Source organism: Acinetobacter sp. CY81 (assembly GCF_059515925.1).
This window is the reverse complement of the sequence record NZ_JCAKNC010000008.1, coordinates 56,885-114,555: the sequence shown is the minus strand read 5'-3', so window position 1 is coordinate 114,555 and position 57,671 is coordinate 56,885. Positions and strand designations below refer to the sequence as shown.

The 57,671-nt window shown below is 38.4% G+C and carries 53 protein-coding genes and 1 tRNA gene (2 of these 54 running past the window's edge); 35 read left to right on the top strand and 19 right to left on the bottom strand.

Going from position 1 to position 57,671, the window contains the following annotated elements; translation table 11 throughout:
• From AC5YDM_RS10650 to AC5YDM_RS10570, 17 genes are all read left to right on the top strand, one after another.
• Window positions 1–1,432, top strand: the 3' portion of a protein-coding gene (locus AC5YDM_RS10650; RefSeq protein ID WP_496152086.1) for an acetolactate synthase 3 large subunit. 296 nt of this gene lie to the left of the window's left edge; only the last 1,432 of its 1,728 coding nucleotides appear in the window; the start codon falls outside the window, past its left edge; its stop codon occupies window positions 1,430–1,432.
• Window positions 1,429–1,920, top strand: a complete 492-nt coding sequence (ilvN, locus tag AC5YDM_RS10645) for an acetolactate synthase small subunit (RefSeq protein WP_496152085.1) — start codon at window positions 1,429–1,431, stop codon at window positions 1,918–1,920. Before AC5YDM_RS10650 ends, ilvN begins: the two co-directional genes overlap by 4 nt.
• 135 nt (window positions 1,921–2,055) lie before the next feature.
• Window positions 2,056–3,072 (top strand): ketol-acid reductoisomerase, encoded by a 1,017-nt coding sequence (gene ilvC / locus AC5YDM_RS10640; protein ID WP_496152084.1) that lies wholly within the window; start codon window positions 2,056–2,058, stop codon window positions 3,070–3,072.
• 571 nt (window positions 3,073–3,643) lie between these two features.
• On the top strand, window positions 3,644–4,468 hold the full coding sequence (locus tag AC5YDM_RS10635; protein ID WP_496152083.1) for an XAC2610-related protein: 825 nt from the start codon (window positions 3,644–3,646) through the stop codon (window positions 4,466–4,468).
• Between the two features lie 181 nt (window positions 4,469–4,649).
• Window positions 4,650–5,987: a glycosyltransferase family 4 protein gene (locus AC5YDM_RS10630; RefSeq protein ID WP_496152082.1), complete on the top strand. Its 1,338-nt coding sequence runs from the start codon at window positions 4,650–4,652 to the stop codon at window positions 5,985–5,987.
• On the top strand, window positions 5,977–6,528 hold the full coding sequence (locus tag AC5YDM_RS10625) for a phosphatase PAP2 family protein (protein WP_496152081.1): 552 nt from the start codon (window positions 5,977–5,979) through the stop codon (window positions 6,526–6,528). Before AC5YDM_RS10630 ends, AC5YDM_RS10625 begins: the two co-directional genes overlap by 11 nt.
• 112 nt (window positions 6,529–6,640) lie before the next feature.
• The gene (iscX, locus tag AC5YDM_RS10620; protein ID WP_496125843.1) at window positions 6,641–6,841 is read left to right on the top strand and encodes a Fe-S cluster assembly protein IscX; all 201 of its coding nucleotides are present in this window, start codon (window positions 6,641–6,643) and stop codon (window positions 6,839–6,841) included.
• Window positions 6,842–6,950: 109 nt separating this feature from the next.
• Entirely contained in the window at window positions 6,951–7,382 is a 432-nt protein-coding gene (gene ndk, locus AC5YDM_RS10615) for a nucleoside-diphosphate kinase (RefSeq protein WP_496125842.1), read from the top strand.
• Window positions 7,383–7,504: 122 nt separating this feature from the next.
• Window positions 7,505–8,740 carry a dual-specificity RNA methyltransferase RlmN gene (gene rlmN, locus AC5YDM_RS10610; protein WP_496152080.1) on the top strand — a complete coding sequence of 412 codons (1,236 nt, stop codon included), beginning with the start codon at window positions 7,505–7,507 and terminating at the stop codon, window positions 8,738–8,740.
• Between the two features lie 63 nt (window positions 8,741–8,803).
• Window positions 8,804–9,577 carry a type IV pilus biogenesis/stability protein PilW gene (pilW, locus tag AC5YDM_RS10605; protein WP_496152104.1) on the top strand — a complete coding sequence of 258 codons (774 nt, stop codon included), beginning with the start codon at window positions 8,804–8,806 and terminating at the stop codon, window positions 9,575–9,577.
• A complete protein-coding gene (locus AC5YDM_RS10600) occupies window positions 9,568–10,362 on the top strand; it encodes a helix-turn-helix domain-containing protein (protein ID WP_496152079.1) in 795 nt (264 codons plus the stop codon). Before pilW ends, AC5YDM_RS10600 begins: the two co-directional genes overlap by 10 nt.
• Window positions 10,363–10,383: 21 nt before the next feature.
• Window positions 10,384–11,502: a flavodoxin-dependent (E)-4-hydroxy-3-methylbut-2-enyl-diphosphate synthase gene (ispG, locus tag AC5YDM_RS10595; RefSeq protein ID WP_496152078.1), complete on the top strand. Its 1,119-nt coding sequence runs from the start codon at window positions 10,384–10,386 to the stop codon at window positions 11,500–11,502.
• A gap of 10 nt (window positions 11,503–11,512) precedes the next feature.
• Window positions 11,513–12,808, top strand: a complete 1,296-nt coding sequence (gene hisS, locus AC5YDM_RS10590; RefSeq protein WP_496152077.1) for a histidine--tRNA ligase — start codon at window positions 11,513–11,515, stop codon at window positions 12,806–12,808.
• Window positions 12,809–12,833: 25 nt separating this feature from the next.
• Window positions 12,834–13,577, top strand: coding sequence for a YfgM family protein (locus AC5YDM_RS10585; RefSeq protein ID WP_496152076.1), 744 nt, complete (start codon window positions 12,834–12,836; stop codon window positions 13,575–13,577).
• Complete coding sequence (bamB, locus tag AC5YDM_RS10580) at window positions 13,577–14,725, top strand: outer membrane protein assembly factor BamB (protein ID WP_496152075.1); 1,149 nt, start codon at window positions 13,577–13,579, stop codon at window positions 14,723–14,725. The genes AC5YDM_RS10585 and bamB overlap by 1 nt, the downstream gene beginning before the upstream one ends.
• Window positions 14,726–14,918: 193 nt before the next feature.
• Window positions 14,919–16,328 (top strand): ribosome biogenesis GTPase Der, encoded by a 1,410-nt coding sequence (der, locus tag AC5YDM_RS10575; protein WP_496152074.1) that lies wholly within the window; start codon window positions 14,919–14,921, stop codon window positions 16,326–16,328.
• A gap of 106 nt (window positions 16,329–16,434) precedes the next feature.
• Window positions 16,435–17,106, top strand: a complete 672-nt coding sequence (locus AC5YDM_RS10570) for a 4'-phosphopantetheinyl transferase family protein (RefSeq protein WP_496152073.1) — start codon at window positions 16,435–16,437, stop codon at window positions 17,104–17,106.
• 83 nt (window positions 17,107–17,189) lie between these two features.
• Here the strand turns inward: AC5YDM_RS10570 and secF are convergent, their stop codons facing one another.
• From secF to queA, 8 genes are all read right to left on the bottom strand, one after another.
• Window positions 17,190–18,179 (bottom strand): protein translocase subunit SecF, encoded by a 990-nt coding sequence (gene secF / locus AC5YDM_RS10565; RefSeq protein WP_496152072.1) that lies wholly within the window; start codon window positions 18,177–18,179, stop codon window positions 17,190–17,192.
• A gap of 7 nt (window positions 18,180–18,186) precedes the next feature.
• Window positions 18,187–20,088 (bottom strand): protein translocase subunit SecD, encoded by a 1,902-nt coding sequence (gene secD / locus AC5YDM_RS10560; protein ID WP_496152071.1) that lies wholly within the window; start codon window positions 20,086–20,088, stop codon window positions 18,187–18,189.
• Window positions 20,089–20,139: 51 nt separating this feature from the next.
• The gene (gene yajC, locus AC5YDM_RS10555) at window positions 20,140–20,469 is read right to left on the bottom strand and encodes a preprotein translocase subunit YajC (RefSeq protein WP_496152070.1); all 330 of its coding nucleotides are present in this window, start codon (window positions 20,467–20,469) and stop codon (window positions 20,140–20,142) included.
• 101 nt (window positions 20,470–20,570) lie between these two features.
• The gene (tgt, locus tag AC5YDM_RS10550) at window positions 20,571–21,701 is read right to left on the bottom strand and encodes a tRNA guanosine(34) transglycosylase Tgt (protein WP_496152069.1); all 1,131 of its coding nucleotides are present in this window, start codon (window positions 21,699–21,701) and stop codon (window positions 20,571–20,573) included.
• Between the two features lie 270 nt (window positions 21,702–21,971).
• Window positions 21,972–22,793: a DUF4303 domain-containing protein gene (locus AC5YDM_RS10545; protein WP_496152068.1), complete on the bottom strand. Its 822-nt coding sequence runs from the start codon at window positions 22,791–22,793 to the stop codon at window positions 21,972–21,974.
• A gap of 84 nt (window positions 22,794–22,877) precedes the next feature.
• Complete coding sequence (locus AC5YDM_RS10540) at window positions 22,878–23,444, bottom strand: LemA family protein (RefSeq protein ID WP_496152067.1); 567 nt, start codon at window positions 23,442–23,444, stop codon at window positions 22,878–22,880.
• Window positions 23,445–23,479: 35 nt separating this feature from the next.
• The gene (locus AC5YDM_RS10535) at window positions 23,480–24,514 is read right to left on the bottom strand and encodes a hypothetical protein (RefSeq protein ID WP_496152066.1); all 1,035 of its coding nucleotides are present in this window, start codon (window positions 24,512–24,514) and stop codon (window positions 23,480–23,482) included.
• A gap of 9 nt (window positions 24,515–24,523) precedes the next feature.
• The gene (gene queA / locus AC5YDM_RS10530; RefSeq protein WP_496152065.1) at window positions 24,524–25,561 is read right to left on the bottom strand and encodes a tRNA preQ1(34) S-adenosylmethionine ribosyltransferase-isomerase QueA; all 1,038 of its coding nucleotides are present in this window, start codon (window positions 25,559–25,561) and stop codon (window positions 24,524–24,526) included.
• 176 nt (window positions 25,562–25,737) lie between these two features.
• On the opposite strand from queA, the gene AC5YDM_RS10525 reads away from it, so the two are divergent.
• The 5 genes from AC5YDM_RS10525 to arsH all read left to right on the top strand — a co-directional run bounded on the left by AC5YDM_RS10525 (window position 25,738) and on the right by arsH (window position 28,688).
• Window positions 25,738–25,824 (top strand) — tRNA-Leu (locus AC5YDM_RS10525).
• 312 nt (window positions 25,825–26,136) lie between these two features.
• Window positions 26,137–26,562 (top strand): arsenate reductase (glutaredoxin), encoded by a 426-nt coding sequence (gene arsC, locus AC5YDM_RS10520; RefSeq protein WP_496152064.1) that lies wholly within the window; start codon window positions 26,137–26,139, stop codon window positions 26,560–26,562.
• The gene (locus AC5YDM_RS10515) at window positions 26,559–26,885 is read left to right on the top strand and encodes a metalloregulator ArsR/SmtB family transcription factor (protein ID WP_496152063.1); all 327 of its coding nucleotides are present in this window, start codon (window positions 26,559–26,561) and stop codon (window positions 26,883–26,885) included. Before arsC ends, AC5YDM_RS10515 begins: the two co-directional genes overlap by 4 nt.
• Before the next feature lie 2 nt (window positions 26,886–26,887).
• Entirely contained in the window at window positions 26,888–27,928 is a 1,041-nt protein-coding gene (gene arsB / locus AC5YDM_RS10510) for an ACR3 family arsenite efflux transporter (protein ID WP_496152062.1), read from the top strand.
• Window positions 27,929–27,983: 55 nt separating this feature from the next.
• Window positions 27,984–28,688 carry an arsenical resistance protein ArsH gene (arsH, locus tag AC5YDM_RS10505; protein WP_496152061.1) on the top strand — a complete coding sequence of 235 codons (705 nt, stop codon included), beginning with the start codon at window positions 27,984–27,986 and terminating at the stop codon, window positions 28,686–28,688.
• Between the two features lie 162 nt (window positions 28,689–28,850).
• Here arsH and AC5YDM_RS10500 read toward each other — a convergent pair whose 3' ends face one another.
• The gene (locus AC5YDM_RS10500; protein ID WP_496152060.1) at window positions 28,851–30,146 is read right to left on the bottom strand and encodes a Y-family DNA polymerase; all 1,296 of its coding nucleotides are present in this window, start codon (window positions 30,144–30,146) and stop codon (window positions 28,851–28,853) included.
• A 26-nt stretch (window positions 30,147–30,172) separates the two neighbouring features.
• On the bottom strand, window positions 30,173–30,739 hold the full coding sequence (locus AC5YDM_RS10495) for a LexA family protein (RefSeq protein ID WP_496152059.1): 567 nt from the start codon (window positions 30,737–30,739) through the stop codon (window positions 30,173–30,175).
• 517 nt (window positions 30,740–31,256) lie between these two features.
• Here AC5YDM_RS10495 and AC5YDM_RS10490 point away from each other — a divergent pair.
• The 8 genes from AC5YDM_RS10490 (at window position 31,257) to AC5YDM_RS10455 (ending at window position 41,039) form a co-directional block, all read left to right on the top strand.
• Window positions 31,257–32,534, top strand: coding sequence for a sensor histidine kinase (locus tag AC5YDM_RS10490; protein WP_496152058.1), 1,278 nt, complete (start codon window positions 31,257–31,259; stop codon window positions 32,532–32,534).
• A 75-nt stretch (window positions 32,535–32,609) separates the two neighbouring features.
• Window positions 32,610–35,360: a bifunctional [glutamate--ammonia ligase]-adenylyl-L-tyrosine phosphorylase/[glutamate--ammonia-ligase] adenylyltransferase gene (glnE, locus tag AC5YDM_RS10485; RefSeq protein WP_496152057.1), complete on the top strand. Its 2,751-nt coding sequence runs from the start codon at window positions 32,610–32,612 to the stop codon at window positions 35,358–35,360.
• Window positions 35,361–35,386: 26 nt separating this feature from the next.
• A complete protein-coding gene (locus AC5YDM_RS10480) occupies window positions 35,387–36,313 on the top strand; it encodes a branched-chain amino acid transaminase (RefSeq protein ID WP_496152056.1) in 927 nt (308 codons plus the stop codon).
• Between the two features lie 121 nt (window positions 36,314–36,434).
• Complete coding sequence (locus AC5YDM_RS10475; RefSeq protein ID WP_496152055.1) at window positions 36,435–37,157, top strand: glycosyltransferase; 723 nt, start codon at window positions 36,435–36,437, stop codon at window positions 37,155–37,157.
• A gap of 36 nt (window positions 37,158–37,193) precedes the next feature.
• Window positions 37,194–38,192, top strand: a complete 999-nt coding sequence (locus AC5YDM_RS10470) for a Stealth CR1 domain-containing protein (RefSeq protein ID WP_496152054.1) — start codon at window positions 37,194–37,196, stop codon at window positions 38,190–38,192.
• A complete protein-coding gene (locus tag AC5YDM_RS10465) occupies window positions 38,182–38,952 on the top strand; it encodes a glycosyltransferase family 25 protein (protein WP_496152053.1) in 771 nt (256 codons plus the stop codon). The genes AC5YDM_RS10470 and AC5YDM_RS10465 overlap by 11 nt, the downstream gene beginning before the upstream one ends.
• 2 nt (window positions 38,953–38,954) lie before the next feature.
• A complete protein-coding gene (locus AC5YDM_RS10460) occupies window positions 38,955–39,722 on the top strand; it encodes a glycosyltransferase family 25 protein (RefSeq protein ID WP_496152052.1) in 768 nt (255 codons plus the stop codon).
• Between the two features lie 396 nt (window positions 39,723–40,118).
• The gene (locus AC5YDM_RS10455) at window positions 40,119–41,039 is read left to right on the top strand and encodes a hypothetical protein (RefSeq protein WP_496152051.1); all 921 of its coding nucleotides are present in this window, start codon (window positions 40,119–40,121) and stop codon (window positions 41,037–41,039) included.
• A gap of 312 nt (window positions 41,040–41,351) precedes the next feature.
• Here the strand turns inward: AC5YDM_RS10455 and AC5YDM_RS10450 are convergent, their stop codons facing one another.
• The 4 genes from AC5YDM_RS10450 to AC5YDM_RS10435 all read right to left on the bottom strand — a co-directional run bounded on the left by AC5YDM_RS10450 (window position 41,352) and on the right by AC5YDM_RS10435 (window position 45,293).
• A complete protein-coding gene (locus tag AC5YDM_RS10450) occupies window positions 41,352–42,209 on the bottom strand; it encodes a lysophospholipid acyltransferase family protein (RefSeq protein ID WP_496152103.1) in 858 nt (285 codons plus the stop codon).
• 42 nt (window positions 42,210–42,251) lie between these two features.
• Window positions 42,252–42,470, bottom strand: a complete 219-nt coding sequence (locus AC5YDM_RS10445; protein ID WP_496152050.1) for a hypothetical protein — start codon at window positions 42,468–42,470, stop codon at window positions 42,252–42,254.
• A gap of 122 nt (window positions 42,471–42,592) precedes the next feature.
• A complete protein-coding gene (gene aspS / locus AC5YDM_RS10440; RefSeq protein ID WP_496152049.1) occupies window positions 42,593–44,374 on the bottom strand; it encodes an aspartate--tRNA ligase in 1,782 nt (593 codons plus the stop codon).
• Window positions 44,375–44,450: 76 nt separating this feature from the next.
• On the bottom strand, window positions 44,451–45,293 hold the full coding sequence (locus AC5YDM_RS10435) for an O-antigen ligase family protein (protein WP_496152048.1): 843 nt from the start codon (window positions 45,291–45,293) through the stop codon (window positions 44,451–44,453).
• 553 nt (window positions 45,294–45,846) lie between these two features.
• Here AC5YDM_RS10435 and znuD point away from each other — a divergent pair.
• Together znuD and AC5YDM_RS10425 are read left to right on the top strand one after the other, a co-directional pair.
• The gene (znuD, locus tag AC5YDM_RS10430; RefSeq protein WP_496152047.1) at window positions 45,847–47,925 is read left to right on the top strand and encodes a zinc piracy TonB-dependent receptor ZnuD; all 2,079 of its coding nucleotides are present in this window, start codon (window positions 45,847–45,849) and stop codon (window positions 47,923–47,925) included.
• Between the two features lie 102 nt (window positions 47,926–48,027).
• The gene (locus tag AC5YDM_RS10425) at window positions 48,028–49,491 is read left to right on the top strand and encodes a phospholipase D family protein (RefSeq protein WP_496152046.1); all 1,464 of its coding nucleotides are present in this window, start codon (window positions 48,028–48,030) and stop codon (window positions 49,489–49,491) included.
• A 65-nt stretch (window positions 49,492–49,556) separates the two neighbouring features.
• On the opposite strand, the gene AC5YDM_RS10420 is transcribed toward AC5YDM_RS10425, so the two are convergent.
• A complete protein-coding gene (locus AC5YDM_RS10420) occupies window positions 49,557–50,009 on the bottom strand; it encodes a hypothetical protein (RefSeq protein WP_496152045.1) in 453 nt (150 codons plus the stop codon).
• Between the two features lie 174 nt (window positions 50,010–50,183).
• On the opposite strand from AC5YDM_RS10420, the gene AC5YDM_RS10415 reads away from it, so the two are divergent.
• Complete coding sequence (locus AC5YDM_RS10415) at window positions 50,184–50,732, top strand: RcnB family protein (RefSeq protein ID WP_496152044.1); 549 nt, start codon at window positions 50,184–50,186, stop codon at window positions 50,730–50,732.
• Between the two features lie 137 nt (window positions 50,733–50,869).
• On the opposite strand, the gene AC5YDM_RS10410 is transcribed toward AC5YDM_RS10415, so the two are convergent.
• Window positions 50,870–51,364: a phosphate-starvation-inducible protein PsiE gene (locus AC5YDM_RS10410; protein ID WP_496152043.1), complete on the bottom strand. Its 495-nt coding sequence runs from the start codon at window positions 51,362–51,364 to the stop codon at window positions 50,870–50,872.
• A gap of 166 nt (window positions 51,365–51,530) precedes the next feature.
• On the opposite strand from AC5YDM_RS10410, the gene AC5YDM_RS10405 reads away from it, so the two are divergent.
• Window positions 51,531–51,719 carry a hypothetical protein gene (locus AC5YDM_RS10405; protein WP_496152042.1) on the top strand — a complete coding sequence of 63 codons (189 nt, stop codon included), beginning with the start codon at window positions 51,531–51,533 and terminating at the stop codon, window positions 51,717–51,719.
• Between the two features lie 77 nt (window positions 51,720–51,796).
• Here AC5YDM_RS10405 and AC5YDM_RS10400 read toward each other — a convergent pair whose 3' ends face one another.
• The 3 genes from AC5YDM_RS10400 to AC5YDM_RS10390 all read right to left on the bottom strand — a co-directional run bounded on the left by AC5YDM_RS10400 (window position 51,797) and on the right by AC5YDM_RS10390 (window position 56,547).
• Window positions 51,797–53,578 (bottom strand): acyl-CoA dehydrogenase C-terminal domain-containing protein, encoded by a 1,782-nt coding sequence (locus AC5YDM_RS10400; protein WP_496152041.1) that lies wholly within the window; start codon window positions 53,576–53,578, stop codon window positions 51,797–51,799.
• Between the two features lie 228 nt (window positions 53,579–53,806).
• On the bottom strand, window positions 53,807–55,609 hold the full coding sequence (locus tag AC5YDM_RS10395; RefSeq protein ID WP_496152040.1) for an acyl-CoA dehydrogenase C-terminal domain-containing protein: 1,803 nt from the start codon (window positions 55,607–55,609) through the stop codon (window positions 53,807–53,809).
• A gap of 287 nt (window positions 55,610–55,896) precedes the next feature.
• Window positions 55,897–56,547, bottom strand: a complete 651-nt coding sequence (locus AC5YDM_RS10390; protein ID WP_496152039.1) for a hypothetical protein — start codon at window positions 56,545–56,547, stop codon at window positions 55,897–55,899.
• 135 nt (window positions 56,548–56,682) lie between these two features.
• On the opposite strand from AC5YDM_RS10390, the gene baeS reads away from it, so the two are divergent.
• A protein-coding gene (gene baeS / locus AC5YDM_RS10385; protein ID WP_496152038.1) for a sensor histidine kinase efflux regulator BaeS crosses the window boundary here: on the top strand, window positions 56,683–57,671 show its 5' portion. It continues 670 nt past the right edge of the window; 989 of the gene's 1,659 nt are visible here — the first part of the coding sequence; it begins with the start codon at window positions 56,683–56,685; the stop codon falls past the right edge of the window.

The window sequence follows — 57,671 nt, the reverse complement described above, 5'->3', positions numbered from 1 at the left end:
GTCTGGTCAGGTACCATCGCATTTAATTGGTGAAGATGCTTTTCAAGAAACAGATATGGTCGGTGTATCTCGTCCAATCGTGAAGCATAGTTTCCAAGTGCGCCATGCAAGTGAAATTCCAGAAATTATTAAAAAAGCATTTTATATTGCGTCTTCAGGTCGTCCAGGTCCTGTTGTTGTCGATATTCCTAAAGATGTGACTAATCCAACAGATAAATTCGCATACGAATATCCTGAAAAAGTGAAAATGCGCTCGTATCAACCGCCACATCGCGGCCATACAGGGCAAATTCGTAAAGCGATTGACGAGTTAATCAATGCTAAACGTCCAGTGATTTATACTGGGGGTGGTGTTGTTCAAGGAAATGCTTCTGAATTATTGACTGAGCTTGCACATCTTCTAAATTATCCAGTGACCAATACCTTAATGGGTTTAGGTGCTTTCCCTGGAAATGATGAGCAGTTTATCGGTATGTTGGGCATGCACGGTACTTATGAAGCAAACATGACGATGCATAATGCTGACGTGATTTTGTGTATCGGTGCGCGTTTTGATGACCGTGTAACTAACAATCCAGCAAAATTCTGTCCAAATGCAAAAGTGATTCATATTGATATCGACCCTGCGACGATTTCAAAAACCATTATGGCGCACATTCCAATTGTGGGTGCGGTAGAGCCTGTACTTCAAGAAATGTTGGCTCAATTGAAACAATTAAATGTTTCAAAACCAAATCCAGATGTGATTGCACATTGGTGGACTCAAATTAATGAATGGCGCAAAGTTCATGGCTTACGCTATGAAGCAGGCGTTAATGGCGTAATGAAACCACAACAAGTGGTTGAGGCATTGGATAAAATTACCAACAGCCAAGCGATCATTACGTCTGACGTAGGTCAGCATCAAATGTTTGGCGCAAACTACTATAAATACACACGTCCACGTCAATGGATCAACTCGGGTGGTCTAGGCACCATGGGTGTTGGCTTGCCATATGCAATGGCAGCCAAACTTGCATTCCCTGATCAACACGTCGTGTGTATTACGGGTGAAGCATCGATTCAGATGTGTATCCAAGAGCTTTCTACATGTAAGCAGTATGGCTTAAATGTAAAAATTCTTTGCTTAAATAACCAAGCTTTGGGCATGGTTAAACAATGGCAAGATATGAACTACGAAGGTCGTCATTCAAGCTCTTATGTAGATTCATTGCCTGATTTTGCGAAACTCATGGAAGCATACGGTCACGTCGGTATTCAAATTGACCATGCAGATGAACTTGAGTCTAAGTTAGAAGAAGCAATGGCGATTAATGATAAGTGTGTATTCATTAACGTAATGGTTGATCGTACAGAACATGTATATCCAATGTTGATTGCAGGTCAGTCTATGCAAGACATGTGGTTAGGAAAAGGGGAGCGTACAGCATGAGACATATTATCTCTGTACTTGTAGAAAACGAGGCTGGTGCGCTTTCACGCTTGGTGGGTTTATTTTCTCAACGTAATTATAACATTGAGACTTTAAACGTAGCGCCAACTGAAGATCCAACCATGTCACGTTTAACGTTGACTACCTATGGTGATGATCATCAAATCGAACAAATTACCAAGCAATTGAATAAATTGGTTGAGGTGGTAAAGGTTGTTGATTTATCTGAAGGTGCGCACATTGAGCGTGAACTGATGCTGATTAAAGTAAAAGCATTAGGTTCTGCGCGTGGCGAAATTAAACGTACAGCGGATATTTTCCGTGGTCAGATTGTAGATGTAACACCTACAACCTATACGATTCAAATCGCAGGTACGACTGAAAAAATTGATGGTTTTATTGATGCTTTGGCTGAGAACACCATTCTTGAAGTTGTACGTTCAGGTGTGTCAGGTATCGCACGTGGCGAAAAAGTTTTAACGCTTTAATTTTCTAAAAGAAATTAGGCAAAATTGATTTAAATTTTATTCACAAATTCTTCCTGTCCATTGGGCAAATCTGACCAAGTCATTCAAGGCTTGGTTGGGGAAAGGGAAAACAAAAGCATTTTAGCGGAGACAGCAATGCAAATTTTTTACGATAAAGACACAGACTTATCAATCATCCAATCTAAAAAAGTAGCGATCATTGGTTACGGTTCACAAGGTCACGCGCATGCGCTTAACCTTAAAGATTCAGGCGTTGACGTAACTGTAGGTTTACGTGCTAACTCTGCATCTTGGAAAAAAGCTGAAAATTCTGGTCTTAAAGTTGCTGAAGTTGCTGTTGCTGTAGCGCAAGCTGACGTAGTAATGATCTTAACTCCGGATGAATTCCAATCTCAACTTTACCGTGACGAGATTGAGCCAAACATCAAGCAAGGTGCTACTTTAGCATTTGCTCATGGTTTCTCGATTCTTTATAACCAAGTTGTTCCACGTAAAGACTTAGACGTAATCATGGTTGCTCCAAAAGCACCTGGTCATACAGTTCGTTCTGAATACCAACGTGGTTCTGGTGTTCCAGATCTTATCGCGATTCACCAAGATGCTTCTGGTAATGCACGTAACGTTGCTCTTTCTTATGCTTCTGGCGTAGGTGGTGGTCGTACAGGTATCATCGAAACTTCTTTCCGTGAAGAAACTGAAACTGACCTTTTTGGTGAGCAAGCAGTTCTTTGTGGTGGTGCTGTTGAATTGGTTAAAATGGGCTTCGAAACTTTGGTTGAAGCTGGTTATGCACCAGAAATGGCTTACTTCGAATGTCTACACGAACTTAAATTGATCGTTGACTTAATGTTCGAGGGCGGTATCGCTGACATGAACTACTCAGTTTCTAACAACGCTGAATACGGCGAATATGTAACTGGTACTGAAGTGATTAACGAACAGTCTCGTGAAGCAATGCGTAATGCGCTTAAACGTATCCAATCTGGTGAATATGCGAAGATGTTCATTCAAGAAGGTGCGTTAAACTACCCATCTATGACTGCTCGTCGTCGTCAAAATGCTGCACACGGTATCGAAGTAACGGGTAACAAGTTACGTGCAATGATGCCTTGGATTCAAGCAAACAAAATCGTAGACAAAGAAAAGAACTAAGTTCTAATTTCTAAGTCAAAAAGCCCTTGTTTTTAACAGGGGTTTTTTTATATAAAAAAGGTGAGTATTCATGTTACGTGCCTCAAAACAAATCAAAGTAATACTTTGATTTGTTTTTCGTACCTTGGATTCAAGCAAACAAAATCGTTGATAAAGAGAAAAACTAATTTCCAGAATCAATTGATTTGAATATGAAGACCCACTCATTTTGAGTGTTTTTTTATTTGTTGCTTCGAGCTTTAAGAGAAAACAGCTCTATTTTACCTTCCTTACACTTCACTCAGAACTGCTCATACTTTGAATTCTAATCAATAAAATCATCGATTAAGTGAAAGTTAATTTCTAAAACTCTCAAACTTTAATGTGAATTATAAATATTTGATGAACTACTTTTTAATTTAGTTTTTTATGATTTACTAACATAAGTAAAAAAGAGGTTGGTTGTGAATGAGTTAGTGAAGGTAGAGAGGTGTAACGTTTAAAGTTATTTGTAAAAATAAGGACTTAATTTTTACACTTATGATTATGGTAAATTGTGATTGATTAATTTACATAGAAGTGTGGCTTCATAATGAAAACTAAAACACTCTTATACCTTTCACTTATTTTTTTCCCAATGTTGAGTAATGCTGAAACAGTATCAGCAACTCCTAATTTAAACCCCTTGACACAATTATCTAACGTCCGTATCTCTATGCAACGCATGTTGCAATCCACGGATAACCAATATTTCTTAAGTTTATTTGCAGGTGTGAATAATCCACGTGGAACTTTAACTGTGTTGCAAAACAATCAGCAAATTCAGTTTAAAGGGTCACAAAAGGGAAATGATTTGGTACTCAATGCAGATCTGAGTAATCAGGCTAATATTGAAGTGATTAAACAAATGACGGGTACATTAGATGCAAACTCAGGTGTCTTTAAATCAAAAGTTCTAGTTGATCAAGATTTGCAGAATATTCAGTTTGAACCTGTATTTAAAGTCGAAAATAAACCACTCTTCACTTTTAAATTCTATGGTGTAAAAGCGGATACTCAAGCTCGTGAGCAACTTCTAACGCGTGTCGATGTTATCGATAAAACCACAAAAAAGGTTGCTCAAACACTGACAGGATTTTCAGCATTTCCAAACAGTATTGGTTATATGGATATCAACTTTGATGGCTATTATGATGTGATTTTGTCTGATCTTTCACAAGATCGAAAGCTTGAAGATAAGCGCTTTATTTATTGGATGTATAATCCTAAGACACAACAGTTTCAACGCTCGCCACAGTTGGAGAAAGTTGTAGGATTTCCAAATTTATATGGTGAAAAACAGCAGATTGATTTTGGAAATGGACAGCTATTTCAAGTCAAAAATGGGCTACTCAATCAGATCACATCTGATGAATAGGATGTACTGTTAAAGCATAAAATGAACTAAAAATTATGATATGGAATAATGGAAACTTCCATAGATTCAAAAGTATAGATTTGAAGCTAGAAAATATGACAAGACTTTAATTAAACTTTCATCATATTGAAATTATTATCTTTTACAGTCTAGTGACGAAAAAAGAAATAATAGAGGTGTGATGATGAGAATCATGGACACTGCATTATCTAGACAGAGAACAATATTTGATAACAACCGTTTTCATTTTAAAAGTCAAAATAATCCACAGTCTGAATTAAAATTAGTTGAAGATTTGGTTCGCCCACGACTAAAAATAGCCATCGTTACTGAAACATGGTCGCCTGAAGTCAATGGTGTCGCATTGTCGCTCTTACATATCTGTAAAGGATTGCAGAAATTAGGGCATAAGATTTTGTTGATCAGACCGACACAAAAAGTTGCCTGTACAGAATTTTCACCAAATAAAGAATGCTTAGTGAATGGGCAGATGATTCCGAAGTATGGGCAAATGCAATTTGGATGGCCGCAATACCGCAAAGTGTCCAAATCTTTCGAAGTCTTTGCACCAGATATTGTTCATATAGTGACGGAAGGTCCATTGGGGCTTGCTGTACTCCAAGCCGCGAAGGCGAAAAATATCCCTGTCACCAGTGGTTTTCATTCTGCCTTTCAAGATTTTAGTCGCTTTTATGACTTGGCATTTTTAGTCAAGCCCATACAGCATTACCTAAAGTGGTTTCATAATAATACTCGGGTAACGTGTGTACCTAGTCGGGACACAGCCGAGGCAATTCAGAATTTTGGTGTGACTTGTGATGTTCAAGTGATTAAAACTGGCGTGGATATTGAAAAATTCTCACCACGTTTCCGCAGTTCAGTTTTGCGCCGTAAATGGGGAGCATGTGAATTTACTACAGTGATGCTCTATGTTGGACGAGTATCACAAGAAAAAGAAATTCAAGTGCTGATTGATGCTTATATTCAGCTTAGACAAAACTCAGATAAAAAAACCAAGTTGGTCATCGTGGGGGATGGTCCAGATCGTGAACGCCTTGAACGATACTCTAAAGACCATGATGTAATTTTTACAGGGGTGTTACGTGGTCAGTTGCTGTCAGAAGCATTTGCTAGTGCAGATGTATTTAGCTTCGCGAGTCAAACTGAAACATTTGGCAATGTAGTCTTAGAGGCGATGGCGAGTGGTTTGCCTGTCGTGGCTTATGATTATGCTTGCGCTAAACAGTATTTGGATACAGATGCCGCTTGGTTGATTCCACTTGGTCAAAAACAATTATTCAGCCAGCAGTTACAAAGCTTGCCCAATAATAAAGTGCTGCATGCCATGGGGCGTAATGCACTCACTAAAGTTGAAGATGCAGGCTGGAGCCACCCAGTTCAGCAATTAGAAGCAATGTTTTATCGCATTATTCATGAAGATTTAGTTCATCAAAACTTAGTTCAACCTAAGCAACTTCTCAATCCTATACATGCAAGGAGTGGAGATTATGAATATTAAAAATACCAAAACAAAAATATTAGATTTAGATTTAAAAGGTTGTTTATACCTCAATCATTTTTCACATCAGCATAAGATTGCTCATTTTTTTAAAGTCATTAGTCGACTTGGAGATGGGTTGTTTTGGTATTTAATGTTGGCATTCGTGTGGGGGATACAAGGGATTGGTTATAGTTTACAAATTGTCTATCTGATACTAGGCTGTAGTATCGGAACGGTGATTTATAAAACTTTAAAAAATAAAACCACTCGACCGAGACCGTATCAAGTTCATCAAGTTATTCACTTGGGTGAGCGCCCGCTTGATCACTTTAGTTTTCCGTCAGGACATACTTTACATGCGGTGATGATCACTACTGTATTAGGGTATATCCAACCCCTGCTGTTGATTGTGATGTTGCCATTCACTATCTTGGTGGCGTTGTCACGGATGGTTCTAGGTTTACATTACCCAACGGATGTATTGGTAGGGGCGTGCATTGGTGCAGTCATGGCTACCAGTATTATTCACTTTGCATCTTACTTAAATATTTTGCTTTAGATTGTTTTATGGAATTAGTTGTGAGTTCGATTAACGTTGTAACAAAATGAATAGGCGTGTTTATTGAGTTTTGTTAATATTTAGCTTTAAAGCATTTAATTTAGGAATACCTATGGGCTTACGTTGGACGGACACCCTCGATATCGCGATTGAACTTCTTGAAGCACATCCAGATGTTGACCCACAATGGATTCGTTTTACTGACTTACATGCATGGGTATGTGCTTTACCAGATTTCTCTGATGATCCAAATAAATCGACTGAAGGTTTATTGGAAGGAATTCAGATGGCTTGGATTGACGAGGCACGTTAAGTCTCCGATCGAAAAAATCTATTTTTTTACACAGTAAAAGCAGAAAAATGGCTTTTATTCGGTATAATGCGCAAAATTTTCTCGTCTAAATAGACTTAAGGAGCCGATCATGGCTATTGAACGTACATTATCTATCGTTAAACCAGACGCAGTTGCTAAAAACAACATCGGCGACATCTTTGCTCGTTTCGAAAAAGCGGGTCTTAAAATCGTTGCTACTAAAATGAAGCATTTGACTCAAGCTGAGGCTGAAGGCTTCTACGCTGAGCACAAAGAACGTGGTTTCTTTGGTGACCTAGTTGCATTCATGACTTCTGGTCCTGTAGTTGTATCTGTTCTTGAAGGCGAAAACGCTGTTCTTGCTCACCGTGATATCCTTGGCGCGACTAACCCTAAAGAAGCTGCTCCTGGTACGATCCGTGCAGATTTCGCTGTAAGCATCGATGAAAATGCTGCTCACGGTTCTGACTCTGTAGCATCAGCTGATCGTGAAGTTAACTACTTCTTCGCTCAAACTGAGATTGCTCCACGTACTCGTTAATACGCAGTATTCGAACCAGATAAGTGATATACTGCTTATCTGGTTTTTTTATTCCCGAACCTTTTTTTTGCTCGATTATTGAGCAATTACTTCCATCCCACGACATGATTTAGGTAGTCCTCATGAATTCAGAAGTTGTCGCTTCATCCGTAAATTTAGATGAACCACAGCAATCATCTCCCCGTACGATTCAAACCAGTGCGGTTGAGAAGGTGAACTTACTGGGCATGTCTCGTCCTCAAATGGAAAAGTTCTTTGAAGACATGGGAGAGAAGAAGTTTCGTGCGGGACAGGTGATGAAGTGGATTCATCAGTTCTTTGTGACTGATTTTGCTGAAATGACTAATATTTCAGGTAAACTCCGTGAAAAATTAGAGCGCATGTGTGAAATTAAAGCGCCAGAAGTCGTTCATCGTAATTATTCAAAAGATGGAACACGTAAGTGGGTATTCCGTGTTGGCGATGGTGAGGGGTCTCTGGTTGAGACTGTGCTGATCCCTGCTGATGATAAAACGGGTGCGCGTAAAACTTTATGTATTTCGTCACAAGTGGGTTGTGCATTGGATTGTTCATTCTGTTCTACAGGTAAACAAGGTTTTCAACGTGATTTAAACCAAGCTGAAATTATTGGTCAGTTATGGATGGCAAACTTCTCTTATATGGAAGATGTGCCTGTTGCAGATCGTGAGCGTTCAGTGACGAACGTGGTGATGATGGGAATGGGCGAGCCATTACTCAACTATGATGCAGTATTGAACTCGATGCGTATAATGCTTGATGACTTTGCTTACGGTATGTCTAAACGCCGTGTGACACTTTCAACCTCAGGTGTTGTGCCTAAAATTGATCAAATGATCAAAGATATTGATGTTGCACTCGCAATTTCATTACATGCACCAAATGATGAGTTGCGTAATGAGTTAGTGCCTATCAATAAAAAATATCCACTTGAACAACTGATCGCCGCTTGTCAGCGTTATATTGCTAAAGATGGCAATGAAAGTTCACGTAAACATGTGACGATTGAATATGTAATGCTCGATGGTGTGAATGACCATGCTGAGCATGCACAACAAATGATTAAGTTATTGAAAAACTTACCAAGTAAAATTAATTTAATACCATTTAATCCGTTCCCGCATGCGCCATATGGTCGTTCAAGCCGAAATCGTATTATTTCTTTCCAAAAAACTTTGTCTGATGCAGGATTTGTGTGTACGATTCGTCAAACACGTGGTGATGATATTGATGCAGCGTGTGGACAATTGGTCGGTCAAGTGGCTGACCGAACACGCCGTGCTGAACAATGGAAAAAGAAAGTCGAAGAACGTAATGTGATTATGCGCTCTCAAGGCTAAAGTATTATAAAGGGGCAGGTTTTGAATAGACCTATGTATAAAAAAACGGTCGTTATTGTGGCGATGTGTTTATCTGCATTGGTAATCCAAGGTTGTCAGACGACAACCACGGGATCAATTTTGAAAAAAGACCCTGAAAAAGCAGTACAAGTCCGTACTCAAATGGCGGCGGAATATATTCGTAGTGGTGATTTAGATGCGGCAAAGCGTGCATTAGATCAAGCGCTTGAAACGGATTCGAGAGATGCGACTGCCAATATGATGATGGGTGTCTTACTACAACAAGAAGGCAGCCAAATTAGCTTAGATAAAGCCGATCGTTATTTTAGTCGTGCGATTTCTTTAGAGTCTGATAATGCTCAAGCACGTAATAATTACGGCACTTATTTGTTTCAAGCCAAACGCTATAATGATGCAATACAGCAGTTTACAATTGCGGGTGCAAGTTTAGGGTATGATCAACGTTTTCGCGCATTGGAAAATCTAGGTCGGACTTATCTTGCGATCGGTGATAGCTTAAATGCTGAAAAAGCCTTTAAGCAAGCACTGTCAGTTAATCGTAACTCTGCGATTTCCATGATTGAATTGTCTGAAATTTTTTATTTACAGCAAAATTTTGCTGGCGCTCGACAGGTGTATGAACAATACGTTCGTACAGTAGGTCAAAAAAACCAAGGTGCACGTGCACTTTGGGTTGGTTTGCGCATTGCGCGTGCCAATGGTGATAATATGGGAATGAACGTGATTATTAACCAATTACGTGCACTATTTCCAGAGAGTCAAGAATATCAACGTTATTTGCAATTACAGTACAGTACTGAGGCCGTATGGAAGTAAATCCTAATTCACAGCAACCTACTGGTTCAAGCGTAGTACCTAATGTTTTAGGAAATATTCAGCGCCCTGGTGAGTATTTGCGTCAAATCCGTGTATCACAATCACTTGAGCTTTCACAAGTTGCTCAAGATTTGAAAATGCCGATGAAAACTTTAGAAGCATTGGAGCATGATGATTATACAGCTTTGCCTGAAGCTACATTTATCAAAGGCTATTACCGCTCATACGCAAAGTATTTAAAAGCAGATGCAACAGCGATTATTCAACGTTTTGATGAGATTTATGAAAATGATACGGGCTTATTGCCAAATCATGCTTTGAATAACTCTCCAATTAAAATCATGGGCAAACTACCAGGTTCTAAGTCTGACCGTAATCGTAAATGGTTAAAACGTATTTTATATACTTTACTTGCATTGGCTGTCATTTGGTTGGTAGTTGTTGGGATTCAAAAAATCACAGCTAAAAATAAATCTACAACATCTTCTCCGACACAAAACAACGATCTTCAAGTTTTAACCTTGGATAATAATGCGACGGCGACTGTTTCTGGTGATCAAATGGAGTTGCAATTTACGCGTCCAACATCGGTACATATCGTAGATAGTACAGGTAAAGTTTTAGCTACAGGCCGCCAAGCAACTGCATTGACTCTCAATGGTGAGTCGCCATTCCAAATTCGTTTAGATGATGCAGAAGCTGTGTCATTGAGCTTAAACAAAGAATCGATTTCATTGTCTCCATATACTGTGAACGGAAAAGCTGAATTCCGTTTGTCTCGTTAATGGAAAAAGAGTAGAGCGTACATGATCGTAAATCCTATTAAGCGCCGTCCAACCCGTAAAATCCGTGTCGGTTCTGTGTATGTCGGTGGTGATGCGCCGATCAGTATTCAAAGTATGACCAATACTGAAACCTGTGATGTGGCTGCAACAGTCGCTCAGATTCAGCGTTGTGCAGATGCAGGTGCGGATATCATGCGTGTATCTGTACCGACCATGGAAGCGGCAGCAGCTTTTGGTGAAATCCGTAAGCAAGTAACTGTGCCTTTGGTTGCTGATATTCATTTTGATTATAAAATTGCACTTGCTGTTGCTGATTTTGGTGCAGATTGTCTACGGATTAACCCAGGTAATATTGGTTCGGAAGCAAAAATTCGTGAAGTAGTTGCTGCGGCACGCCATCATGATATTTCAATGCGAATTGGTGTTAATGCGGGTTCGCTTGAGAAAGATATTCAAAAGAAATATGGTGAACCGACAGGACAGGCGTTACTTGAGTCTGCAATGCGTCATATTGATATTTTGGATCGTCTAGATTTCCAAGAATTTAAAATTTCAGTAAAAGCATCAAATGTGTTTTTAACAATGGATGCTTATCGTTTATTATCAGAACAAATTGATAATCCTCTACATTTAGGTGTAACCGAGGCTGGTATTTACCGAACAGGTTCGGTTAAATCTGCAATTGCTTTGGGTGGCTTGTTGATGGAAGGCATTGGTGACACCATGCGTATTTCATTGGCGGCTGAGCCAGAAGAAGAAGTGAAAATTGGTTTTGATATTTTAAAATCATTGAGCCTTCGTTCTAATGGGATTAACTTCATTGCTTGCCCGAGTTGTTCACGTCAAGAGTTTAACGTGATTTCAGTCATGCAGCAGCTTGAAGAGCGTTTAGAAGATATTCGTACACCAATGGACTTATCTGTTATTGGTTGTAAAGTGAATGGGCCAGGTGAAGCCAAAGAAGCAGATATTGGTATTGTTGGTGCAGCACCACGTTCACTGGTTTATCGTAATGGTGAGAAAAGCCACTTAATTGATACTAATCAGTTGGTTGATGAAATCGAATCAATGGTTCGTCAACGTGTAATTGAGCTTGAAGAAGCTAAATCTAAAGAGATCATTCGTACAAGTTTTGAGTAAGTTATAAGTCATGAGTTCAATCGTCGCAATCAAAGGTTTCAATGATATTCTTCCAACGCAAACGCCAGCGTGGAGACGTCTTGAGCAGCATTTAGCATCAATTATGGATGCTTATGGTTACCAGCAAATCCGTCTGCCGATTGTTGAACAAACCAATTTGTTTAAACGTTCAATTGGTGATGCAACCGATATCGTTGAGAAAGAAATGTACACTTTCTTTGATAAGGGTAATCCACCTGAATCATTGACTTTGCGTCCTGAAGGTACTGCGGGCTGTGTACGTGCAATGCTTGAACACAACATGTTACGCAGTGCGACACCACGTGTATGGTATGTTGGCCCAATGTTCCGCTATGAAAAGCCACAAAAAGGTCGTTACCGTCAATTCCATCAATTCGGTGTTGAAACATTTGGTGTTGCGACGCCAGATATGGATGCTGAGTTGATTTTGATGACTGCGCGTTTGTGGAAACGCATGGGTGTTGCAGACAAAGTACAGCTTGAACTTAATACTTTAGGTGAGTCAGATGAGCGTGCTGAATACCGTCATGCTTTGGTTGAATATTTGACTGCTCATAAAGATGATTTGGATGAAGATTCTCAACGTCGTTTAACCACCAATCCATTACGTATTCTAGATTCTAAAGATGTGCGTACTCAGCAAATTCTTGAAAATGCACCAAAATTGCATGATTTCATGCAACAAGATACGATGGATCACTTTGCTAAGTTGCAACAGTATCTATCTGATGCTGGCGTAGAGTTTGTTATTAATCAAAAACTCGTACGTGGTTTAGACTACTACAACAAAACTGTATTTGAATGGACTACAACGCATTTGGGTTCACAAGGTACGGTATGTGCGGGCGGTCGTTATGATGGTTTAGTGGGGCAGTTGAAAGGCAAGCCTGAGCAATCTGTACCAGCTGTTGGTTTTGCAATGGGTATGGAGCGTTTATTGCTGCTACTCGAACAAGTTGAAGACAATACGCCTGTGCGCGATTGTGAAGTATTCTTGTTGGCCGATCCAAATACGCAAGGTAAAGCGCTGGTATTAGCAGAACAGATTCGTAATCAACTTGAAGTAGCGAACAGCACTATTCGTTTAAAAACAGGTTCACAAGGTTCGATGAAAAGCCAAATGAAAAAGGCGGATCAATCGGGCGCATTGTTTGCTTTGATTTTAGGTGAGCGTGAATTAGAAGCACAACATCTGTTAGTTAAAGAGCTGGCGACAGCTGAACAGACAGAAGTTGCGATTGCTGATATTGTTCCGTTTATCATTGAAAAAAATTCGTCTAAATAATTCCAAGATAGGGTAAGGGTAATCCATGAACGCAATGACTGACCAAGAACAGCTTGATACAGCAAAGTCATTTTTCCAAAAATACGGCTCTGCCATGATCAGTGGTGTGCTCATTGCGTTGATTGCTTTCTTCGGATGGCAATATTGGAATAAAAAAACCTCAGCTGAAGATCAGATTTCAACGGCAAAAGTTCAGCTTTTGGTTGATGAAGCACGTGCAGCTGAGTCTGATCCTAAAGCTGCTGTCGCACTTGCGGCTTCAGCAGATAAATTAGTCAAAGAGAATCCAAATTCTGTACATGCTGTTCAAGCACAAATGGTGATGGCAAAGCATGCATTTGATCAAAAAGATTATGCTAAGGCTGAGCGTGAACTGAAAAAAATTGAAAATACTGAATTGAAAGATGAAGGTCTCAAGCAAGTTGTTAAAATTAGCTTGGCAGATGCTCAATTGGCTCAGAAAAAATATGATGAAGCTTTGAAGACTTTATCGACAGTGACATTACCTGCATTCAAAACGACTGTTGAAGAAGCGCGTGGGGATATTTATATTGCTAAAAATGATATTGAAAATGCGAAGAAAGCGTATCAAAGCGCATGGAATAATTTAGTAGAAACCAAACAAGAACGTCAAATTTTACAAATTAAATTGGAAAGCGTAGGCGTGTTGGTTGATGATCTTGAAGTGGATCGTCCAATTATTGAAGTAGAAGTGGATGAGTCTCAGACTAATCGTCCTGTCGCTGTAACACAAACGGATGCGTCTTAATGGATATAAAATATAAAATCTCGTGTGCCTTAACAGTACTATCAATTGCAATGGTAGGTTGTTCAAGCAATAAAGTTAAAGTAGAAGACGTTAAACCGAATCCATTACCGAAGATTGCACAGTCGGCAAGTCTTGCACAAGTAGGCTCATATAAAGTTTCGTCTACTTCGGCTGAGGATCCATTACGCTTAACCATGAAAAGTGACCAAGGCGTATTGTTTTTACTTGATCCAAAAGGTTCTGTAAGTGCTTATAAAGGCAAACAGCGTGTTTGGGAAAAAGAAGTTTCTAAAATTGGTTTAAGTTCAGGTGTTGAAGCTGCCAATGGCTTGGTTATTGTCGGTAATAGTAAAGGTCAGCTTTACGCACTTGATCAAGCAACTGGTGCTGAAAAATGGACTGTAAACCTTTCAAGTGCGTTGATTAGTACCGCATTGGTTCAAGCAGATCGCGTGGTTGTTGTTGCAAATGACGGCACTGTTTATGGTTTAAATACAGCAACAGGTCAACAAGTATGGACCTATAAGCTCCCTTCTGAACACTTGAGCTTACGTGGTCAAGCATCACCAGTGAGTTTAGATGGTCGTACAGTATTATTGGCATCTTCGAATGCATTCATCTATGCGATTGATAGCATCACAGGCACATTGCGTATGCAACGTCGTGTTGCTGTGAGTGATGGACGTTCTGATATTCAGCGTCTAATTGATATTGATGGTGAGCCAACAGTTGCTGGGCAATTCGTGGTTACCACAAGCTATCAAGGTCAAGTAACCGTTACAGATTTAGCTTCACAGCGTGTTGTATGGAGTGAAGACTCTAGCAGTACAACGCGTCCTGAAGTATCTGGACGTCAAGTTTTTGTTGCGCAATCAGATGGTAAGCTGAAGTCGTATGACTTGGTGACAGGTCAAGTGATTTGGGAAAATGATCAGTTATTACATCGTCAGTTAAGTAATCCAGTCGTTCTCGGTCAACAGTTGGTGGTGGGTGATTTGGCGGGTGCATTGCACTTGATTGATCCAACAACAGGTCATTTGGTTGGTCGTGAAAAAACCAATGGTGAAGTGCGTACTTTACGTGTCATGGACAATCAACTTTATTCAGTGACACGTACTGGTGCTTTAAGCATTTGGCAGAATCGTTAATTTTTTTTCTGCTTATGTTAAACTAGTACAACTTTCAAATTTTATGCCTCGGGGTCTTCGATTTTGTAAGACCCCGAGCTTTTTATTCAGGTACTTTACCTGAGGGGCTGTTCAATATAACAGTGCCTACAATCTTCCACAGTTTCTGATGTTCAGGCCAATTGAGTTGGCTGATCTTGTTAAAGGTTAATCTATGAAACCCGTTATTGCGCTCATTGGTCGTCCGAACGTCGGAAAATCAACGCTGTTTAACCAAATTACCAAAAGCCGCGATGCACTTGTTGCTGACTTCGCGGGTCTAACGCGTGACCGTAAATACGGTGATGCTAAATTTGAAAATAAATCATTCATTGTTGTTGATACTGGCGGTATTGGCGAAAATGAAGGTGGTATTGATTCATATATGGCGGAACAGTCAAAAACTGCCATTAATGAAGCAGATATTATTGTATTTGTTGTAGATGCTCGTGCAGGATTGCTAGCTTCAGATGAGCAAATCGCTCGTGAGCTACGTACATTAGGTAAGAAAGTTTATCTGGTTGCGAACAAAGTCGATGGCGTACATGCTGAAGCTGCTCTAGTTGAATTTTATAAGCTAGGCATGGGTGAACCGATGCAAGTGGCTGCAAGCCACGGACGCGGTGTACAGCAGATGCTTGAAGAAGTGCTTGCTGAAGTTCCAGAAGATCAAGATGAGGCTGAGCACGATAAAGCAACAGGTTTGCGTTTAGCTATTATTGGTCGTCCAAACGTAGGTAAATCAACCTTAGTTAACCGTTTGTTGGGTGAAGACCGTGTGGTTGCATTTGACCAACCGGGTACAACACGTGATTCAATTTATATTCCATTCGAACGTGATGGTCGTCAATACACATTGATTGATACCGCAGGTGTACGTCGTAAAGGTAAAGTAGATGAAATGATTGAGAAATTCTCAATCGTGAAAACTTTACAGGCGATCAAAGATGCACACGTAATTGTGGTGGTACTTGATGCACGAGAGGGTGTGGTTGAGCAAGATCTTCATTTAATTGGTTATGCACTTGAAGCGGGTCGTGCAATGGTTATCGCCATTAATAAATGGGATAACATGACGGAATATGATCGCAAGCAATGTAAGCTTGATATTGAACGTCGTTTTGACTTTATTCCTTGGGCGAAGGTTCATTTGATTTCTGCCTTGCATGGTACGGGTGTGGGTGAGATGTACCCATCGATCCATCGTGCATATGATTCTTCACATTTGAAAGTTTCTCCTGCAAAAATCACTCAAATTTTGAATGATGCTACTGAAGCACATCAACCAGGTATGGTTGGTGGACGTCGTATCAAAATGCGTTATGCGCATATTGGTGGTCAAAACCCACCAACGATTGTTGTTCATGGTAACAAAGTGGATAAGACGCCTGCGGATTATCGTCGTTATTTAGAAAACGTGTTCCGTAAAGTGTATAAACTTGAAGGAACGCCGGTTCGTATCGAGTTCAGAACGTCGGAAAACCCATTTGAAGGTCGTAAGACTGTTGTGGATGAGCGTATTGCAGCACGTAAGCGTCGCTATGTTCAAAAATTTAAGAAAGCTGAGAAGAAGTTTAAACGTTAATTTTCTAATGTTGAACTTTAAATCGTTATTAGTGAAAAGCCCAAAGTGATCTTTGGGCTTTTTTATTTTAAAATAATGAAAATCAGCATGGATGATGATCTAAGCAATGCCAAAACAGATTCGTATTGATATTTCAGATATTCATCATTTTTTTACGCTACCTGAAAATATAGAGCGTCCCCAGCAGATTGAGTTACGTAAGCAGGCGATTTATCAATTTCGGAATCAACTGTTGTCGGTACAACTCAATCAAAATATTGAAAATATTGATTTTGAAAAAACAGAGTTTGGGAAACCTTACTTAAAGAAAATTCCAAGTTTCTTTTTGAATCATAGCCATAGTCAAAAAGTATATGCATTAGCCAGCTCAAGTCAGATCGCTGATTTAGGTGTTGATCTTGAGGATTTAGACCGTCGAGTACGCTTTGATGCTTTGGCAAAGCATGCTTTTCATCCAACTGAATATCAGATGTGGCAAGCATTAGAATGCGATCCTATCTATTGGTTTAAGGTGTGGACAACCAAAGAAGCAGTACTGAAAGCGAATGGTTTAGGTATCCGGATGGATTTAAAAGATTTAAATACCAATGCTCATCCACTGCAAAATGGGGGGCGGTGTGAACATGAAAAAATTGGCGTATTCGCATATCAGAATTTTGAGTTGGCAAATTGCATGCTTACTGTTGCGTGGCGTTCAGAACATTCATGCCGAGTTTTTGCATTACCTAGTATTCAAATTCATCAATTTGGCTCATTTTCTAATACTAATGCTCTTTAAGCCATTTAAAAAAACGAATTAAAATATACATTAAAAAAGCCCATCATCTGATGGGCTTTTTATAGAACTAGATTTGTAGTTGTTTAATGAGGAATTTCTTCTTCTTCAAACTCAGGCTTTACTTGCACAATAAAGTCTTGGCGGTTCAAACCACGCCATAGTGCAAAGCCAGTCCCGATATAAATTGAAGAGTAAGTACCCACAAATACACCGACAAACATCGCCACTGAGAACCATTTCAGACCATCACCGCCCATGAGCATCATTGCAAGAACCACAAGCAAGAGTGTCATTGATGTGTGAATGGTACGACGTAAAGTTTCAGTCAAAGCAATGTTAATGACTTCAAGTGGTTCTGCACCACGAATCTTACGGAAGTTCTCACGAATACGGTCCGATACAACGATGTTATCGTTAAGTGAGAAACCAATAATCGCAAGTAATGCTGCAAGAACGGTTAAGTCAAATGGCCATTGCATTAAAGCAAAGATACCCAGTGTCACCACGATATCGTGGAATAATGAAAGTACCGCACCAATTGCTAATTTGAATTCAAAGCGAATCGTAACGTAAACCAACATTAATAACAGCGCAAGGGCTACAGCACCACCAGAGCGTACATAAAGCTCATTACCAACCTGACCACCAACCACATCTACTTTAGGGACGGTGACGGTGTTGTTTGGTAATTGAACAGCTTGTGTAATGGCTTTGGTTAAGTCATCTGCTTCCATTTCTTCCTGAACAGGCATACGTACCATGAGGTCTCGTTCAGAGCCTAAGGTTTGTACCACAGAGTCTGTGAAGCCTGCTTTGGTTAAAGCAGCATTCACTTGTTCAGGTTTGACTGGATTGGCATAATTCAGTTCGGCAGCAATACCACCTGTAAAGTCTAAACCTAGGTTTAGACCTTTGGTGGCGATAAAGAATAAGCTGGCAACCGTTAAGAAGATCGAGAGCAATGCCGCAGGCAAAGCAATCTTCATAAACGGAATAACGCGTTCATCTTCCGGTCGGCCGTATTGTTTTGCTTTATCTTCTACTTTTTCAAGTTGAGTATTTTCAGTCATCATAGATCTCCTAAATGCTCAACTTTTTCAAGTTACGTTTTTTGCCATAAATGATTTGTACGATTGCACGTGTCACAGTAATCGCTGTGAACATCGAACAAACAATACCGATCATGAGTGTTACAGCAAAGCCTTTGATTGGACCTGTACCGATCGCAAATAAGATGAAAGCAACCAAGAATGTCGTTAAGTTTGAGTCGAAAATGGTGTTATATGCTCGATCATAACCTGCGACAATCGCCTGTTTAGGGGAGGCACCCCATTTGATTTCTTCTCGTATTCGCTCACAGATCAATACGTTGGCATCGACTGCCATACCAATCGTGATCACGATACCGGCAATACCTGGAAGCGTTAAAGATGCGCCAATCCAAGACATGACAGTAAGTAACATTGCTAAGTTAAACACCAAGGCAAAGTTTGCAATCAAACCAAATACACGGAAGAACACCACCATCCAAATCGCAACCAGAATGAAGCCGATTTGAGTAGATAGAACACCTTTGTCAATATTCTCTTGACCTAGGCTTGGACCAATGACACGTTCTTCAACGAAGTACATTGGCGCTGCTAATGCACCTGCGCGAAGCATTAATGCAAGTTCAGCTGCTTCTTGTGGTGAATCCAAACCTGTAATACGGAATTGTGAGCCTAGTACTGCTTGAATCGTTGCAGCATTAATCACGACTGATTCAGTATATGGTGTGCGAACTTCAGTCTGTGTACCCGTTGCTGGGTCAGTTACAAAGCTGATTTTTTGTTTGTTCTCAATGAACAATACCGCCATGCGTTTGCCTACAGCATTACGCGTAGCATCAGACATCAACTTACCACCAGCTGTGTCTAAAGTAATGTTTACTTCAGCACCACCACTGTCTTGGCTAAAGCCAGAAGATGCATTTTGAACACGCTCGCCTGTAAGAATACGGTTGCGGTTCAACAGTAATTCACGACCACTGTCTAAAGACTCAAATGCAAATTTTTCAGTGCCTGGTGGAAGGGCATAGCTTGTTGCTTGACCTGTCGCTGGACTGATGAATTGATCATTTAAATCAGAAACGAGACGGAATTCTAGGTTCGCAGTACGACCTAAGACACGCTTCGCTTCGGCTGTATCTTGTACACCCGGTAACTCAACCACAATACGGTTGCTACCTTGGCTTTGTACCATCGCTTCAGCAACACCTAACTCATTAATACGGTTACGTAAAGTTGTTAAGTTTTGATCCAATGCATAAGATTGAATTTCTTGCTTGGTTGCCGCGTTATAAACGAGTTTTAAAGTAGAGCCAGTTGCTGTCGCTAAAGCTTGTTGATCGTATTTATTGCCATTACGACGAAGTTGTTCCATCGCAGCAGCACGGTCATCATTATTCGCAAACTGAACAGTGATTTCATTATTATTCAAAGACAAGCTATTGAATTTGATTTTATTTTCACGGAATTCGCGACGAAGATCTGATGCAGACGTTTCCATGCGTTGCGCAACGGCTTTGTCCATATCAACTTCAAGCAGGAAATGTACACCACCACGTAAGTCCAAACCGAGTTTCATCGGTTTTGCACCAATCTTTTGCAACCATTCTGGTGTTGTTGGTGCAAGGTTAAGTGCTACAACGTAGTTTTCACCTAAACCTTTGGAAAGTGATTCCTTCGCTTTTAATTGAGCCTCAGATGAGTCTAAACGTAGTAATGCTGCATTTTGAGTAAAACTATTATCGTGTGAGGCAATATTATCGCTTTTTAAAATTTGCTCTGCTTTTTGTATAACGGACTGATCAATCACAGTACCCGCTTTAGCACCTGAAATCTGAACAGCAGGTTCATCAGGATACAAACTTGGCAGCGCGTATAATGTACTGATGATCAATACCACGATAATCAGTAAATATTTCCATGCTGGGTAACGCATTTGCTTTCTTCTTAAAATGAAAAAGTCGTGCTTTCGCACGACTTATTGTGATTAAAGGTTATCTAAAGTGCCTTCAGGAAGCACAGAGATAACACTAGCACGTTGAATTTTAACTTCATTGCCACGGTTCAATTCGACAACTGCGAAATCACCTTCTAACTTAGTAATACGGCCCATTAAGCCACCAGCAAATACGATTTCACTGCCAACACCTAAGCTTTCAACAAGGGTGCGGTGTTCTTTAGCGCGTTTAGATTGAGGGCGCCAGATCAGGAAATAGAAGATTGCAACGAATACAGCAATCATCAATAAGTTTGCTACGAGGCTTGGCTGTTGTGCCGCTTCACCAGCAGCATGTGCAGTCGAAATAAATAGGCTCATTACTTTTTCCTAAACTATAAAAAATCTTTAAAAGACGTGATAATAAATTTGCTTGTTCTGCAATTTACCTTGTCTTTTTCTTCAGCGCAAATGCTGTTGAATTAATCTTGTGGGCAAGGTGGCACTTCTAAGCCACGACGCGCGTAAAAATCTGCAACAAAGTCGTCAAATGTACCGTTGTCTAACGCATCACGCATGGTTTCAGCAAGACGAAGGTAATAACGTAAGTTGTGAATCGTACCGAGCATTGACGCGAGCATTTCGCCACATTTTTCTAAATGGAATAAATACGAACGTGTGAAGTTGGTACAGGTGTAGCAATCACAATGTGGATCAAGAGGGCCTTGGTCATGACGATACTGTGCATTACGAATACGGACTAAACCATCGGTCACAAAATAATGACCATTACGTGCATTACGTGTAGGCATAACACAGTCGAACATATCGACACCACGACGTACAGCTTCAACGATGTCTTCAGGTTTACCGACACCCATGAGGTAGCGAGGTTTGTCTGCTGGCATTTGTTCAGGTAAATAATCCAATACCTTGATCATTTCCTCCTTAGGTTCACCAACAGATAGACCACCAATTGCATAACCATCGAAGTCGATGTCCAGTAAGCCTTTCAGTGATTCTTCACGAAGGTCTTCGTACATACCACCTTGAATAATACCAAATAGCGCATTACGGTTTTTCAACACATCATGATGTTGAGTCTTACAGCGTTTTGCCCAACGTAATGAAAGTTGCAATGATTTTTGCGCTTCTTCACGTGTTGCTGGGTAGGGCGTACATTCATCGAAAATCATGACGATGTCAGAGTTCAATGTATGTTGAATATCCATTGAAATTTCTGGTGATAAAAATACTTTTGAACCATCAATTGGAGAGCGGAATGTTACGCCGTCTTCTTTGATTTTACGCATAGCGCCCAAACTGAAGACTTGGAAGCCACCTGAGTCGGTCAAAATCGGTTTGTTCCACTTCATAAAGCCATGTAAGCCACCGTGTTCACGGATGACATCTAAACCTGGACGTAGATATAAATGGAAGGTGTTGCCTAAGATGACTTGAGATTTAATTTCCTCAATATCACGTGGGAGCATGCCTTTTACCGTACCGTAAGTACCGACAGGCATGAACATCGGGGTTTCAACTACACCATGCTCAAGGGTCAAACGACCACGACGGGCACGTCCCGACTGAGCTAATTTTTCAAACTTCATACAATTCCCAAATCAAGGCGAAAAAACAGTTCGCTGATTACTTAGCTTTAAAGGAGGCTATTTTCTATGATTTTGAAATTGAAAGCCAGTAAACTTATTTTTAGCTTCAAATCGAAACAGCTTCCTACTGCAAATTCCATGATTTGTTCACAATACAAAAATAGGCAGTGATCATAATCTTGTAATATTTCAAAATGATTTAAATCCAAGTTCAATCGGATGTTTACAGGTAATAAATACAAAAAAGCCTCTTATTCAGAGGCTTAATCATCATGCAACGTAAAATTTATCGATACGGTCTTTAATCTGTTCTTTGCTGATCACTAGAATGCTACTGTCCATTGACGCAATTTCATTGATCAAATTTTGAATATAAGGACTGGTTTCTAAGAAATAAGGTTCGAGGGAAAGCATATAAGCTTGTTGAGCAACTTGCATGTCATCATAAGGCACCATTTCTAAAGCTTGTCCAAGGTCGATCAAAATCTCTTTGTCTACCTGACTTAGTTTAAATTTGGCTTTACCTTGGCTAATAATGGTTGATTGTAGGTTTGCAATCGCCTCAAACAAGGTTGAAGAGGGCGGATTTAAGCGCTCTAACGATGTGATGGCAATACTTGGATTTGAAGGTAGGTGGACAATAAAAGTAATTCTATTTGCAGTGAGATGATATTTTTCAATAATCTCATCTTTGGCATCTTCCATGCCCTGTAAATAAAAATTCAAAGCATTTTGGTTAAAACGGTCTTTAGCATGAATGTTGGTTAAACCAATACGAGTCTGTTGAAAATATTGACTCATTTTACGCGTAAATAAAGTAATGCCTTGATTGGTTTGAGCACGATACTGCCATTTTTCCACATGCCACTTATCTTCTTCTTGCAAATACTGATATTTATTTTCAGCTTCACTCAAAAGACTCTTTTTGGTCGATACAGTGCTGTATTGGGCAACCAAAAGATCGTCCAATACCAAAGCAAATGCGTAAATCCCCTGATCTTGATGTTTTTGGTAAAGCGCATCAAATTCATGTAATAAAGCTGTTTTTAAGTCTGCCAAATACTCAGACTCATTAAACTGTAGATCAAACATTTTTTTCTCTATTATGATTGTTTTATATTGCCAATAATTGTCGGATATTTGAGCAATAAAGTAAATTGATTGATCAGGAGATTTTTAAAAATTTGGTCGATAATCAAAGTTTTGCATCGCGCTTGAATCTGAGAATGGTCTAATGGTTTTCTTTGAAAGTGTGACACTATTCACTAAATTATTCGGAAAGATCTGAATGTTGTTATTAAATGCTTCTACATTACGATTGAAAATCGAAATCGCTGCTCCGACATTCTCATTTTGTTCTTGAATGTCATCCATCATTTTTGCATAAAGTGTATCTGCTTTAAGCTCAGGATAGTTTTCAACCACTACACTTAAATTCTTCATTAAGTCTTTGCTGAGACTTTCAATATGCTGAAGTCTAGATACATCAGTTTCTTGCATATTTAGATTTAAAATCTGCTGACGTAGTTCAGTGACTTTTTCCAAAGTAGACTTTTCAAATTGCGTATATTGTTGCAAGGTACTTTCGAGTGATTCGAGTGTTTTAATTTTTTGACGTTCGAAGTTGGCAACTTCAGCCCACGCACGACGCGTTGCATTGAAATAGCGAACAATATTATTTCGAACAAAGATGCCCCACACCAAAATTAAAGCGAAAATCGCTAAAAAAATAATTAAACCCATTTGGAATTTCCTAATTCAATTGTGTTTTTGTATGTTTATGCCACAAAGTTTAACATGCTCTGTTTAAATTTTTCATAGTTCGGCATGTTCAAAGTTCTTAAATAGCCACGTAAATCTGAAATATTTTGAATGCTGCCTTTATCTCGACGACTCACAGTATTGAAGATGTTGTGCTCGGTCATAAAACAAAGAATATTTTCATCATGATGCACAATCAAATCACCTTGATTGTTTTCAAATAAATCACTAAGTTTAAGTGTGACGGATGGTGTGATGGCACGAGCAATTTGCTGTTGATCATAACCATAGATATTGAGCTTCTTATTTAAATCAATATCCGCTGTTTCCCAATGGGTGGTGTAAGGGTGAGGGAGTCGGCTTCTACGATTACTTGCAGCAAAACCTAAAGCTTCTGTTTCGAATAAGAAGCAACCCCAAAGATCCTTTTCGATTTTTCGAACATTGTATTTATTGCCTTGTTCATCACGAACACTGATTTCAGTTATATAGTGATATTTGAACAGTAAAATAGGATGCTGTTGCTCCTCATGATCTGTCCACAATGTCGATGCAAAACTGACTATATCATTAGATTCAGTGCCTTGATTAAACAATGGGAAATTTTGTTTTAGCTTACCCAGTACCAGCATTGAATTCATCGTACCGCTTAGATGAGGAGGGAGCTTTTGAAAATTAAGGTCGTATTTTAAGAGTTTGATTTTTAGTTCTAACTCATCAATCACTTGCTCAACAGGCTCATTCGATTCATAACTAAAATAAGCGATTGCAAACCAAAAAGTCGCAATCAGGATTGTGAATACCATTGGGAAATAATGATGAACGAACCATCCTAAGATCAAGCTCATAGCGCCTAAGCCTATGCATAATTTGGGGAGAAAATTATTCAAGACTAGATTGTTGTTCTCACCCCAAGGATGCAAAGCATCAAGAATGTCTTGGGGTGTATGGGCTTGCCGTGAAATATCCCACAACCGAGCAACATTGTGCATGACCTTTTTATTTTTATTCGTTCGTATATGAATGAGGTTTTGTACAGTGTTGATCGGCATGGCTAGAATTTATACCTTTGCTTTATCAATGAGCATCGCATCACCATAGCTGAAGAAGCGATATTTGCTTTCAACAGCATGATGATAAGCATTCATAATATTGTCACGATTAGAGAGTGCTGAAACCAACATTAATAAAGTTGATTCAGGTAAATGGAAATTGGTAATGAGTCGATCAACCACACAGAATTGATAACCTGGATAGATAAAGATCTGTGTATCACCTGTCCATGCACCAATTTTACCACCACATGCTTGAGCTGCACTTTCTAAGGCACGCGTAGCTGTTGTACCTACCGCAATCACTTTATTGCCGCGAGCTTTGGTTTCTTGAATGAGGGCTACAGTCTCAGCAGGAACATCACACCATTCGCTATGCATAATGTGATTTTCAATATCTAAAGTACGTACAGGTAAGAATGTGCCTGCACCCACATGCAACGTGACAAAGGTTTTATGAATACCTTTTGATGCAAGTTTCTCTAATGTTTCATCATCAAAATGTAAGCTTGCGGTAGGCGCTGCAACACTTGCGATTTTGGTTGGGTCATTGAATACCGTTTGATAACGAACAGTATCAATGTCTTCAGCTTCACGATTGAAATAAGGGGGAATCGGTAGCTGACCGTATTGATCTAAAACTTGAAGAATCGGTTGTGAAAACTCAACCACATAAAGATTTTCTTGGCGACCAGTCACAGTCACTTTAACTTCATCTGGACCGATAAAAAGTTCAGCACCTGCTTTTGGAGAGTTGCTGGCTTTAATATGACAATGTGCAATACGCTGATCCAGCATACGTTCAACTAAAACTTCGACCGCACCACCACTGGCACGTTTTCCTTTTAAGCGTGCTTTCATCACTTTGGTATCGTTCAATACCAACAAGTCACCTTCATCCAGTAAATCAACAATGTCTTTAAAATAAGCATCGTTATATTGACCGTCAGCTTGGATATGTAGCAGACGTGAGGCACTCCGTGTTTCTAACGGGTAGCGAGCAATAAGTTCATCAGGAAGGTCAAAATTAAAATCAGAAAGTTGCATATGGAATAAAGCTTAAAAGGGAGAAAAACTAGGGTTAGTATAGTCTTTTTAATCATTTTTAGCTGAAATTGATGCTTTATAAGTCAAAAAAGAGTAGGTTGGATTAAAAGTAAGCAATTGAAAAATATTGGCGTTGACAATGTAAATAAATACGCTAATATACGCACACAACCTCTCCCGAGGTGGTGAAATTGGTAGACGCGGCGGACTCAAAATCCGCTGTCAGAGATGACGTGTCGGTTCGAGTCCGACCCTCGGGACCACTTATTTTAAGTGCGTAGTGTTTAAAGAATTTTAAAAAGCCCAATCAAATTAAGTCTTGGGCTTTTTTTTGCCTAAAAATTGATGATCTATTTGCAAATAGCTAGATCGGTTAACTTTTATCTTTTCATTTAAATGATATCGATTGCTGAAGAGCATCGAAATTTCATCACACTTATCTTTCCTAACTTAAATTTAAACAAAGCTTTATCTATAAATGTATTGATCATACTTCATCTAGATTAAATATATGAATTTGCATATATATGGATATTCATATATAAAACAACTATAAAATTATGGTCTAGATATGTATGTCTCAAGTGAAAATCTACCACAACCCTGAATGTGGAACGTCTCGTAATACTTTGGCTTTGATTCGAAACGCTGGGATTGAGCCTGAGATTATTTACTATCTTGAGTATCCGCCATCTGTGGGTGAGTTAACTCAAATGATTAAAGAGGCTGGATTGTCCGTCCGTCAAGCCATTCGAGTAAATGTGCCTTCCTATACTGAATTGGGATTAGAGAAAGACAGATTTACAGATCAAGAATTGTTGAATTTCATGGTAGCGTATCCTTTACTCATCAATCGTCCTTTTGTTGTGAGTCTTATTGGGACACGTTTGGCTCGTCCATCGGAAGTGGTGTTAGATATTTTAACTGAGCTGCAACGTGGTGCTTTTAGTAAAGAAGATGGTCAGCAAATTATTGATGACCGTGGACAGAGATTGAAATGAGTACGCAACAACTGAATTTCTTGAAATGTTTAGCAGATGAGACTCGGCTGAATATCGTCTTATTGGTCGCAAAACACAAAGAACTGTGTGTGTGTGATTTGATTGAAAAGCTTCAATTGAGTCAGCCGAAAATCTCTCGACATTTAGCATTATTGCGTTCATCAAAACTGTTGCTTGATCGTAGACACGGTCAATGGGTCTATTACAGCTTACATCCTGATCTGGATCTATGGGCAAACGGGATTTTAGAGATCTTGCTTCAAAGCCAACACAATCAAGCATTGTTGAATCAAGCTTCGATTACATCATCATGCTGCGAGTAACTATGACTTCGAATCGTTTGTCTTTTCTAGATCGACATTTAACACTCTGGATTTTCTTGGCGATGGCGCTCGGTGTGATGATTGGATATTTCTTTCCCAAAGCATCAACCTCACTCGATCAATTGAGCTTTAACTCCGTCAATATTCCAATTGCGATTGGTTTAATTTTGATGATGTATCCACCTTTGGCAAAAGTGGATTATGCAACGCTTCCGCAAATATTTAAGGATAAGCGAACGCTGGCTTTATCATTGATCCAAAACTGGTTGATTGCACCTGTGCTGATGTTCATTTTGGCAATTGTGTTTTTACAAGATTATCCAGAATACATGACCGGTTTGATCCTTATTGGACTGGCACGATGTATTGCAATGGTATTGGTGTGGAATGGTCTAGCAGGTGGTGATAATCAGTATGTTGCGGCCTTAGTGGCATTTAATAGTATTTTTCAAATTCTATTTTTTAGTAGTTATGCATGGTTATTTTTAACTTTTTTACCGCCATATTTTGGGGTCAGCGCTCAAATCATTACCATTGATTTTTGGACCATTACTCATGCTGTATTGGTGTATTTGGGTATTCCATTTCTACTCGGGTTTTTAACACGGTTGATCTTGGTAAAAATAAAGGGTTTGAGTTGGTATCAAAATGAATTTATTCCAAAAATCAGTCCAGTCAGCTTAGTTGCGCTGCTGTTTACTATTCTTGCAATGTTTAGCCTCAAAGGTGGAGAGGTACTGAGCTTGCCTTTGGATGTTGTGCGGATCGCCATTCCATTAACCATTTATTTTGTTTTGATGTTCTTGCTGAGCTTCTTTATGAGCAAGTGGATGGGGAATGATTATCCTAAAACTACAGCCATTTCTTTCACTGCTGCTGGAAATAACTTTGAGCTGGCTTTGGCTGTTGCCATTGCTACTTTTGGATTGGCATCACCTGTAGCATTTACCACAGTCATTGGGCCTCTAGTTGAAGTTCCTGTGCTGATCGCACTGGTTTCAGTCTCGTTGTGGTTGAAGCGTAAATACTATGTAAGTGCTTAAGTATTTTGAAAATACTTAAATGTTGTGTAAATACCTTAATACTGAAGAAATGAAAATGACACATACGAATCTAATCAGTGATCTTTTGCCTACACCGACATTTGAACAAATTCAAGCCAAGGAGTTGAAACATCCTCCTCGAATATTACTGCTTTATGGTTCAAATCGAGAGCGTTCGTATAGTCGTTTGGCAGTGCTTGAAGCAGGACGTATTCTTGAGCGCTTTGACTGTGAGGTGAAAATCTTTCATCCGAAAGGATTGCCACTGTCTGAAGATGCAGATACTCAGCATCCTAAAGTCAAAGAGCTACATGAGTTGTTGGCATGGAGTGAAGGGATGGTCTGGTGTTCTCCTGAGCGTCATGGTGCGATGAGTTCTATTCTTAAAGCTCAAATCGATTGGATTCCACTTGCGGCAGGTGCAATACGTGCAACGCAAGGGAAAACTTTAGCACTGATGCAGGTGAGTGGTGGCTCTCAGTCGTTTAATAGCGTCAATCAAATGCGTGTTTTAGGTCGTTGGATGCGCATGATTACGATTCCAAATCAATCCTCGATTCCTAAGGCATTTCTTGAGTTTCATGAAGATGGAACGATGAAGTTATCTTCACTCTATGATCGTATTGTTGATGTCATGGAAGAGCTTTATAAGTTTACTTTGCTGACCAGAGGGCAGTCTGCTTATTTAGTTGATCGTTACTCAGAGCGTAAAGAGACAGCAGAGCAACTTTCTCAGCGGGTGAATCAGAAAAATATTTGATGTTACATCATTGAATGAGTCGGAAAAATGAAAGCCCAAATTTAAATATTTAGGCTTTTTATCATCTTATTTTGAAAATATAGATTTGGATTTTTATGAAGTTGATTTTTTTTATCAGGTGTATGTTTAGTTGGCTTTAAACATTGATGGTTTAAGTTGATATTAATGCACCACCATCAGCCCATCCCATTGAAAATAGTTGGGTGACATTTTGTCTCGAGTCATCGCCCAAGTTCTGTCGGGGAGGGCGCTCGCGCCAATGGCAAGTTTAGATTTGCCAAATTTTTCATGAATATGCTCAAAAGTATCTGTGAGTTTATCATTCTCTTCTATTTTTTTAATATCTGTGAATAAATCGAAAATATGGCTTTTTTGTGGTTCGAGTGAAGTTAAAATCACACCACATTTTTTGAATAAAATCTCTTTTTGATACAGTTGTTCCATGAGTAAATTTACCACTTTTGACATGGTGAGAAAGTCATCTGTTGCTTCGGTGAAATGGTGACTTAAGGATTTGTTGTAATAGGGTTGAGACGTATCAAACGGATTTGACTGTAAAAATACAGTCACCGTTCCGCAGAGAAGATGATCTTTTCGAAGTTTCTTGATGGCTTCTACTGTATAAGCGGTAATGGCTTCTTTTAAATCACTTAATTCTGTAATGCGTTGCCCAAATGAACGACTGCTAATAATTTGCTTTTTGGCGGGTATTTCAGTTTCGAGTTGAATGCATGAAATCCCTTGTAATTCCATGACGGTACGTTGCATCACCACAGAAAAATGCTTTCTTAACATTTGTGGGTCACTACAAGCCAAATCATAAGCCGTAGAGATGCCTAGGTTTTGTAGGCGTTTGTGATTTTTACGACCGACACCCCAGACTTCAGAAACATCTAAGTCTTGATATAAGGCTTCAACAGAACACAAATCCATAGTGGTGAGGTTGCAAACCCCTTGATAATGGGGATATTGCTTTGCAATTTGATTGGCTAGCTTGGCTTCGGTTTTAGACCGACCAATACCAATACACACAGGAAGCCCTAACCATTTTGCGATACATTCAAGAATATGATAGCAATACGCCGTGGTGTCATGGTTTAAAGCCAAGCTGGTCAAATCTAAAAAGCATTCATCAACGGAATAGATTTCTTGCTCGTTTTCACCGACAAATTGAGCCAATACTTTCATAAAACGTCGTGACATTTCGGCATAAAGCGCATAATTACTCGAAAGCACATGTACATTATGTTTTTGAACGAGCTCCTGAATTTGAAATAAGGGGGCTGCCATTTTAATGCCGAGTTTTTTGGCTTCATTCGAGCGAGAAACCGCGCAACCATCATTGTTTGACAGCACAATCACAGGTTGACCAATTAAGGCAGGATTGAAGATGCGTTCACAACTGACATAGCAGTTATTGATATCAACCAGTGCGATGATTTTATCGGTATGTTGCATTAGATTTTTTCATTTATCTCAGTGTATTAACGCAAATCTTTGATGATGCAAGTCACGACACCCCAGATGATCAATTCTTGATTGTCTCTTAAATGAATATCAGAGAAATCTGGATTTTCAGCTTTGAGCCAATGGTAATTACCTTCAATCATCAATCGTTTCACTGTAAAATCATTGTCCACTAGTGCAATGACAATATCTTCATTTTTAGCAGTGAGGCTTCGATCGACAATTAAAAGGTCGTTGATGTTGATGCCTGCATTTAGCATAGATAAAGATGCCACTTTGACTGCAAACGTCGTCAACTCATTTTTAATCAAGTATTTGTTTAGATCCAAAGGTTTTTCAATATAACCTTCAGTATTTGAAGGAGGACCTGCTGATATTTTTTCTAAAGCAAGTGGAATGCTGCTATTTTTTTTGGCAACAATTTGATGGATAGATTCAACTTCATTCACGCGCTTTAAGCGTTGTTTTAAGAAATCCTGAATATGGATAATGCTAGATTCAGGAACACGAATGACCTTGGTGGGTTCATTGAATAAAGATTTTCGACCCGCCCCAGGTCGATAACCACCATGATTACTACTCATATTTTATCTACGCTTGTTTGTGTTACAAAATCAATTTTAAAATTAAACCTTGCAGAATCACAAATGCTTTTCGACCAATGGTGAAATTAAGCCAATGAATTGGATTGGTAAGGGTGATGAATTTAACCCTATCTATTTGTTTAATATTAAAATTAAATTCTAAAAAATATGTTCTAAATAATAGGAATGTCTATTTCTATAAATATGATAAACATAGATACATTTTGACTAAAATAAAGTAATCAACGAGTTGTTTGATGTACTATTGAAAAATTATTGATTATTAGTCTGTTACGGCTGACTTAATCTAAATTTTTCATAAAAAGCATATATTCTGTGTACTTTTTTGATTTTGTTTTATGCGTTAGTATGAAGTTGGTATACATTCAACTTATATTTTGTGCAGTGGTTGTAAATTTTTAACATCGTGCGTCAATCGTTTTCAATAAACGGAAGTCGAGAATAAAATTGATCAATATTCAATTTTATAATTCTTCTTAAATATTTGGGTGTGGGCATGAAATTAGAATTATTAAAAGTAGAAAATGCGGATGAGCTGAGTGCTTGTAAGTTGTCGATCTTATTGGGAGTGATGACGCCAAAAAGTCAGGTAGAAGGCTTTCTGAAATTTGCACGTAGTATATTAAAAACAGACTCTGCTATTCTTGCTTTTCATAATGAGCCTTACATTTGGCATTCATCGCCACTGGGTTTTAATGCTTTTCATGCCAAAAAACAAGCCAATCTCTTGCCGTATTTCAATGGCACCACATCGCTCGGTTCAGATCACGAAAATTATTTAGCATTCTCTCAACATATTAAAGATTTGGGTGTTGATCATGAGCGCGTGATTGCATTTAACTTGAAAATTAATGAGACCGATTCAATTGGACAAGTCATTCTCTTTGATGAGTGCAAAGAGCCTTATGATGATGAATCTTTAGAATTGGTTTATGATTTTTCAATGAGCTTAATTCGTATCATTGAAACACGTCTCGATTATGAAGAATTAAAAGAATTGTATGAGCAACAATCCGCATTGAATTTTAGTAAAACCAAGTTTTTTCAAATTATTGCACATGATCTACGCGCGCCATTCCACGGTTTATTGGGTTTCTCTGAAGTGTTAGCTGAAGAGCGGGCAAGTTTGGACGAGTCAAGTTTGCAAAATATTGCTGAATATTTACATGACACTGCGCAATCGACTTATAACCTATTGGAAAGTCTGTTGAATTGGGCGATGGCAGAAGGTGGTCGATTTGTGTATCACCCGATTAATTTTCAACTCAAACAAGCAACTAAGATCGTCCACGATGTTTTAAATACATTGGCTGTCAAAAAAGAAATCAAACTGGTTGAAAGTGTGGCAGAAGATCTAAGGGTTTATGCTGACATCAATATGATCACTTCAGTGATACAGAACTTGGTTTCTAATGCGCTGAAATTTACGCATGTGGATGGTACAGGTTGTGTCTATATCGAAGCTCAAAGATGTACTCGTGGTATTGAAGTTTGTATCCGTGATACAGGTCTTGGAATGACTGAGGAGCAAATAAAAGGGCTATTTCAGCCTGATATTAAAGTCACGGTCAAAGGGACGTCTGGGGAAAAAGGTGCGGGTTTAGGTTTGGTCTTGTGTAAGCGGTTTGTCGATTTGAACCACGGTGAAATTAGTGTGAGCTCAAAGCAAGGTGAAGGAACAACCTTTAGGGTAATATTACCTGCTGCTGAACATGCACATCAAAGTTTGGTCACACCTCGAAAGAATGAAAAAAAACAGCTACATTCGATATAAAGATCAATTAATTTCTCCAAAAAAGTAGATTGAACTGATATAAATGTTTTCAATATAAAGTTGAAGGCATTTTTGATGAACGCTGAACAATTGCAAAAAACATTAAGAGCAAGCCAGTATGCTGAGCAAGTATTGTCATTGCATACACCATTATTAGAGCAAGATTTTGCAATTGACCAATTTCAGAAAAGCCTAACAACCTCCCAAATTCATTCACTTGTCCAAGACAGTTTGCTTGATATTCAAAATGAAAATCAATGGATGAGTACCTTACGTATTTTACGTGCACGTCTGATGTTTCGATGGATTTGGCAAGATGCTAATCAACTCACCGATGTAGTGACTTTAACGCGTGAACTATCTGACTTTGCCGATGCGAGTATCAATGCTGCAAAAGACTTTGCACGTATTCCATTGCTGGCAAAACACGGTGAGCCAGTGGGCTATGGTGGTAAAGTCCAAGATTTAATCGTGGTTGCAATGGGGAAATTAGGTGCGCAAGAACTCAACTTATCCAGTGATATTGATCTGATTTTTGCCTTTGATGAGCAAGGTGAAACCAATGGTCGAAAGTGTGTCGATGTTCAGCAGTTTTGTATCGCATGGGGACAAAAAATTATCTATCTGCTTGAACATATCACAGCGGATGGTTTTGTGTTCCGCGTGGATATGCGTTTACGACCTTGGGGTGACGGCTCAGCCTTGGCGATTAGTCATGCAGCATTAGAGAAATACCTGAGTCAGCATGGACGTGAGTGGGAGCGCTATGCATGGATCAAAGCACGTATTGTTTCAGGTGGTGTGGATGGTGATGAATTACTCACGATGACTCGACCTTTCGTCTTTCGTAAATATGTAGATTACACCGCATTTGAAGCGATGCGTGAAATGAAAGCCATGATTGAGCGTGAAGTCGCACGTCGTAATATCGAAGATGATATTAAGTTGGGAGCGGGCGGTATTCGTGAGGTGGAGTTCATTGTTCAGGTATTCCAGTTGATCTATGGGGGATCAAAACTGGAGCTACAAGACCGACAATGTTTAGTCAGTTTGAAGCATTTAGGTGAAGTAGGGCTTCTAGATGATGAAGCTGTTGTTGATTTAGAGGATGCGTATTTATTCCTACGTCGAGTAGAACATGCAATACAAGCTTTAAATGATCAACAAACTCAATCTTTACCCAGTGAAATAGATCCACGAAACCGTATTGTTGAAACTTTAGGTTTTGAAGATTGGGATCAATTTTTTACGCACTTGAATCAAAAGCGTCAAAAAGTCATTTACCAGTTTGAACACTTAATTAAAGAAAAAGGCACGGAAACTTTAGCTGAAAGTTTTGGGCAACTTGAAGTGCGTTTAGAAGGTGTATTGGATGATCATGCTAAGAATTTAATTAAAGAGTTTTGGTTTGGACATGCGATTAAGAAATTACCAGCAAAAGCCATTCAACGTTTAAAAGAGTTTTGGCCACATTTGATTGAAGCCATTTTGCAATCTGATAAGCCACAAACTGCATTGGTAAGGTTAATGCCATTAATTGAGTCAGTGATGCGCCGTACGGTGTATTTGGTGATGCTGATTGAAAGCAAAGGAGCCTTACAACGATTAGTCAAAATGGCGACGGTGAGCCCATGGATTTGTGAAGAGCTGACACATTATCCAGTCTTACTGGATGAGTTTTTATCGATGGATTTTGAACTGCCAAAACGCAAAGACTTGGAAGATTCATTACGCCAACAACTGCTCCGTATTGAGATTGATCAAATGGAAGATCAAATGCGAGTGCTGAGATTGTTTAAAAAATCCAATGTTTTAACGGTTGCAGCCAGTGATGTTCTAGCTGAAAGTCCTTTGATGAAAGTCTCTGATGCTCTGACCGATATTGCAGAAGTCTCTGTAATTGCAACTTTGAATTTAGCATATCAAATTACGGCTAAGAAGCATGGTTATCCCTTAGATGCCGAGGGACAACGTTGTTCGATGGATCATATTGCATTTGCTGTGATTGGATATGGCAAAGTAGGTGGCATTGAACTTGGATATGGTTCAGATTTAGATTTGGTCTTCATTCATTATATCGATGAGCAGTCCGACACCGATGGGCTGAAAGCCATCAGTGGTTTCACATTTGCAATGCGAGTTGCACAAAAGTTTATGTCACTGATGACCACGCAAACTTTGGATGGGCGCGTCTATGAAATTGACACACGATTACGTCCTTCAGGTGAAGCGGGGCTGTTGGTTACTAGCTTAAAAGCATTTGAGCAATATCAGCTTAAAAATGCTTGGGTTTGGGAGCATCAAGCGATTGTTCGTGCACGTTCGATCGCAGGAGAAAGTTCATTACGTGAAAAGTTCGAGGAACTTCGCAGAGTTATTTTGACCTTGCCTCGCGATGAGCATAAAGTTCGTGAAGAAGTGCTCAACATGCGTCAAAAAATGAAAGATCACTTGGGTTCATCTAAAGAACAAAAAAAAGATGGAATTTTTCATTTAAAACAGGATGCAGGTGGTATCGTTGATATCGAATTTATGGCACAGTATGTCGTGTTAGCCTGGAGTGGGACGAATGCTGATCTCGCCCATTATTCCGACAATGTACGAATCTTAGAAGATGCTGCCAAGGCACGTTGTTTATCCAGTGACGATGCTTCAGCCTTGATTCAAGCCTATTTGAGTGAACGCGCCGAGAGCCATAGACTCGCCCTTGCCAATCAAAGCATGCAAGTGAGCGCAGCTGACTGGTTTGATACCCGAGAGGTGGTTTGCACATTGTGGCAAAGATTGATTGATCCAACTGCGGTGTTCGCATTGGAAAGTGAATAATTAAGTATACATTTGGAGTTTAAGTCATGAATTTGGCTGATCGTGATGGTTTTATTTGGCAAGATGGACAATTAGTTGATTGGCGTGAAGCAAAAACTCACGTCCTTACTCATACATTACATTACAGTATGGGTGTTTTTGAAGGTGTCCGTGCTTATGAAACACCAAATGGTACAGCGATTTTCCGTCTAAAAGAGCATACAAAACGCTTACTTAACTCTGCAAAAATTTATCAAATGAAAGTTCCATTTGATCAAGCGACGTTAGAACAAGCTCAGATTGATGTTGTACGTGAAAATAAACTCGCATCTTGCTATTTACGTCCTATTATTTTTATTGGTTCAGAAAAGTTGGGTATTGCTGCAACAGACAATACGATTCATGCAGTTGTTGCTGCGTGGAGTTGGGGTGCATATCTTGGTGAAGAAGCAATGGCGAAGGGTATTCGTGTAAAAACTTCTTCATTTACGCATCACCATCCAAACGTGACCATGTGTAAAGCAAAAGCATCAGGTAACTACACGCTTTCAATTTTGGCGCATCAAGAAGTTGCTCACTCTGGATATGACGAAGCAATGCTTCTTGATCCACAGGGTTATGTATGCCAAGGTTCGGGTGAAAACGTATTCTTAGTACGTGATGGTGTGATTCATACACCTGATGTTGCTGGTGGTGCGCTTGATGGTATTACTCGTCAAACGATTATCACCATTGCGAAAGATTTGGGTTATGACGTAATTGAACGCCGTATTACACGTGATGAGTTCTACATTGCAGATGAAGCATTCTTTACGGGTACTGCTGCTGAAGTAACGCCAATTCGTGAATACGATGATCGTCAAATTGGTGAAGGTGCTCGTGGTCCAATCACGACTCAAATCCAAAAAGCTTATTTCGATGCCGTTCAGGGTAAAGATCCTAAATATGCGCATTGGTTGACTTACATTAAATAATCGTTAGTCATAAAAAACCTCTCAAATGAGAGGTTTTTTTTTATTTTAATGCAGTCTTCGCTTTGAACTTATGTCATCATATTGAGTATTGATAAAACAACTGTGGGTTAAAGCATATAGTATGAGTAACATCGTTATATGTATGAAGTGGGGAACTAAATATGGTTCCGACTATGTTAATCGTTTATATAATATGGTGAAACGTCATACCACAGTTGACTTTCAGATGGTGTGTTTGACGGATAGAACCGAAGGAATTGATCCTGCTGTAAAGTGTTTTCCAATTCCAGCATTAGCGCTTCCTGAAGGTGCACCTGAACGTGGTTGGAACAAGCTTTCTACGTTTGAACCTGACTTATATGGTTTGAAAGGCAATGCTTTATTCTTAGATCTAGATGTGGTTATTGTCGATAACATCGATGAATTTTTTACCTATCCGGGTGAATTTTTAATTATTCACGATTGGAAACGACCTTGGCGCATTACGGGCAATAGTTCAGTATATCGCTTCACTTTAGGCGCATTTCCAGGCTTATTACCTTACTTTCGTGAAAACTTTGACGAAATTCGTAAAAAGTTCCGTAATGAACAAGCTTATTTATCTTGGTATGTGGATAAAGAGGGAAAACAAACGTATTGGCCTGAGAATTGGTGTAAGAGTTATAAATATCATTGCCTACAAAAAATACCGATGGCATATTTTAAACCGCCAGTGAAGCCTGATGGCGCAAAAATCATTATTTTCCATGGGGAAATTAATCCACCTGATGCGGTCAATGGTGGTGGTGGTAAATGGTATCGCTATGTGTTGCCATCTCAGTGGATTAAGGATGCTTGGCAATAAATAAGTTTCTCATCCTGAGTTGCTTTAAGGTTTGGTATGAATAAAATAGATTTTGTTATAGCTTGGGTTGATGGTTCTGATCCCAAGCATCAGGCTAAACGTGCTCAATATTCAGGCCAGAATGTTAGTGCTGAAGCAATGCTATCTACTCGCTTTGCTAGTGATGATGAAATCTATTTTTCTATTGCTTCAATACTCAAATATGTTCCGTATTGCGGCAAAATTTATGTGGTGACGGATCAACAAAAGCCTTTATTTTTAGATGAGTTTTCAAAGCAGGGTATTTGTGAGGTTGATCAGATACAAGTAGTTGATCATACTATACTTTTTCAAGAATTTAATGAATATCTCCCTACCTTTAATTCGTTAACGATAGAAACGATGCTTTGGCGAATTCCTCAATTAACTAAGCATTTTATTTATTTGAATGATGATTTCTTTTTTAATGCACCATCAAAAATAACTGATTTTTTAGAGAACGATCAGCAAAAAATTTATGGGCATTGGAAAAGTAATACTTTAGTTAAAGCGAAGCATAACTATCGATTAATTCTCCAAAAATATTTTGGCAAAGCTATGCAACCTAAATACACCTTCGCACAGATGCTCAGTGCTGAATTGGTAGGATTGGATCGCTATTATGAAATACATCATCGACCACATATGTTGAGTCATGAACTTTTTAAAGAGTATTTTGGGCAAAATTTAGAATTGATGAAGAAGCAAATTTCCCATCGTTTTAGGAGTGCTGACCAGTTCTTACCTGTGGGCTTAAATAACCACTTAGGGGTCTCAAAAAACAATGTGACTCTAGAAGCTGATTTAGAAATTGCTTATTTAAAAAATGAACATGGTATAAGTGAATTTTTAAGTAAAATTCAGACAGATTCAATAAAATTTGGATGCATTCAGAGTCTCGATGAGTTTGATGGTTTAAATGCAAAAAAAGTTAAAGATGCAATGATATCGAAATTTGATGATTTTTTACCAGATTCAGTCAAAGCCAAGCCTAGAGAGGGAATAAATGAAAGTTAAAACTTATTTAATCAATCTAGATGGTAGTGATGAACGTTTGCTTAAAGCAACAGAGCAACTCAATGCAGTGAATTGGGCGTTTGAGCGATTTTCAGCATTTGATGGACGAGGAAAATCATATGATTTTTTTCCTCATTATAAGGATGAGCAATCACAAAAAAGAAGTGGCCGAAGTTTACTGAATTCTGAAATTGGTTGCTATTTGAGTCATTATGGTTGTGTTGAAAAGTTTTTAAATACAGATGCTGATTATTTAGTTGTTTTGGAGGATGATTTGCAAATTTCATCTGATTTTTCTGAAAATTTAAATCAAACACTTTCATATTTAGATCATCATCAGGACTTAGATTGGTATTTGGTTAATATTGCAGCCAAGAAAAAGAAGTTGGCGAAAGATATTTTCGATTTTAAAAGTTTTAAACTGTGGCATGCATATTATTTTCCTATCCGAGGATTGGGGCTAATTTGGTCTAGAAAAGGCGCTGAAGCCTTTATTGAAGCTGGACGATCTATTGAAATGCCAGTTGATGTTTTTTTTCAAAGTTGGTTGAGTAAAAGTGGTAAGGGCTTAGGTGTATGGCCTGCGTTAGTAAAACCTGCTGGTATTGATAGTGATATTTTGGGAACTGTTGCTTCTCAAAAAATTTCTAGAAAGCAGAAAGAAAATCGCAGTGGCTCTTATGAGTTTAAAAAGCAAAGACGAATGTGGTGTGATCGCTACTATGCTATTAAACATTTGATTTCGAAAAATAAGGGATAGTCTTGCAAAGTTTAGTGATTAGCCTCGAGAAGGCAACAGAGCGACGTAAACACATAAGCAATGAGTTTGGTAAGCAGAATATAAATTATGATTTTTTTGATGCGCTTACACCTGATTTAGCGGAACCGTTAGCAAAAAAAATGGGACTAAATATCCAAGATCAATTGCTTAGTAAAGGTGAGTTGGCTTGTTTTATGAGTCATGTATCTATTTGGCAAAAAATGGTTGATGAACATATCCCTTATTTGGCTATTTTTGAAGATGATGTATTTTTGGGTGAAAACGCAAATATTTTTTTAAATGACGATAGTTGGATTAAAAATTATTGGGGGGTTATAAAGTTAGAAGCATTTTCACGAAAAGTTTGGTTGGCAAAATATAGTGAAAAATTAAATTTCAATCGTGAGATTATACAATTAAAAGGAAGACACGTTGGTGGTGCAGGATATATATTAAGTTTATCTTTTGCACAATATTTATTACACTTAGTTAAAACGATTAAGGTTGCAGAACCTTTAGATCATATTTTATTTGATCCCAAATACCATCAGCAACTAAATTTATATCAAATGAATCCGGCTTTATGCATCCAGAGTTATCTTTATGATAATTCTGAATGCTTTACAAGTAGTTTAGAGCTACAACGAATAGAAAGACGAGGTTTTGAAAGTAGTAAAAGAACATTACTTGATAAACTAATTCGTGAATTGAAGCGATTATATTCAAATATATTTAACTTAATTAGCAAAAGAGAAATCAGCTTTAAATAGTCTCTATCAACATTATACAATAGTAATTAAATATAAATGTGAGCTAGAGTAGGTGGACTTTTAAGTTCACTTCCTCGTCTTTTTGAGGCTGTTAGTATTCATATTTTAAAATTTAAAGATATAATTGAATATATTGCTCTCTGATACCATTCCTAAATTATGGGTAGAGAGTAATTATTAACGTAAAATGCAAAAAATCTTGGATGATTAAGCCTTGAATTTTTAATGGTTTTATATAAGTATTCTATGTAATTTAATCATCAATGAAAATTTGAAAAGTATAACTATAAAATTGAAAATTGATTTATAAGAAAAATTTTTATCCAAAATTTAATTAATTTAGACAAATAAGATGTTTATTTGATAGTATAGAATTATTTATTTTTAGTATTTTTCATGGAAAAGTGTTCTGAGTTTTGCCCTGTTATAATGGGGGCTGCAACTGGTTATTCGCCAGAAAAAGTTGAATTATTTCTTAACAGTATATCTCAAACAAATTATAAAGGTGTTGTAACTTTATTCTTAAATTCATCTCAGATTGCTGAATACAAATTTTTTTTTAATCAAAGAGATAATTATCAGTTTCATTTGAATTTTGTGGAATCAAAAATAGGAATTTTTAGTAGCTCTAAAAATATTAGCAAAAATTTTAAGAAATTTATTCGTTTTTTAAGTAAATTTGTTGTGTCTGCAGATCCTAATTTGAAGAAAGACTTTATCTACTTTTTTGCACCGCCTCATGTTTCCCGTTTTTTCGATTATTATGATTATTTACAGTCTAATAAATTTAGTCATGTAGTACTTACAGATACAAGAGATGTAATTGTTCAAGGTGATTTAAATGAGTTAAATCAGACAGGGCTTTTTTTAGGTATGGAAGATGATAGTTTATTATTAGGTGAAGATTCTTTTCATATTAAATGGATCAGTGATGTTTACGGTAAAAAATGTTTGAAAGAGATAAAGGATAAACAAATCTCTTGTGCAGGAGTAACATTCGGAGATTATCACTCTTTGAATAGCTATCTTGAAGTGATGATAAATGAATTTATTACTTTGCCTTATTATACTATGGTAAAGTCGAATTACGATCAAGGTATTCATAATAAGCTACTGTACTCTAATAAATTTTCTTCAATAAATTTGTGTCAGCCTCTTAAATCTAAAATTGCAACACTAGGTGTTATGAATATTGAAAATATAAATTTAAATGAAAATGTTGTACTTTTAAATTTGGATGGGACAATTCCGTTATTTGTTCATCAATATGATAGACACGTCGAGTTGGAAAAAATTTTAGTTGATAAATATTCATAATTTTAAATGACAAGGACGTATAATTATTTTTATCCCTATTTTTGTTTAAAATTCTATAATTTTAGTTTTTTATTAATAATTAAATTTATTTGCAGCAGGTTGCCTTGTTGTGATTTTTCTACTGTGAGTGATTGATATGTGAAGACATGAAATTCATTTAAAATTAAATTCTTATTACTGGGTGTTGCATCAGTTTTATGTAAGAGTTATTCATAAATGATTCTAAAATTTAATGAAACTTTATAAGCTTCGTAGTTATTTTTTTAAAATTATATACGGATGTATTAATAATTTTTAAAAAAGTAGCTAAGTTTAAGAACCAATTTTATTAATACATTTCCTAAACCGTTTATATCCCCATATATATTGTGCTGGAGCAGTGTTAATTATTTGTTCCAGCTCTATATTTAGGGTATCGACTGAAAGTTGTAAATCTTTGGAAAGAATATCATCTGAAAGCTTTGAGGCATAAATTTCAAAGCCATCAATGTCATCGCAACGTAAACAAGACAGACCAATAACAGCACATTGTGTTTTAGCTGCTAACTTAGAAACAAGGGTGGATGATAGTGTATTTTGACCATAAAAATATGAGTAAATACCACCAGATTCTTTAGGCACATGATCAGGTAAAATTACTGTTAAACCACATGATTTTAAATGTTTAAAAATTGCACGTACACCTGATTCATCTGTAGGAACAAGCTTTGCATTCAAACGTTGTCTCGCTTCTAACATAAAGCGATCTACATCTTCGTTTTTATTAGGTTTATACATGATCACGGGTGAAGTATGTTGATTTAGCCAAACATTCAGTAGCTCCCATGTCCCAAAATGAGGAACTACAACAATAACGCCTTTTTGAGCATTAATGGCATCGAGAAAAATATTCTCACCGTGTATTTTTGAAATTAACGACAGCGCATAGTCTGTGCTTGATCCCCATATTTTTATTGATTCTGCATAAGTCATACACTGGCTTTGCATGCTTTTATGAGTGAGGATTTCTCGTTCATCAGCTGTGAGTTCAGGGTAAGCTAGAGACAGGTTTTTTTCTGTTGTTTTTCTTAAGGAAGAATTTGTTTTGAATAAAAGACTTCCAGTAGCTCTAGCAAAAGATTGGATTGCTGCCATTGGAAGCTTGGATATCATTTTTAAGGATAAATAGATCACTCAGAATTCACTGCTCTTAAATTATTGAAATGGAAAAGCTTAGTGAGAATCGGAGTTACCTTTGAGAACCATATAGATTAATGCCGCAATAGATCCGAAAGCGGCAATAAAGCTACTTGTACTAAAGAAAACAATGCGTTGATATGTGGTTAAGTTAAATAACTCTTCATTTAGAATGTAGCGCATGAATGCCCATTGGATGATACAGAACACAATAATAATAATTGTATGACGACGAACATCTGGACGCATAGCCATGTGGATACACCTATAACTGAATCGAGCTATTATGCCATTGATGAGAATTTATCTCAATTTTGTTGTGCGTATTCATAAAAAAACCCTACTCGAAAGTAGGGCTCTTAGATCAGAAACTAAAATTATTTAGTTTCTTCAGCTTTTGGCTTTTCACGTAAGCGAATACCTAAGTCACGAAGTTGATTTGATTCAACTGGTGCAGGTGCTTGTGTTAATGGACATTCAGCAGTTTTGGTTTTCGGGAATGCGATTACGTCACGAATAGAAGAACCACCTGTCATGAGCATTACAAGACGGTCAAGACCGAATGCCAAACCACCGTGTGGAGGCGCACCGTAACGTAAAGCATTTAATAAGAAGCTGAATTTTTCTTCTGCTTCTTCTTCACCAATACCTAAAGCTTCAAAAATTGTTTTTTGCATTTCTAGGTTATGAATACGTAGTGAACCACCGCCGATTTCAGTACCGTTAAGTACCATATCATAAGCAACTGAAAGTGCTTCACCTGGATTGCTCTTCACTTCTTCAACGCTTGATTTTGGTAGCGTGAATGGGTGATGCACAGAAGTCCAGCCAGTATCAGTTTCTTCAAACATTGGGAAGTCTACAACCCAAAGCGGTGCCCACTCGCAAGTTGCAAGTTTCATGTCGTGACCGACTTTAATACGTAAAGCACCCATTGCATCGTTTACAATTTTCGCTTTGTCCGCACCAAAGAATACGATATCGCCATTTTCTGCGCCAACACGTTTTAATAGATCGAGTACGATTGGCTCGATAAATTTAACGATTGGAGATTGTAAGCCTTCAATGCCTTTTTCAAGTTCGTTGACTTTGATGTAAGCCAAACCTTTCGCACCGTAGATGCCAACAAATTTAGTGTATTCATCAACTTGGCTACGTGGAAGTGACGCTGCACCAGGTACACGAAGTGCAACAATACGACCTTTAGGATCTTTAGCAGGGCCTGCAAATACTTTGAATTCAACGTCTTGCATCATGTCTGCAACGTCAACCAATTTCAAAGGAATACGCATATCCGGTTTGTCAGACGCATAATCACGCATAGCATCGTTATATGTCATACGTGGGAATTTGTCGAAATCAACGTTTAGAAGTTCTTTGAACATCTTAACCGTTAACGTTTCCATTAAATCCATGATGTCATCGTCACTCATGAACGATGTTTCAACGTCGATTTGTGTGAATTCAGGCTGACGGTCAGCACGTAAGTCTTCATCACGGAAACATTTAGCAATTTGGTAGTAACGATCGATACCGCCTACCATCAACAACTGTTTGAATAGCTGTGGAGATTGTGGAAGTGCGTAGAAGCTACCATTTGATACACGGCTTGGGACTAAATAGTCACGCGCACCTTCAGGGGTAGCGCGAGTCAAAATCGGTGTTTCAACATCTAAGAAACCATTGTCTTCGAAGTAGTTACGAATCAAGTTAGTCAATTTAGAACGGAAACGAAGACGATCTAACATTTCTGGACGACGAATATCCAAGAAACGGTATTTCAAACGAATTTCTTCTGAAATATTTGTATTATCATCATTTAATGGAAATGGTGGTGTTTCAGATTGAGCAAGAACTTCAATTTCTTTGCCTAAAACTTCAATTTGGCCACTTACCATATTGGCATTTTCTGTGCCTTCATAACGACGACGTACGCGGCCAGTGATTTTTAATACGAATTCTGAACGTACTTTGTCTGCAGTTGCAAATGCTTCAGGGGTATCTGGATCGATAACCACTTGTACTAGACCATCACGGTCACGCATATCTAGGAAGATGACACCACCGTGATCACGGCGACGATGTACCCAACCGCATAATGTTACGGTTTGGTCAATTTGAGCTTCGGTTAAAGTACCGCAGTAATGAGTTCGCATCATAGCGTTAAAAATCCAACTATATGGGTTAAAGAAAGCGTCTACGTAAACAGCGTATCGCCTTTATTCGAAGGATGAATTATGCCTCTTTGGTTAAGGTGGGACAAGATTTATATTCGGAATACTGAATTGTTAATAAAGTTACTATTACAAAACAATATAAATAAAGTGCAATTTTAAAATTAAAAAGATGATCAGTCATTCCGCATAGAATAGTGAATAAGATGAGTGCTGTAATGATGTGATGTATCAATATTACGTAGTCATTAAGGGGGGCTATCTTTTTCATTTTCAGTGAAACGTAGAACGGAGTAAAGAGTAAGGCGCAAATTCCGAAGAAACCTAAAATGCCATGACTGCTGAGATCATGAAGAAAGATATGATGTAAGTGAGGTGGAGTAATACCTGTTTTGATAAAAACTTGATGCTGACTGGCAATATTTCCAAAACCATATAAAGGTGATGCTGTAAAATTTTCTAAAGAAGTTTCATACATGGTGACTCTGAGCCCTACGCTTGTTTGATCAAAATCACCGCTCACTTGAGTAGAGAGGTCTGAATTAAATGCCGCTACTCGGCTCTCTAATGGATTATTATCCATAACGAGAAATACGGTTATTGTGGATACAATAGCAGTCACAAAAACAAAACTAATTAATTTTTTGTAATTTTTAAACTGAAAAAGTATTGCAGAAATTGTTAAGCATATAAGTGCTAACCAAACACCACGAGTACCTTGGAGGCAAATTGTAAGGATATTAAGTAAACAAATTATTGTTACAAGTGTAGAAAATTTATTTTTTTTGAGAGAACTATATAGAAGCGGAATTAATGAAATAAAAATAATAGTATAATTGTATATAATTATTGGACTTAATTCGTGTGCTAGTAAGCCACGAGAAAAATTAAATTTAAAATTCATGTACGTATGAAAAATAAATGAGAAAATAGTAAGAATTAGGCCAATAACATAGATTTCGAAGAGCTTTATTTTTAATTGATTTACTATATAGGGGAGAAGTAATAAGAAAATTAAAAAAAAGTAGTGGTATGAATTACTAGAAAGACTACCTTTCGAATGAAGAAATTCACTTAACGAAATAAAGATGATTGGAGTTAAAGTAAATAAGTACAAGTAATGAGGTATTTTAATTTTTTGTTTTGTTTTAAAAAAAATAACAACCGTCAGAGGGGGGAGGAGGTAGAGTAAAAATGAAATAGATCCAGATGTTTTAACTAAATTTAAAAATGTAATAAAGAGAGCAGTTAAAAATATAAAACGGCATTTCTCAAGTATTATTTCATTATGAGTATCTAGCGTGTTACTAAGGTTCATTTTAAAAAAATCAGATGTTTATATATGTATATTGTATATCAAGAAATTTGAGCATTAATATATCTAAAAAGAATTATTGTATTTATAATTAATTGTTATATTATAACATTACTTTAAAATCAGTGTTTCGGGCCAACACATGTCTTTCCATAAGAACTTAATTACCATTTCAATATTTTCGATTGTTGCTCCTGCAGTTTTTGCAGATGAAATTAAATCAACCACACAACTAGAAACCATTCAATTACAGGCACATCCATTGGTTCAGTCTGCAGCAGATTTTTCTGTTGCTGATCATGTGATTGATGAATCAGATTTGAAACAGCGCGCAACCACAATTGGTGATGCGTTAGCAGATGAGTTAAGTGTTTATTCAAATCAGTTTGGTACTGGAGCGAGTCGTCCAGTGATTCGTGGTCAAGATGGACCGCGTGTCAAAGTATTGCAACATGCTTCTGAAACGGCAGATGTATCAACATTGTCACCTGACCATGCTGTGACGGTTGATCCTATCTTAGCTAAGCAAGTTGAAGTGATTCGAGGTCCATCTACTTTGCTCTATAGCGCAGGAAATGTGGGTGGCTTAGTCAATGTGACTGATCAAAAAATCCCTACTCAAATGCCAGAAAATGGTTTGGAAGGCTCAGCAGGTCTTCGTTACAATTCTGGGAATGATCAGAAGTTAGCAAGTTTTGGTGCAACGGCTGGGATGGGTGAAAATTTTGCACTTCGTGTAGAAGGATCTAAACATAAAGCCAATGACTATATTACACCGAGTTATTTTCATGAACATGATGGCGAGCTTGAAAAAGAAAAACGAGTGGGTAATACTTTTGCTGAGGGTCAAAATGTCAATATAGGTGGTTCTTGGATTCATGATCGTGGATTTGTAGGTTTGTCCTATAGTAATCGTCAAGATCAATATGGTTTACCAGGTCATAGCCATGAGTATCATGAATGTCATCCTCATGGGAATGAAATTCATTGTGGAGGTCACGGCGCAGGAGCTGGAATTACACATTCCGAAGAACATGGTGGGCCATGGGTTGATTTAGAGTCTCATCGCTATGATGTCCGAGCGGAATTAATTGATCCAATAAGAGGATTTAATAAGTTACGTGCTCATGCGAGTTTCACCGACTATGAACATGATGAATTAGAGGAAAATAGTGTCATCAGTACCTTTAAAAATAAAGGTTACGATGCTCGTTTGGAATTAGTACATAATATTTTTGGTGGCTGGGAGGGTGTAATAGGCACGCAATTTAGTCAACAGGAAATTAAGTTGGCTGGAGTTGAGGAAGATCATGGTGGTCATTCTCATGGCTCCGTATTAATGGATGATTCTAAAACCCAAAAGTATAGTTTATTCGGCTTAGAACACCGCCAATTAGGTGATGTGCATATTGAGTTAGGTGCTCGTGTGGAGCATCAAAAGATTGATATTAATTCAGATCAGGAAAATTATTCTGATACAGGTGTGTCTGGCTCGGCAGCAGCCAATTGGGAGTTTGCACCAAACTATAAGTTATCGATTGTTGGATCACATCAACAGCGATTACCGCTGGCACAAGAGTTATATGCCGACGGTATTCATTTCGCAACGAATACTTATGAGCGTGGCAACGAAAACTTAAGTATTGAAAAATCTAATAATCTAGAGCTCGGATTACATTACGAAAAAGATCAATGGGATTATCATATTCATGTGTATCACAACTGGTTTGACAACTATATTTATGGAACGACTACAGATAGCCATAAAGATTTTCGTTTAGTGGATTACACACAAGATAAAGCTAAATTCTATGGTGCTGAAGTTCAAGTGGGGTATACTTTTAACGACCAATATAAAATGAGTGTGTTTGGTGACTATGTACGTGGCAAAATTGAAAATGAAAATGCACCACGTATTCCAAGTGGACGTTTAGGGGCTAAATTTGAAGCAGATTTTGCAGATGGTTGGTCGGGTTCAGCTGAATATTATCATGTGTTTAATCAAGACAAGATTGCCAGCTATGAAACAGAGACTCAAGGTTATAATATGGTCAATGTAGGCGTATCGTACGCAGGTCAAATCAATGATCGTAATGATTATCGCGTATTCTTAAATGCTAATAACTTGCTCGATGATCAGGTGTATTCACATGCATCATTCTTATCCAATATTCCACAAATGGGTCGTAACTTTAGTGTCGGCATTGATTTTGGTTTCTAGTCTAAAATAAATTAAGGGGATTCTAGGTCGCTTAAACAGAAATCCTCTTGAAAAATCAAACAATAAAACCTAGTCTGACTCTATCGGACTAGGTTTTTTGTTATGCGTATTTTTCAGCGAATTCATCAAAAATTGAATTGGTCAGGTCGACAGTACTTTGCCCTCATTTTAGGAATGGTTGCGCTCGGTTATCTTTCATCTGCGATTTATCATATCTATAAACCTTTACCAGAGGGCTTAGATTATACAGGTAAGTTACGTCACGCTAATGTCAAATTTTTGGCGGATAAGACTTATTTAGATGCTCAAGGTAAACAACAACAAGAGCATCAAATTTTCAATCAAATCCTTAAACTGATTGATGAAGCACAGACGACGATCGTCTTGGATATGTTTTTATTCAATGATGAAGTCGGATCATCAAAAATTTCACATGACAAGTTGACTCAAAATTTAACAGAGGCATTAATCGTTAAAAAACGAATGACGCCACAGATTGAAATTAAAGTCATTACCGATCCGATTAACTCTGTATATGGCGGTATTGCACCAGAGCACTATCGACAGTTGCGCCAGGCTGGGATAGAGGTCATTGAAACGGATTTAACGGCACTACGTGCTTCGAATCCACTGTGGTCAGGCTTTTGGTATTTATGTTGTCAGGGTGTGGGTAATAATGCTGAAAAGGGTTGGTTACCGAATCCATTTGGTGATGAAAAGATTACCCTACGTAGTTATTTATCATTATTTAACTTTAAAGCCAATCATAGAAAAACTGTGGTCGTAGATACGCTTGAAGGCTGGAAAACTTTAGTCACTTCTATGAATCCGCATGATGGTAGTTCGCATCATTCTAATGTTGCTTTAATGGTTACAGGTAATACAGCGATCGATGTACTTAAAACTGAACAAGCGGTTGGACGTATGTCGAAAGGCGATATTCCTGTGGTGATCGTGGGAGACTTTGAAGAGGCTAAAGAATTCCCACAAGCTCAAGTGCTAACAGAAAAAGCCATTTTAGATGCGACCTTGAAATTGATTGAAACAGCGAAATCAGGTGAAAATATTGATTTAGCGATGTTCTATTTATCTGAGCGAGAGATCGTCAAAGGACTGATTGCAGCAAAACAACGAGGTGTTAATGTAAAAGTTTTATTGGATCCGAACAAAGATGCATTTGGTCGTGAGAAAAATGGCATTCCCAATCGACAGGTTGCATCTGAGCTGAATGAAGCTAGTGTTCAAGTTCGTTGGTGTAATACGCAAGGTGAGCAATGCCACAGTAAAATGATTATAAAATCAAATGCTCAACAGTCTGAGATGATTTTAGGGTCTGCGAATTTTACAGCACGTAATCTTAAGAATTACAACTTAGAGACAAATATTCGTGTGGTAGGAAATTCTTCAGCAGATGTGTTTAAAGATGCTCAACGCTACTTTAATACAGCATGGTCTAATTTGGATGCTAAGAATATGAGTGTCGATTATGCGCAATACGCTGATGAATCGAAGTGGAAATATGGACTGTATCGCTTTATGGAGTGGAGTGGTGTGTCGACCTTTTAATGAAGATTAAATTTAACTTCTCTCAAACCCTCTCCTAAAAGGAGAGGGTTTGAGAGAAGTATGTATTAAGGTTGTGGATTTGGTGGAACAATCTTGTCCAAATCTTTATCTGTCATTTGATCTAATTCTTTAAGATCCGTTTGGATTTTCCATTTGGTTTCATCTTCCACTGGCTGTGGTAAGCGCGCTTCAAGCCAATCGCAAACCACATCAGGTGGAAAGTCTGGATGATTGCACTGAATCACCCAAGACAGGAATTGCTTTGCTTCGCCATTCATATACGGAGGTGGAGATACAGGCAAGAACTGTGTAGGCAGGCGTTCATTTTTAGAGATGTAATTAAGTACATGCCCTAACTCTTGAACAGTTTGCCATGCCAAAGGGTGATCTACATTAATTTGAAATTTAAACCACCATGCTTCTTTTCCATCAGTGCCATAAGCATCAATGAGCGACTCTTTCACACTTGGAACTTGGCAAAAAAACTGATGTAAACGATCAAAACTCAAATCTGACACGATTTCGAATCCAGCAATTTAAAAAACTTATATTAGCAGAATGAATTGAATGCCGAGTTAATGGAATTCATTTTAAAACGTTAAAAATTACATTTGCATGTTTTTTATTCATTATTTATCTATAATTTAAAGCTATATTACAACATAGATTCACCCTAAGTTGAGGTGCTTGGCATGTTGATACGAGAATGTTTAGGTTTAAAATCGGGATTAATTGTACTTGGTTCATTAATGAGTGCGTTGCTTGCGAGTTCAACGACTGCTAATACGAACTTGAGTAAGTATAGCTCAGTGAAAACTAAACCATCATACGCACAAACTCGTCCAGAACATGATCGTATCTTTCAAAATAGTTCAGGAACGGGGTATCGTGCTTATGCGGATGCCTATGGAACCCCGTTAGCTCAGCAACGCTACCCAGTGCGTCCACAGTACGGTCATGGGCCTCATTACTCCCAACAGTACCCTCAGCATTATCCGCAACGTCCATATCCTGTGTACCCACAGCAAAATGGTGTGACGATTATTTATAACCACCAATTTCCAACTCAAACGGAATATCGAACTGAAAGTCATGGCTTTGTGAATGGAAATGGTTCGATTGAAAGTTCGAGTTATACCTTGATTTCTGATTGGCAACGCTATCATTTGCCTGCACCGAATATAGGTATGCATTGGATTTTTCAAAATGGACGTTACTTACAAGTCCCGAACAATCGTTAATTTAGAGCCTAATAAGCGCTGTAGACATTGATAATGAGAATTTGACGTATCAACATCCATTGCAGTTGAGTTATTGAGTTGCAATGGATGTTTTTTTAAGTATGAAGACTAGTGAATTAATTCTTAGTTAAATAGATCTATGCCAATTCATCATCTTCAGGGCGAGGGGTTTTGCCTTGTGGCAATGGTTTGTCAGCATGTTTATCGCGTATCACAGAAGGGTATGTCCAAGAAGCATAACGCACTACCAATATTGCAATAGCCATGATGAGAATAGAGCCTGTATTAATCACCAAATCCATATCAGCTTTATGATCATGTTGAATGTCTGAAATCAAAAGACGAGTTAGGGCAGTGATTGCAATATAAATAAGAAAACGTACTGGCATATGGTTGGTTTTGAAATAAATGCCGACCATCGCGCCTAATTCTAAATAGATGAATAATAATAAAATGTCATCAATCGTGGCATATTGCTTCACCGTTAAAATATCAATCACAGTATGGCCAGCTGACCAAATGACCATACATCCAATAATAAACAACGCAATATAGTGGAAGCTTTCTACCGCGATGTTTCCAAAGCGATCGATGAAGGATTCTAGTTTTTCAAATCGTGGATCTTTGTTCATTTTCATATCCTCCTTTATTAATGAGATTGATGATTTTATAGTAAGCAAATTTCATGCACATGAAAAAAATCAGCAGTTAAATAAATGAAAATTTTAATTTTTTGTATTCTTTTTATACGAAATTGATGTACTGTAGGGTGAGTCATTTAACGACGAAGGGAAAATCATGTTAGATAAAATTCAAACAAAAATTGATACACTTCAACAAGGTAAAAAACTTATTCTTGGTTCTGGGATTCAGGCCGATGAGATGCAAAAAATTATAGCTTTATGTCAGTCTTTAGAGTCCTCAGGACAGATCAAAATTGTGAAATTAAATAAAGATGCACCGAGCTTAATTGTTCAAAAACAATAAGACTTGGGTTTAAGCATAAAAAAACGCCTGAATTCAGGCGTTTTTTTATTTGTTTGGATATATCTACAATTCTTAGATCAAGATTGGGTGGTGAAGTAATCTGCGCTGAAATTCATCACAGTTTCAGAGCTTGCTTTAATACGTGCTAAACGAGTATTGAGTTCAGGCAAGATGCGTTGTATGAAGTAAGCCGCCAAAGACACTTTGTTCTGATAGAACTCACCTCGCTTATCATGTGCAGCAGTTGCAATCTTAGCGAACATATATGAGAAGCTGAGTAAACCAACAGCGTGTAGATAATCTACAGCTGCCGCATTTGCATAATCACCATTCTCACGTGCACGTTCTAAAACAGTTTGTGTAATCGATTCAAGTTCAGTCGCAGCATCTAATGTCGCATCTTTAATGAAATTCAGTTCAGCACTCATTTCATTGGCAAAGTCACGAATTTCTGCGATATATTCTGCAATGAATTCACCATTACATTTAATGGTTTTACGACCGATCAAATCTTGCGATTGAACGCCGTTGGTCCCTTCGTAAATTTGAGAGATACGTAGATCACGGATGCATTGTTCCATACCCCATTCACGGATATAACCATGACCACCAAAGACCATTTGTGCATCTAAAGTTGCATTAAATGCAGTATCAGTCAGATATGCTTTAGCAATCGGTGTAAGTAGGGCAACGCGGTTGTTGGCTTTAGCAACTGCTTCAGGATCTGTAGAGAACTTAGTGATATCAAGTTGTTGACCGACATAGACTGCAAATGCACGAGATGCTTCATTGTTCGCACGTGCATTTAACAGCATACGACGAACATCACCATGAACCAAGATACTATCCGCAGGTTTTTCTGGAGATTGAGCACCTGTTGCACTACGTCCCTGTAAGCGGTCTGTCGCATATTGAGCAGCATTTTGGTATGCGTATTCTGATGCACCTAGACCTTGGATCCCCATAGATAAACGTTCATAGTTCATCATCACGAACATCGCAGCTAAACCTTCGTTTTCTTTACCCACGAGGTAACCTTTGGCAGCATCAAAGTTCATGACACAGGTCGCAGAGGCTTTAATCCCCATTTTGTGTTCAATTGAACCAGGACCTGCAGTATTACGTTCACCTATTGAACCGTCAGCATTGACGATAAATTTCGGTACGATGAATAGCGAAATACCACGTGAACCCGCTGGTGCGTCAGGGGTTTTTGCAAGCACTAAATGAATGATATTTTCTGCAAGGTCATGATCACCACCGGTGATAAAGATCTTAGTACCCGTAATGCTATAGGTACCATCTTGGTTGCGTTCAGCTTTGGTTTTAATAATCCCTAAATCTGTACCTGCATGTGGTTCAGTCAGACACATCGTACCAGACCATTCACCTGAATAAATTTTTGGTAAATAGGTTTCTTTTTGCTCTTGAGATGCGTAGCTGTTTAACGCCATACCCGCACCGACAGAAAGAAGCGGATAAAGCATGAATGATGGGTTTGTTGCGAACAACATTTCGTCTGCAAGTACAGTCAGCATTTTAGGCATGCCTTGACCGCCCCATTCTTCATCTGCACCTAGACCGATCCATCCCCCTTCTGCATATTGTTTAAATGCTTCTTTAAAGCCAGCAGGGGTAGTAACTGCACCATTACTATAGCTTGCACCTTCTTCATCACCTGTACGATTGAGTGGAAGTGTGACGTTCTGAGCAAATTTTGCCATTTCTTCTAAAATAGCTTCTGCAGTCGCTGCATCTACATGTGCAAGATTTTCATTCGATTGCCAGAATTGTTCAGCTTTAAATACATCATTTAAAATGAATTTCATATCAGCAAGAGGCGCATTATAAATTGGCATTTTTGATCACCTTTTTTGTTTAATCTATTATGAATATTTAGAGTCTACCCAAGCATCGTTGGTCTTGTTAGACGACTAAAGGTTAAGAATTTGACTTTATTCTTTATCAATTGAAACTGATGAGCATAATTTAAACGAGATAACGATCGTAAAGAAAAGGTCATAAAGAAAAAGGACTGCCAAATCATTGGCCGCCCTTTTTCTGATTATTCATTTATACATTTGAATTTAGAATGCAAAATGTTCTGCATCTAAGCTCATCAATGGCTCTAAGCCACCGCTGATCACCTCTACGTGTGAACGTACGCGCGGTAAGATTTTCTTGAAGTAGAACTGTGCAGTTTTCACTTTAGCATTATAGAAATCTACTTCAGTTGTGCCTTCAGCAAGTTTCTGTTGAGCCACAAGTGCCATGCGTGCCCATTGGTAAGCTAGTGTTACATAGCCAGAGAAGTATAGATAATCTACCGCAGCAGCACCGACTTCATCTGGGTTTTGCATTGCGCGCATACCGATTTGCATCGTTAAATCGCCCCATTCTTTGTTCAATGCAGCCAATGGTTCAATGAATTCTTTCATTGCAGCATTGTCTTTGTTTGCTTCATTGAATTTGTGAATGATCTTGGTGAAGTCTTTTAACATCGCACCTTGAGTTTGTAGGACTTTACGACCTAATAAATCAAGCGCTTGAATTTCAGTGGTACCTTCGTACAAGCAAGCGATACGTGTATCACGGACAATTTGCTCCATACCATGTTCTGAAATAAAGCCATGACCACCAAACACTTGGACACCATGTTTTGCAGCTTCAGAACCCGCTTCAGTTAAGAATGCTTTGGCAATCGGTGTAAGCAATGACAAAATATTGTCAGCAAATTTGCGTTCTTCTTCAGTCGCAGCTTGTTCAACGATATCTGCATAATGAGCTAGATCATAAACAAGCGCACGACCACCTTCAGCAAATGCTTTTTGCGTTAAAAGCATGTTACGAACAGCAGGGTGAACGATAATTGGATCAGCATCTTTTTCTGGTGCTTTAGGGCCAGAAAGTGAACGCATTGCTAAACGATCTTTTGCATAAGCCAAAGCACCTTGGAAAGATGATTCAGATGCAGAAAGACCTTGAACAGCAGTACCGATACGCGCTGTGTTCATGAACGTAAACATGGCATTTAGACCACGGTTTTCAGGTCCAATCAGGTAGCCTGTTGCACGATCAAAGTTGATCACACATGTTGCATTACCATGAATACCCATTTTGTGTTCAATCGAACCACAACGAACCGCATTGCGTTCGCCCACTTCACCATCAGCCGTTAAATTAAACTTCGGAACGATAAAGAGTGAGATACCTTTAGTGCCTTTTGGTGCACCTGGAAGACGTGCAAGTACGATGTGGATAATGTTATCCGCCATGTCATGCTCACCCGCTGAGATAAAAATTTTCTCACCAGAGATTGCATAGCTACCATCAGCATTCGGTTCAGCTTTACTGCGGATAATACCAAGGTCAGAACCTGCGTGAGATTCTGTTAAACACATGGTACCTGTCCATTCACCTGAAACAAGCTTGGTTAAATATGTTTGTTTTTGCTCATCAGTGCCATGATGTTCAATTGTACGAACTGCACCGTGAGAAAGACCAGGGTACATACCCCAAGCCCAGTTTGAAGAACCAATCATTTCAGAAATGATGATGCCCAAAGAGTTTGGTAAGCCTTGACCACCGTATTGTTCTTCAGCAGCAAGTGAAGGGAAGCCAAGCTCTACATATTTTTTATAGGCTTCTTTAAAACCGGTAGGTGTTGTTACAACACCATCTTTCCAAGTACAACCTTCACGGTCGCCAACTTGGTTAAGTGGTGAAAGTTCATTTTCACAAAAATCAGCAGCAGCTTCTAAGTATTGATCAACCAACTCGCGGCTTACGTTTTCTTGGAATGCAGGAAGGGCTGCATAGTGCTGTTCAGCATTTAATAATTCATGCAAAACAAATTGCATATCACGTAAGGGCGCTTTGTATTGTGGCATAGCTTGTTCCTCAATACTGGTTAAACCAGATTTATAATCTTAATAAAAAAGTAGTGTCATCACCGACACCTTTTGTTCTACTACATCGTGCAATATCTTATAGCGCTGTACAAGATTTAAAGATTGTTTCTACGTGACTGTAAAGTCAAAGAAAAAATCAAAAAGATTACTAAGTACCTTGAGTATATAGCTTTTTATATCATATAAAGTGAAACAAATTGTCAGATACGTAAAAAAATATGTCGATAAAAAAAGACGCCGAAGCGTCTTTTTATAACTCATTCAAATTATGAAGTTTTTACAGCTGGTGCTTTCTGAGGCATTTTAGGCTGGAAGCGTACATGACATTGACCATTTACTGTTTTCTCGCCAAGTTTAATTTGTACCGCTTTACCATCAGTTTGACCTACACAAGCTTGAGCAATCGCTTGTTGTTGTGCCTGACGATTTGCTAAGCGTTGTGCGTACTGTTGCGTAAGCTCAGCTCGTTTTGCATCTGTTAGTGGTTCACCGCGTTTAAATTCGCCTTTCGCCATAGGGCCTTGAGCATCCCCACGCATTGGACGATGTTCACCACGCATACCACGGAATTCACCACGGACTTGTTTAGCGTCTTTACGGTCAGCCTTATCTTTACGATCGGCTTTAAACTGAATGACGCAAGCGCCATCTACTGTTTTATCACCAAATTTCACTTGAGCTGTTTGTCCAACTGCTTTGCCATCACAAGCTTTTTGGGCTTGTTCAAAAAATGCTTTACGTTCAGCTTTATGCGCTTGATGCTTTTCACGCATTTCAGGTGACATGCGTTGCTCATGATGCTTTTTAAATTGTTTTGTGTCTTGAGGTGCTGTCGCAGTTGTTGTTTGGCATGCTGTTAATGCGCCCATGCTCAATAGGCTCGCAGAAACGAGTGCAACTTTGGTCATCGCTTTCATTATGATTATCCCCTTGGATGCAAGTATTGGTTCGTTGGGTAAAGAATAAGTAATAATGATGAAGAAACAATGAAGAGTTTTTTGAGCGACTGTTCTATACAATACTGAAATGCGAAGAAAAATGTGAGATCGAATTTGAATATACGCCGAGTCCCAATCGCGCTGCGCTTATTCCTTACGGTGTTATTAACAACTTTGTTAATAACAACAGTAAGTCTAGGTGTATTGCATTGGACCATGCAGAAAAACTTTACCAAATACGTCGCAGATGTAGAGATGCAAAAACTCGACTATCTGATTGATAATTTGGCGGGTGTGTATGGCGTATATCAAGATTGGGGCAATGCAGTTCAAGCACAGATTCTACAGATTGAAGGCGAGGCTGCTGCCGATGACTATGACCGACTTTCACGTTGGTGGTTGCGTCGCCAATATGATATTGCATTGCAGCAACGTTATTTTAAAGAACATACCATGATGAGTGCATTAGACACTCAGCGAACTCAATCGATTAACCCACAAGAACTAAAAGTCCTTGAAGAAAATCTACCTTCAGAGTATCAACCCTTTGAAGGTTTAAAATTTCCTTTAAGTGCCAATCAAAATCAATTTCGTTCAGCGGATAAAAATCAAGAAAAAGTGGGAAATTCAGGCATTCGCACTTCTGGTCAACAAGATGGTAAAAAACTGTTCATCTCAATGGCAGATCATTTAGGTCTAAGTTCTCGTCTGTCTTTATATGATGCCAAACAACAATTTATTTTGGGTGAACCTTCAGAAAATCCAGTGTCTTACCGCCCAATTATGGTCGATGGTGCAATTGTAGGGTATCTCGGGTTAAGACCTGTGTTAGATCAAGATGATGCATTGAGTATCAATTTTTTCAGTAATCAAAAACGCTATTTATTCTTGATTTACATTCTGACGTTAATTACCAGCTTAGTGGCTGCATTATTATTAGCGACTTATTTTAGAAAGCCGATTCAACGACTTTTAAATGCGACACGTGAATTGACCAAAGGTAATTATCAGCATCAGGTTAAAGTGAATCGTAATGATGAATTGGGTGATTTATCAACAGAAATTAATCAGTTGGCAGTCATTCTTGATCAGCATGAAAACTC

Coding starts and splice junctions, on each gene's coding strand:
- ilvN (WP_496152085.1), top strand. CDS start 1,429: ATGAGACATATTATCTCTGTACTTGTAGAAAACGAGGCTGGTGCGCTT.
- ilvC (WP_496152084.1), top strand. CDS start 2,056: ATGCAAATTTTTTACGATAAAGACACAGACTTATCAATCATCCAATCT.
- AC5YDM_RS10635 (WP_496152083.1), top strand. CDS start 3,644: ATGAAAACTAAAACACTCTTATACCTTTCACTTATTTTTTTCCCAATG.
- AC5YDM_RS10630 (WP_496152082.1), top strand. CDS start 4,650: ATGATGAGAATCATGGACACTGCATTATCTAGACAGAGAACAATATTT.
- AC5YDM_RS10625 (WP_496152081.1), top strand. CDS start 5,977: ATGAATATTAAAAATACCAAAACAAAAATATTAGATTTAGATTTAAAA.
- iscX (WP_496125843.1), top strand. CDS start 6,641: ATGGGCTTACGTTGGACGGACACCCTCGATATCGCGATTGAACTTCTT.
- ndk (WP_496125842.1), top strand. CDS start 6,951: ATGGCTATTGAACGTACATTATCTATCGTTAAACCAGACGCAGTTGCT.
- rlmN (WP_496152080.1), top strand. CDS start 7,505: ATGAATTCAGAAGTTGTCGCTTCATCCGTAAATTTAGATGAACCACAG.
- pilW (WP_496152104.1), top strand. CDS start 8,804: ATGTGTTTATCTGCATTGGTAATCCAAGGTTGTCAGACGACAACCACG.
- AC5YDM_RS10600 (WP_496152079.1), top strand. CDS start 9,568: ATGGAAGTAAATCCTAATTCACAGCAACCTACTGGTTCAAGCGTAGTA.
- ispG (WP_496152078.1), top strand. CDS start 10,384: ATGATCGTAAATCCTATTAAGCGCCGTCCAACCCGTAAAATCCGTGTC.
- hisS (WP_496152077.1), top strand. CDS start 11,513: ATGAGTTCAATCGTCGCAATCAAAGGTTTCAATGATATTCTTCCAACG.
- AC5YDM_RS10585 (WP_496152076.1), top strand. CDS start 12,834: ATGAACGCAATGACTGACCAAGAACAGCTTGATACAGCAAAGTCATTT.
- bamB (WP_496152075.1), top strand. CDS start 13,577: ATGGATATAAAATATAAAATCTCGTGTGCCTTAACAGTACTATCAATT.
- der (WP_496152074.1), top strand. CDS start 14,919: ATGAAACCCGTTATTGCGCTCATTGGTCGTCCGAACGTCGGAAAATCA.
- AC5YDM_RS10570 (WP_496152073.1), top strand. CDS start 16,435: ATGCCAAAACAGATTCGTATTGATATTTCAGATATTCATCATTTTTTT.
- secF (WP_496152072.1), bottom strand. CDS start 18,179: ATGATGACTGAAAATACTCAACTTGAAAAAGTAGAAGATAAAGCAAAA.
- secD (WP_496152071.1), bottom strand. CDS start 20,088: ATGCGTTACCCAGCATGGAAATATTTACTGATTATCGTGGTATTGATC.
- yajC (WP_496152070.1), bottom strand. CDS start 20,469: ATGAGCCTATTTATTTCGACTGCACATGCTGCTGGTGAAGCGGCACAA.
- tgt (WP_496152069.1), bottom strand. CDS start 21,701: ATGAAGTTTGAAAAATTAGCTCAGTCGGGACGTGCCCGTCGTGGTCGT.
- AC5YDM_RS10545 (WP_496152068.1), bottom strand. CDS start 22,793: ATGTTTGATCTACAGTTTAATGAGTCTGAGTATTTGGCAGACTTAAAA.
- AC5YDM_RS10540 (WP_496152067.1), bottom strand. CDS start 23,444: ATGGGTTTAATTATTTTTTTAGCGATTTTCGCTTTAATTTTGGTGTGG.
- AC5YDM_RS10535 (WP_496152066.1), bottom strand. CDS start 24,514: ATGCCGATCAACACTGTACAAAACCTCATTCATATACGAACGAATAAA.
- queA (WP_496152065.1), bottom strand. CDS start 25,561: ATGCAACTTTCTGATTTTAATTTTGACCTTCCTGATGAACTTATTGCT.
- arsC (WP_496152064.1), top strand. CDS start 26,137: ATGTCTCAAGTGAAAATCTACCACAACCCTGAATGTGGAACGTCTCGT.
- AC5YDM_RS10515 (WP_496152063.1), top strand. CDS start 26,559: ATGAGTACGCAACAACTGAATTTCTTGAAATGTTTAGCAGATGAGACT.
- arsB (WP_496152062.1), top strand. CDS start 26,888: ATGACTTCGAATCGTTTGTCTTTTCTAGATCGACATTTAACACTCTGG.
- arsH (WP_496152061.1), top strand. CDS start 27,984: ATGACACATACGAATCTAATCAGTGATCTTTTGCCTACACCGACATTT.
- AC5YDM_RS10500 (WP_496152060.1), bottom strand. CDS start 30,146: ATGCAACATACCGATAAAATCATCGCACTGGTTGATATCAATAACTGC.
- AC5YDM_RS10495 (WP_496152059.1), bottom strand. CDS start 30,739: ATGAGTAGTAATCATGGTGGTTATCGACCTGGGGCGGGTCGAAAATCT.
- AC5YDM_RS10490 (WP_496152058.1), top strand. CDS start 31,257: ATGAAATTAGAATTATTAAAAGTAGAAAATGCGGATGAGCTGAGTGCT.
- glnE (WP_496152057.1), top strand. CDS start 32,610: ATGAACGCTGAACAATTGCAAAAAACATTAAGAGCAAGCCAGTATGCT.
- AC5YDM_RS10480 (WP_496152056.1), top strand. CDS start 35,387: ATGAATTTGGCTGATCGTGATGGTTTTATTTGGCAAGATGGACAATTA.
- AC5YDM_RS10475 (WP_496152055.1), top strand. CDS start 36,435: ATGAGTAACATCGTTATATGTATGAAGTGGGGAACTAAATATGGTTCC.
- AC5YDM_RS10470 (WP_496152054.1), top strand. CDS start 37,194: ATGAATAAAATAGATTTTGTTATAGCTTGGGTTGATGGTTCTGATCCC.
- AC5YDM_RS10465 (WP_496152053.1), top strand. CDS start 38,182: ATGAAAGTTAAAACTTATTTAATCAATCTAGATGGTAGTGATGAACGT.
- AC5YDM_RS10455 (WP_496152051.1), top strand. CDS start 40,119: ATGGAAAAGTGTTCTGAGTTTTGCCCTGTTATAATGGGGGCTGCAACT.
- AC5YDM_RS10445 (WP_496152050.1), bottom strand. CDS start 42,470: ATGGCTATGCGTCCAGATGTTCGTCGTCATACAATTATTATTATTGTG.
- aspS (WP_496152049.1), bottom strand. CDS start 44,374: ATGATGCGAACTCATTACTGCGGTACTTTAACCGAAGCTCAAATTGAC.
- AC5YDM_RS10435 (WP_496152048.1), bottom strand. CDS start 45,293: ATGAATTTTAAATTTAATTTTTCTCGTGGCTTACTAGCACACGAATTA.
- znuD (WP_496152047.1), top strand. CDS start 45,847: ATGTCTTTCCATAAGAACTTAATTACCATTTCAATATTTTCGATTGTT.
- AC5YDM_RS10425 (WP_496152046.1), top strand. CDS start 48,028: ATGCGTATTTTTCAGCGAATTCATCAAAAATTGAATTGGTCAGGTCGA.
- AC5YDM_RS10415 (WP_496152044.1), top strand. CDS start 50,184: ATGTTGATACGAGAATGTTTAGGTTTAAAATCGGGATTAATTGTACTT.
- AC5YDM_RS10410 (WP_496152043.1), bottom strand. CDS start 51,364: ATGAACAAAGATCCACGATTTGAAAAACTAGAATCCTTCATCGATCGC.
- AC5YDM_RS10405 (WP_496152042.1), top strand. CDS start 51,531: ATGTTAGATAAAATTCAAACAAAAATTGATACACTTCAACAAGGTAAA.
- AC5YDM_RS10400 (WP_496152041.1), bottom strand. CDS start 53,578: ATGCCAATTTATAATGCGCCTCTTGCTGATATGAAATTCATTTTAAAT.
- AC5YDM_RS10395 (WP_496152040.1), bottom strand. CDS start 55,609: ATGCCACAATACAAAGCGCCCTTACGTGATATGCAATTTGTTTTGCAT.
- AC5YDM_RS10390 (WP_496152039.1), bottom strand. CDS start 56,547: ATGAAAGCGATGACCAAAGTTGCACTCGTTTCTGCGAGCCTATTGAGC.